Genomic DNA, 56,051 nt, shown 5'->3' on the forward strand with positions numbered 1-56,051 from the left:
GGGCCTGCGCTTCGCCATCCGCGAAGGCGGCCGCACGGTCGGCGCCGGCGTTGTGTCGAAGATCGTAGAGTAAGGCGGCTTTGCCGACTTGTGGGCGGCAGTTGCTCAGAAAGAGCAATGAGAGCCCACACCGTTGAATTGAAGAAGGCCGCTCCACAAAGGGGCGGCCTTTTTTGATCTACCGCTTAGCGGGACGAAGCGGCAACTGGCTAAGACTGCTTTCGTTGCACTGCGTTGCATGTGTCGGCATGATTGCCGTGCTGTCTGAGAGATGAGTCCGCAAATAGGGATGAAACAAATGAATTCAATCGTGACGGTTGCCCCCATTGTAGTCACGACCTTGACTGCAATATTTGCACTTTTCGCTACAGGGACAAGCATCAGAGCAGGTGAAATACGATTCTGGGAGATGCCCAAGGGATGTAGTTGGACTGAGAAATACTCTAATGGAAACGAATGGGTGAGCACTTTCGTTGGTAAGCGGAATGGCGCTTTTAGGGTCGTTACTCGCAATAAAGTCGGTTCGCGCGAAAGAATAAGCACCACTGACTATAACGAAAGTGGGCTGATGACGCGTAGAGTTTGGGCCGGGAATAAATGGGAGAGCTTTGAGCCTCACAGTTGTTTCGGTGTTGCAGGAAAATGCACCTATACATATCGAAACGCTGATGGCGAAGAGTTCGAGATTTCATCCAAAACGTCAGCGTTGGGCAACTCCGTTTTTCGAGTGGACGCAAGTTCGTCTAAGACAGGAAAGTTCCCGGTCGATACTGTTCGGACTACTCACTTTGGACTGCAATTGTCTTCTGAAAACGCTAACTTTTCATCTACAATGACCGAACTTCGTAGCTGTAATCTTCCTATATCGTGACTGCATTTTGGTGGTTTGGTTAGACGTTTCGTCCCGCAATCGACTCAGCTCTAAACGGCTCCTTCGGGCTCAAAGCCGCCATTGCGACAGTATACTGTTCCTTCTTGACCAAACCTCTCACATCCGTGCAAGTCGCTTGAGCTCTCACCTGGAACACCAGAGTAGGGTGTTCCCTCCTTGTCGGTTTCGAACGTGATTGGCCATGTGCGCTTGTTTATTCAGACCGGATAGGCTTGCGCGTTTTGGCCTACAAGCTTCACTGCTGAGCAGATTCAGCCGCAGCCCGTACCGCATTAATATTCTCGCCATAGACTTCGGGATTGGTCACCGACCCACCCTTGAACACCGCTGACCCTGCCACCAGAACATCAGCACCTGCCGCGGCAACCAGAGGGGCGGTCAGTGGGTCGACCCCGCCATCGATCTCGATATGGATCGGGCGGTCTCCGATCATTTGACGCAGCTTGCGGACTTTGTCGATCATGTCGATGAACTTCTGGCCGCCAAAGCCCGGGTTCACTGTCATGACGCAAACCAGGTCTGCCAGTTCCAATAGGTGTTCAACTGTCTCGGCGGGCGTGCCGGGGTTCAGGGCGACGCCAGCTTTCATTCCTGCGGCGCGAATGGCTTGCAAGGTGCGATGGGTGTGGGGGCCAGCCTCGACATGGGCGGTCAGGATGTCGGCGCCAGCATCGGCATAGGCCTGGATGTAGGGATCAACCGGCGTGATCATCAGGTGCACATCCATGACGGTCTTCACATGCGGGCGAAAAGCTTTCACGGCTGGAGGGCCAAAGGTCAGGTTTGGAACGAAATGGCCGTCCATCACGTCCACATGAACCCAGTCTGCGCCCTGTGCTTCGATGGCCTGAATTTCCTGTCCGAAATTGGCGAAGTCGGCGGACAGGATAGACGGCGCGATCTTGATGGTACGGTCAAAGCTCATGGTGGCCTCGTATCAGCTGAAGAGTCGCGGATGCGTATACCCGTGGGGCGGTGGGATGGATAGCCCCCGCGAACGCTGTGTCGGCACAAAACTTTCACCGCGGTGCAACGCATCCGTTGAACGGCACCTGTAGCAGCCGGTTGGCAAGGATTGCGGGCGCGAGTTGTCGTGGTCTCGAACGTCCTGCGCGGGGCGCTCAATCGTTCTTCGCCGCATGCGGCCAGGTTCAAGCTTTTCCCAATGGACGAAATCCATCGCGCTATCGGTTTTCCGGATCGCCTTGACATTGTGGACAGCACCCGGGCGTATCCGGAAAGAGACGCGTAAAATCCGCATCTGCGCGTCGCCGAACTGCGATTTCTTCATCAGAATCTCCTCTTTCATCATTCGAGAAAACTCTACTTTCAGACACCCCTAATTTTCGGGGGGATTACCGTCCCAGATTGCGTTTCGGCAACCTGGTGGTCAAAATTTGTCTAGTTGTGTGTTTCTGGTAGACACCTTGGCCAAGAGGCTTTGATGACAAACCAGACGGAAATCGAGATCAAGGCACGGAAGGAATGGGTGGGCCTGCTGGCGCGCGCGCCAGACGCCACCCTGATGACACTATGGGGCGACATTCAGGACTGCCCGATTTTCGAATGGCTGCGCGGACCCGAGGTGGGGGGTGTCATGGTGCGTGGCCGCACCGGAGGTTCCGGCGCTCTGTTCAGCCTGGGTGAAATGACCGTTACGCGCTGCTCGGTCGTGTTGCAGGATGGTACGGTCTATCACGGATATGTTCAGGGCAGGTCGAAATCCAAGGCAGAAGCTGCGGCGTTGATTGACGCGACGGTGCAGACAGCAACTGCTGGAGACTTGCAGGCACGGTTGCGCGACCCGTTGCGACAGCAAATGCAGGCGCACAAAACCGCGCGCGCCGCAGAGGCAGCGGCCACCAAGGTTGAGTTTTTTACGCAGGTTCGGGGGGAAGACTGATGTCTGTTCAAATGCGGTTTTCAGGGGGCTCTCGAAACGCTCCTGTCGATGTGGCACATGCAATCCGCGCTCTGGCTGGCTGTGAACCACCTGCGCCCTTGTCCGTAGCGGCTGGCACGCTGATCCTGACGCTTTGCGACGCTGAGACAAACGTTCATCTGGCGGGCGAAGCCGACACCGACGCGGTGGGCGAATGGCTGACCTTTCACACGGGTGCACGGATGGTGGCGGCGGAAAAGGCTGATTTTGCCCTTGGCACGTGGGATGTATTGGGGCCGCTCGATGCCTACCGTATCGGAACGCTGGAGTGTTCGGATCATTCCGCGACGCTTATTGTGGAACGCAAGCGGCTGGAGCAGAACGGTGCGGTTCTGAGCGGCCCGGGGATTCGGGACACTGCGCAGCTTTCTCTGCCGGATGCTGCGACGCTTCAGGGTAATGCGCTGCTCTATCCGTTGAGGTGTGATTTCTTTTTAACCTGCGGTGAGGCGGTCGCGGCCCTACCGCGTAGCACGCAGATCAGGTCGGAGGGTTAAGCCATGTATGTTGCTGTAAAAGGGCGTGAAGAAACCATCGAGAATGCCCATGCGTGGTTGTCCGAAGAACGCCGTGGCGCGACGGATCTGGCGGAACTGAGCCTGGCACAGATCCGTGAACAGTTGAGCCTTGCGGTGAATCGGGCGATGGCAGAAGGGTCCTTGTACGATCCCAACCTTGCTGTGCTGGAGATCAAACAGGCACGTGGCGATCTGACCGAGGCGATCTTCCTCGTCCGCGCTTACCGCGCAACATTGCCACGTTTGGTGTATTCCAAGAACAAACCAAGCTACAGCATTACGTCGATTTCCAGTCCGAGCTGGAACTGGTCCACAAACTGCGCCGAAAGGCCGATGAGCGCACCTCGAAGGAGGCCCTAGAATGAAAACCGTCGTTTTTGATATCGGAAACGTGCTGGTCAAATGGGATCCGCATTTGGCATGGCTGGACGAGATGGGTAGCCGCGAGGCGGTGGCAGAGTTCCTGACGCGCATCGATTTCCCCGAACGCAACCTGCGGGCCGACGGGGGCGAGATGTTCGCTGATCTGGCCGCTGAACTGGAGAATGCGGAAGATCGGCAGCGCCTCAGTGTTTATGTTGAGCGTTATGCCAGAACCGTTCCACACAAGATCAAGGGAAGCTGGCGCCTGCTTTACCGCCTGAAAGAGAAAGGCCTGCCGGTTCACGCGATCACCAATTGGTCAGCGGAAACCTGGCCTGTCGGCGTTGGGGCACACCCCGAATTGGGCGACGTGTTTGGCGTTACCGTCGTGTCGGGGCAGGAGAAGCTGTTGAAGCCCCGGCCAGAGATTTTCCATTTGTTGTGCAAGCGGGCCGGGCTTTCACCTGAGAACTGCATTTTCATCGATGACGGGCTGCACAATGTCGAAGGAGCGCGTGCGGTTGGCATGGATGGGATCCACTTCACCTCGCCGCACGCGTTGGAACATGCCCTCATCGAAAGAGGCTGCTTATGAGCGCATACACTTTCGCCTATCTGGTCGAACAAACCAAGCGGATGATCCGGCGGGCGATCCTCAAAGGCCTGGCCATGCCGGGGTGTCAGGTACCGTTTGCCAGTCGCGAGATGCCGATGCCCTATGGCTGGGGTGCCGGGGGCGTACAGGTTTCAGCCGCGACACTCACGCCCGAGGATACGCTCAAGGTGATCGATCAGGGCGCAGACGGCAGGACCAACGCCGTGTCCATCCGCAAGTTCTTTGAGAACACGGCGGGGGCCGCCGCCACCGAAGAAACGGAAAAGGCAACCGTCATCCAGACCCGCCATCGCATCCCCGAGGCAAAGCTGCGCCAGACCCTTTCTCTGCGTCGTGACACGTTGGACCATGTCAGCCAGTTCCTGCGGGTCGTGCCTCGGGTGCCGTTGCTGGACGATGTGGCAGAACCCCTGCTGGCCGCTGGCTGTGACAGACAAGTTGCGCTGGGCAAAGTATCCGGGTTGTTGAAACGGCTGAATATTCCCGAACGCCTGTGGATCCTCAGCGCGACGACCTTCTCGGGAGGCGAAAAGCAGCGGGTGAGCATTGCACGAGGCTTTGCGCACGAGTATCCGGCGATGCTGTTGGATGAACCAACGGCGAGTCTGGATGCGCAGAACCGCGAAGCCGTTTTGTTCCTGATCGAAGAGGCAAAGAACAAGGGTATGACGATTGTCGGGATTTTTCAGGATTTCGACGCACGTGAGCGGGTTTGTGACCGAGAGGCCGATGTCTCGGAATTCACGCCGGGGATAGCGGCATGACGCTTGCCCCCGTCATAGCTGTCGTCGGTCCTTCGGGTGTCGGAAAAGACAGCGTAATGAACGCGTTGGTGGCGCGAGCGTCGGGGTTTCAGCGTGTGCGCCGGGTGATTACCCGCCCCGAGGGCGAAGAGGGCGAAGACTTCGACCGGGTCTCGGTCGAGACATTTCAGCGGATGGAATGGGATGGTGCTTTTGCTTTGAACTGGCGTGCGCATGGGCTGTATTACGGTGTGCCGAAGACGATCACACAGCAGCGGCAGGTGGCCGAGGCCGTTCTGGTCAACCTGTCACGAACGGTGTTGATTCAGGCGCAGGAGGTGTTCGGTGATCTGATCGTGATTTCCCTGACAGCGGAGGCCGAGGTTCTGGTCAAACGCCTGTCCGCACGGGGGCGGGAAGGCAAGGCAGAACAGACGCGGCGCCTGGACCGGGCCCAAACGTCTTTGCCCAACGGTCTGAACCGGGTCATGGACATCGACAATTCCGGTGCGATGGAAGATACGGTTGCCGAAATCCTGTCGCACCTTCAACCGGAGAGCGCGTAGCGATGGATCAGGTGAAACCGCCCGTCCTCAGCCTCGCCCGTCAGGGCCAGATCCGTGATCTGGAAGGGCCGCGGCAGCAATGGGGCCAGATGGGTTTGCAACACGTCCTGAGTTGTTCTCAGGGTTGGTTTGTCCAGCTTGCCGCTCAGCGTGATGTGAAAGCGGAACGCGTCCAGTACGAAAGGATAGCCCCACTGAACCAGGTTGGCGTCTTGCTCTGGGGTCAACCCGGCGGCGCGGCGGCGGGTCAATTCGGCCTCGGAGGTGGGCGCACGAAATTTGTCCAGTTCCCGAACACAGGCAGCAGCAAGCGCATTCAGCGCCTGGGTGTCACCCAATGGATGCAGAGCGAGAAAGCGGCCAAACCGGGCGATCTCAAGGCCATCCAGCGACACAGGCGGTTGGCGGGAGGCGAGCGAACCGCAAGTCTCGTGCAGGGCTTCGAACGTTTTGTCGTTGCGCAGTCTGAAGGGCGGTTTCAGGGTCGCGTGCAGCCCGTACTTGCGCGGTACTTCCGTGACAGCGGCAACATCGATGCCTTCAACAATAGGATGCGCAACCTGCTTTCCCGCTTCCATGTCCCAACCCAGCCAGCTGGTTGCAAATTTCGTCCATTCCGCGCCCGCCGGTGGCGCAAAATAGATCGCGTATCGCGTAAATGTCATATCGGCCTCCTTTTGCGTGGCCTGCCTCGACCTCAAAATGCGTGAAGTTCAGATGACAGAAGACTTGATCCTTGCCAATGCCACGCTTGTATTGCCGCATGAAACCGTAACCGGAAGTGTCCGGATTGTGGGTGAGACCATCGCTGAAATCGACACTGGAAACAGGGTTCCTGCAGGCGCGATCGATTGCGAAGGCGATTATGTCAGCCCCGGGCTTGTCGAGTTGCACACGGACAACCTTGAGCGTCACATTCAACCGCGTCCACAGGTGAACTGGCCCCATGCCGCTGCAATTCTTGCGCATGATGCGGAATTGGCCAGCACCGGGATCACGACAGTGTTTGACGCCATGCGGGTTGGATCGATCCCGTCGGGCGCGCGGCGGTACGGGAAATACGCCCGCGGCCTGTCGCAGGAGTTGTGGGATCTGCGCGAACAGGATGCGCTTAAGATCAGCCACTTTCTGCACTTGCGGGCCGAGGTGTGTTCGGAAACTCTGGTTGAAGAGCTGAACGAATTTGGACCAGAAGACAGGGTTGGCATTGTGTCCATAATGGATCACACACCCGGACAGCGTCAGTTTCGAGATATGAACAAGCTGGAAACCTATCTGAAAGCCAAATATGCCATGGACGATGACATGTACTTTCAGCATGTGACGCAACTGAAAGGGCTTCGAAATCGCAATGGCGATCTGCACGAGGTCGAAGCTGTCAAGGCTGCCTGCCGTTTCGGAGCAGTATTGGCCAGCCATGACGACACGACGGAAGATCAGGTGAAGGTGTCCGCAGGTCACGGCATCCGTCTGGCCGAGTTCCCCACGACCGTCGAAGCGGCACGCGCCTGCCACGAATACGACATTCAGATCATGATGGGTGCGCCGAACATAATCCGTGGGGGATCGCATTCTGGCAATGTTGCGGCCTGCGAGCTGGCCCGGCTTGGGTATCTGGACATCCTGTCTTCGGATTATGTGCCGTCGGCCTTGTTGTTGTCGGCGGTTAGGCTGGGCGAGATCTGGGGCGACATGGCACGCGGGATGAAGACGGTAACGCTGGCCCCGGCTCAGGCGGCAGGGTTGGAGGAACGGGGTGAACTGCGCACCGACGCCCGCGCCGATGTAATTCGCTTCCGGATGCGCGCGGATGTACCCGTCCCGAGTTCGGTCTGGGTGCGTGGTCGACGCGTGGCGTAATCAGGCCGTGTAAAACAGGTAACGGTCCGGGGCGATTGTCTTGGGCCCCTGGATCTGGGCAAAGCCGACCAGGGGTTGACCTGAAATCAACAACCCTCCGGGCTGCATGACTTTCTCGATCAGCGGGCTGAGCCGCTCTGCTTCGGCTACGTCCTGGTGCTTGATGCCGCGTCCGAAGTCGTAATGCGCCAGCGCGATCCTATGCCCGCCGGCTGCCAGCCTGTGCAGCATTGGTTCGGCTTCACCCTGCAGGAAATCCTCGGCAGGGGGGGTGCTGTCCGGATGGCATTGCAGGACACGGTCCATCACCCAGATTCGGCGCTCTGGCAGGATTTCACGCAGGTGGTCATAGGTGCGGCCATTGCCCAACCCCATGTCCAGCACGTCGCCCGGCTGACCGCTGATCCGCTCGGCTGCCCAGTTCAGTCCGTCGCGTTGGGCCGTCAGTCGGCGCAGCATGGAATCCAATCGGCTCATGGTGATGTCCTCATTCGTTCTTTGGCGCGACCCAGGCTGTGGCGGGCCCGCTCAGCAATTTGCTCAGCAGGGCCTCGGTAAAGGCCCAGATGCCCTGATCATGAACCAGATGATGGGTCAATATACCCAAGGGCTCGGTGTTGTCTGAATGGCCTTCGCGTCGGTCTCGCAGAAATCCAACAATCTGTGCGATCAGGGCGTCGGGTGAGATCAAGCCACGCGACCCGCGCCAGTCGATCGGATCAAGATGGGTGTTGATCTGTTCAAGCCCCGGTGCGGCCAGACGTGATTTGCGGGGCGTTGCGGTGGACAGGCTGCGGTATCCCAGCTTTGGCAACTGTTTGGCCATCTCGGGCGCAATGCGATTCCAGGGGGGCACGAACATCTGTCGCATATTGTCACCAAACAGGGACCGAAGACGCGCCATCCCGGCCTGGGCATCCGTCACCATCACCTCCAGCGGTCGGTCGAGCCGAAACTCGGCCTTCTTCTCACCGCTGGGCGCATGGTTTGTATGTGCCCACCCGTGTACGACCGGAATAAGAGACGCGCGCCCGGCAACATATTCCGCCAGCGCAGGCGTCGCGTCACGTGGGATAACGGCCAGATGCACGGGCAGGCCCAGTTTTTCAGCCAGCTCGGAAAGGCGGTCCAATTGCGATGTTGGCGCAATGGCATCATCATCGCGCCACCACAGAGGCAAGGGCAAGCTTTCGGCACGCCAATGGTTTAACTCGACATCAAGTGGGCGCCAGTCGGGGTTCATGTACGCTGCTCCAGTAGGCGCTTGGCGATGTGAACGGATTGGATGGCTCCGTCAAAACCGAAATCCTGTTGTACACGGGGACCGTCGGCCACGACACGCTCCACCGCCTGAGCCAATGTCGCCCCGCTCAACGCTCTGCTTTCCAGAACTTCGATTGCAGGAAGATCGGACAGGCTCTGCCCGCGCAGCCCTTGTTCTACCTCTTTGCCGTCGTCGAAAGGTACAAACACGGCGGCGGTACCACTTTGAAGGATATCCATGGCAGTGTTGTAGCCGCACATGCTGACCGACGCCGCTGCAAGGGGCAGCATCTGGCGAAAATCCGGCCGCACAGGTTCCAGAACAACTGAAGCACCTGCAGCCAGCCGGGACAATTCAGCGATCCGCGCCCGTGCATCCGTTCCACCGACCAGCAGGCGCCAGCGCCTGTCGGGCATCTTTCGGGCGGCCTCGATGGCCGCGCGAAAGATCGGTTGCCCAACAGATCCGCCGCCAGTGCTGACCAGGATTTCATTCTGACCCGCCGCGTCGGGGTGAGGTTGGGGCAATGCGGGCGCCACAAAGCCAGTGTAGTGAAGTCGCTTGGCCAGTCGGTCCGACACCGGCCAACTGACCGACAGTGGCGTAACGCTTTCGGTCGAATGAACCAGAATGCCGTCATAATACCGAGACACGATTTCATCCGCGCGCTCCGCCTTGGCGGGTTTGGAGGGCGGAGCCAGAATGTCTCGGATCGACGCGAGAATGACGGGACGCTCAGGCAAGGCGCTCGCCGCATTCAGGGCCGCATCGAACTCGGCCGAGAGTGATCGGCGGCCAAAGGGGTAAAGCTCGGTGATCAGGATATGCGGCTGGAAGCTTTTGACCGCCTGCACCAAGGTTGCCTCACGCGCGGCGTAATAGGCCGCGTCAGCCTCTTCACCGCTTTCGGTCAGCAAACGGGTGAAGTTGGTTCCTTCTGACCTGAGAGGCGGCAAGCCGAACAGGGTCATGCCGGTGCTATCCAATTGCGGCGCGGGCATGCCACCCGTCACGACCATGACGTCTTGGCCATCATCCCGAAATGCCCGCCCCAATGTCAGCGCCCGGCTGAGATGCCCGGTGCCCAACAGGTGCGTGACGATGATCATCACCTTCATTGCGGGGCCTCGCGTTTGATCAGGCGAACGGGGTCGGCGTCGGCGGTCATGGTATTCATGTCGACGATATACAGCCGATTGCGTTTGATCTTAAAGGGGGCAGGGCCTTCAAAATTCCACCCCCAAGCCTGGGCCAGAATGACCCGCATGATTCCGATATGGCAGACCGCGACGGTATCCCGCTGCAACTCGGACAGCCACGGGTGAAGCCTGTCGCGAACCTCGGCCGGGCTTTCCCCGTTTGGTGGGCGGAAATCCCAGCTCCAACTCTCGATATGACGATACCCGCTGGATGTGTCCGCGATCAGGTCAACTCCGCGCAGACCTTCCCAATCGCCCCAGTTCATCTCCGTCAACGCGTCCGAGGTGTTCGGGTCGCGACCAGTCACGATTTGCGCCGTCTCACTGGCGCGGTGCAGGGGGCTGGACCAGATGTCAGCTTTGGCCCAGTCCTGCGGCAATCCATAGCCTGCCAGTTCGGCTCGGGCGTCATCGTCCAGCGGTATGTCGCTGCGCCCCTGGATCCGTCCCGCGCGGTTCCAATGGGTGTGCCCATGGCGGAGCAATGCAAGCCGGGTCATGATACGTCCTTCAGCAGAGGTCGGAGGGTTGCCCACAAACGCTCGGTCGCCTGTGGCATCAGGTGGCGCTCTGCCACGTAGTCGCGTGCTGCAGCGGCGAGAGAGTGGCGCAGCATGGAATCCGAAAGAAGAGCTTGCATGCCATCCGCAAATCCCTTGGCACCGCTTGCGACAGACGGATAGGCCGCGGGGGACAGAACATCGCGTACGCCGGGCCGATCCTGAGCGACGACAGGCAATCCCGCGGCCTGCGCCTCAAGGTAAATCATCCCGTAAGCCTCATTTACTCCGGGCCAGGCAAGCAGAGACGACTGTTGATAGACGCGTTGCAATTCTTCCCGGTCAAGCTGACCCAGAAAACTCACCCGATGTCCGAATGGTGCCATCAGGGTCTCAACCTGCCTGCGCGCCGGGCCGTCTCCCGCGATATTGAGGTGCCAGTCTCCTGTCAAATGCGCCAGGGCCTCGGACAATATCTGATAGGACGCCAGCTTGTCCCCGTACCGCATCATGCCGACGGTCAGCATGGGTTCACCGCCGATGGCGGCGGGGGGCAATTCGGCCATTGGCAGGAACGGAGGCAATTCGACCAAAGCCTGATCGCCAAAACGATCCCGCTCCAAAGTGATCAGGTCGTTGGCCGTGTGATAAAAGATCACATCTGCTGCATCGCAGGCCTGATGCGCCGCCTTGGCAAATTCAGCCCACGGCCCGCTTAACCGGCTGGATGCGCGGGTGCTTTCCAGTTGCACATAGGGAATGCCGTGCGCCTTGCAAACCCGAGGGCCCAGCAGGTCAGGTGCCTTGTAATAATTGTGGTAGGTCACCCAAAGACTAGTATCTGAAGGCATGTCAGAGATAAGTCGTTTCGCTTCATCCTCTGCCGCGCGTCTCAGGGCATGTTGCAAGTCTTCGTCGCCGCTTTTGTCATAAATGCGCAAGTCGGTCGCCAGATCGACCGTATCACCCTCTGCGGTCAGCGCCTGCATCAGGTTCCTGGCCATTTCACGGTCGCCCGAAGGTTTCGGGCTGTCAGGAGATTTCATCGGGGCATAAAACGCGACCCGCGCCATTACGCGTTTTCCATGCACATGGAATTGAGGCGTTCAGACAGCCGTGCGATGCCGGGGGCCATCCGAAACTCGGCTTGCAGGCGATCATAGGCTGCACGTGCCATTCTTGCGGCCTGCTGCGGATCGGTTGCCAAACCTTCAATGGCTTCTGCCAGCGCCGATGGGTCGTCATCGGACAAAACCCCATGCGTTCCGGTTTCAATAAACTCGGGGATCGCCGAGATCGGAGTCGACAGGATTGGCAACAGCTGAGACGCGGCCTCCATCAACACATTCGGCAACCCGTCGCGGTCTCCGTCCTTCGCGATGCGGCTGGGCAGAACGAACAGGTCGGCATCACGCATCGCTTCGATGACCTCCGGCTGGTCGCAGGCCCCTTTCCAGGTGATCCGGTTCGCGATGCCGGCTGTGTTCGCCATCGCCCGCAAAGCATCACCCAATGCGCCACCACCGATATGGGTCCAGTGCCAATCCAGGTCATCGGGCAGCAATGCAAAAGCCGCGACCAGACGATCGAAGCCTTTTTTCTCGACAAGACGCCCGACGGAAATCATGTGAAAAGGACCGCCCGCAGCACGCAGCCTTTGCGTTGGCGGTTCAGGAAAGCGAGACAGGTCCAACCCGTGATAGATCAAATCCACGCGCTTGGGGTCATCGGCCAGGCTGCGCAGATGATCCGCTCCGATGGCTGTACAGGTGGCGCCAAACGTGGCCCCGTAGGATGCGGCTTTCAGCTTTTCACGTTTTTCCCAATCCGGCGACGTCCAGATATCCTTGGCATGAGCCGAAAAACTCCACGGCAATTCGCGCATGATGGCGGCGTAACGGGTAACGGACGACGGCGTGTGCATGAAATGAGCGTACAACCCTTGCGTCTGGGCAGGCAATTCAGCGGCCAGAACACAGGCTTGCCCAAACCGGCGGATGCGATTGGGTGTCGGGTCGCGCTTCAAGTCCTGACGCCAGATCCGATAGGCCCTGTCGTAACCGGGAAGCGTTTGGGCCAGGGTCCGTGCCGCCCAGACCCGTTTGGGTTCGTCATGAAGATACTCGGGCAGGTATCGGACCTGCCCTGTGAAACGGTCATGCAGAGGGTGGCGTTTCGTGTCGGTCGGGTGCCGCAAAGACCAGATGTCAAAATGATGTCCGGCATCCTGCAAGGCGACAAGTTCCTGCGCGATGAACGTTTCAGACAGTCGTGGCCAGCCTTTGACCACAACCGCCAGAGTAGGGGAATCTGAGGTCATCCGGTGGCTCGTTCCTGTTCCCAGGTCAGCATGCTCTCGATGCGGTCCGTGACATAGTTCAGCCCGTCCAGCAATCCGCTCTGGATGGTTTGGGACGGCAGGGATTGATGCGGCAGTTCCCGAATGGCACGGATCATCGAATCCGGTGTCAGGCCATCCCGGTTTTCATCCAGCATCCGCACGAGGCCCAACCCTTCTGCACGCGAAGCCCGAATCCACTGTTCCAGCCGGGGCGTGGTGCGCGGGACGATGACCGCGCGTTTGTCGAAGGACAGAACCTCGCAGAACGTGTTGTAGCCACCCATGCAGACGACGCCTTTGGCGCCTGCAAAAAGTGTTTCGATTTGGGATTCGAAGCCAACAGCAGTGACACGACCGTTCAGAGCCGCGACGCGCGTTTCGAAATCCTCTCGCAACTCGCCAGACAGGAAGGGACCGTAGACCAGAACCGCGCGCGGTGACAGATCCGGATCTTTTTCGTATGCAGACAGAACGAGGTTGACCATCGCCTTGCCATCGCCGCCACCGCCGGGCGTGATCAGGATATAGGGTTGTTCCGGTGGTCCGCCGACTGGGCCTAGATCACGGCGCAAATACCCCGTCCAGTGAATGCGGGACTGCGCCGCCGGGCTCAGGGGCAGCCCCTGTGTCGGGTCATAAATCGACTGCAAGCCGTAAACCCAGATTTCGTGATAAAACCGCTCGGTCGCATCAATGGCTTCCTTGCGCGCCCATTCAGCGGCCAACACTTCGGGTTCATCCAGAACATCGCGCAACCCAAGCACCAGTTTCGTTCCGCAGTTGTGTTGCAGGTATTTCAGGGTCGGAAGCAATTCCCCCCGGAACCCTGTCGGTTCCTTGTCGACGATCAGAATATCGGGGTCGAATTGCTGAACTGCTGTTTGAATCAGACCCGACCGCAATTCGGTCACTTCTTCGATGCCCATCCCGATTGTGCGCGCAGCATAGGATCCGTCAGCACGTTTGGTCACACCGGGCAGGCGCACGTGATCGACGCGGCGGGGAAACGTAAACCGACCGGCCACAGGCGAGCCGGTCAGGATCAGTGCCGACGCGCTTTGATCCGCCTGCGTGATCGCAGCCGCCAAAGCCCGCGACCGGCGAAGATGGCCCAGCCCGAACGTGTCGTGGCTGTAAAACAGGATACGCGGCGCGCGGTCCGGTTTGGATTTGGTTTTGCTAAGGCTCATAGTGTTGCCCGTCTTCTTGATCCCGGTTCGAAATCCGCGCGTTTGCAAGCGTTACTGTATATTTCCCAGCCACGCTTGCCAAAGGAGGAAATGCTCTTCCGCAAATGTTCCAAACATTGCGATTTGGCAACAGCATATCGGCGATTTCGCGACATATCGCACCAAGGCTTGAGAGGGATCACAAAAGAGCAGGTGAACTGGCAAAGGGGCAGGGCCTTAAACTTCTGTTCGTTCATATTCAATTTTCACCAGATTGAAAACATCCGTGATCAAACAGTGCGTCAAGAACACGCCGGATCACGATGTTGAGCAGGTCACACCCGAGTGTTTGAACTGCCTGAAACCCTTCTGTAGTCTGGCCGCTATCGGAAAAGCTGGATGCAAAACCCTATGAAACACACCTTTCTGGCCGCAATAACTCTGGCTTTGTGGGCTTTTGTTCTGGCACTTCCGGTCAGCGTCTCAGCGCAGTCGTCGTTGATTCCGGGGTATAGCTCGGGCAGTTCGTCTGAAACCACGCAAGAAAGTGATTTGGCGGAGGCAATTCGCGCGGCCAGTGAAGCCGGGGCAAGTGTGATCGTCATCGACAGCGCTGGGCAGGTTGTGACAACAGCCGGCAGCGCGGATGCGGGCCCGGATGATGCGGCCAGCGATTCGAACAATCCCATGGGTGGCGGATCGCAGCTGATGAAGGCGCAGGAGCGGTTCTCGAAATTCCGTGAGTCGATGCAATCACGGCTTGAGGCGCTGCCGTATTCGGTGTTCGAAGTGAAGTATGTCCTGCGTCAGACCAGCCCGGACGGTCGTATTCAGACCTATGTCGAAGTTCTGGGCTGGAACATCCTGTTCCTGTTGTTGGGGCGCTGGCTGTCTATCGAGATATATGGAAAACGCATCGCGCGCCGCTGGGTTGTTGCGCGGATCAAGGATGAACCGCAAGGCTACCGCGAAAAGATGCCCTTCCTGCTGTTCCGGTTCCTGATGGGGATCGGAGCGACGATTTTTGCGATGCTTATGGCGCTGATCGTCGGGTATCTGTTTTTTGGCGAAGCAGACGATATCTCGATCCAATTCACGGTCACGGCGATCTTCACGGCGTTCTTCCTGTCGCGCACGGTGTCCGATCTGTGGCGGATGGTTTTGTCACCCTACCTGAGCCAATATCGACTGCCACCGTTCTCGGACCGGGATGCCAAGCGGCTGTATCTCTGGGCTTCTGCACTCGCGACCTATGACATCACGGTTGTTCTGTTTTCGACCTGGGTTGCGGATTTCGGGCTGAATTATAACGTCTACGCCATGGTCTATGGCTGCCTGACAATGTTGGGTGCTTTGGGCAATATTCTGATGATCCTTTTCAATGCCCGGGCCATTTCAAATGCAATCCGTGGCGGACGAGCGCCGGATCAGGTGTCCTGGTTGTTACGGTTCGTATCCTTCGGCTGGGCGCCGGCACTGATCGTCTATGTCGTGTTCAGCTGGTTCCGTTTGGCTGTTGATCTTGCACTGGAGAACCCAACGCCGCTGCCGCTGATCGCAAGCAGCTATATGATCTTCATGTCCGTTGTTATCGCCTATGGTGCGATGAACTACGTGCTGGAGCGGTATTTTGACCGTTCACGCAAGATCAACGAGATAAACGAAGAAACCGTCACCGCCGCCGCTGATGCGGATTTCGAGACCGTGGAAACGCCCGAGGCAGAACAGCGCAGACAGTATCTTCTGACCTATGAAGATCTGGCGCGTCGGGTGGCTGGAATTCTGGCATTTGTGATCGGTGCCTATGCCCTTGTGGTGATTTGGTATCCCGAGGCGGACTGGAGCCAGGACCTGCCGGTTGCACGCGTGCTGGATGTGATGGTCATCATCTTCATCGGCTACGTTCTGTTTCATTTCTTTCGCATCTGGATCGACAGCAAGATAGCGGAGGAAGTCGATGATGGCACCGAGGCCGAACTGGGCGATGAGGGCGGAGAAGGCGGCCAAAGCCGGCTGGCGACACTGCTGCCATTGTTCCGCGGCGCTATTCTGGCCGTTGTCGTCGTGACGATCATGCTGATCGTTCTCATGGAACTTGGTATCAATGTCAGCCCGTTGTTTGCAGGTGCTGGCGTGGTTGGTCTGGCCGTTGGCTTCGGGTCTCAAACACTGGTGCGAGATATTTTTTCAGGGGCGTTTTTCCTGATGGATGATGCCTTTCGGAAGGGTGAGTACATCGATATCGGAGACGTCAAGGGAACGGTCGAGAAAATCTCGGTCCGGTCCTTCCAGCTGCGTCACCATCTTGGCGCGCTAAACACGATTCCTTTTGGTGAAATCAAAGTCCTGACCAACTATTCCCGTGACTGGGTGATCATGAAACTGCCGCTGCGCGTGACGTATGACACTGACGTGGAAAAGGTTCGCAAGCTGATCAAGAAGCTGGGTCAGGAGTTACTGAGCGATCCTGTGATCGGAGAAAATTTCATACAGCCGCTGAAGTCCCAGGGTGTGATCGAAATGCAGGATTCAGCGATGATCATCCGGGTCAAGTTTATGACCAAACCGGGCGATCAATGGCTGATACGCAAGAGGGTCTATCAGGAAATTCGCGAGCTGTTCGCGCGGGAAGGCATCAAATTTGCGCATCGCGAAGTCACCGTGAGGTTGGCGGATGGCAAAGAGGCCGAAGAGCTGACACCTAAACAACGTGAGGCCGTGACAGGTGCGGCGCAGGCGGCGATTGATGAGGATTATCTGGACGATATCGGGCCAGGCGGCGATGATCGTTAGGGGCGCTCCCGTCGCTTTGGACTGCGTCTCTGACGAGACGCCACCCAAAGCGTTGGGCCCGGCCGCGCGTCCCGCGCGGCGGACGGTCAGTTGGCGGTGAAGGGCCAGACAGGTTTTGAATTGCCCAGTTTCGACGCAGGCAAATCCCAACGCATCGTCGCTTCGCCGACCCTCAGCGCAGGTTTGAGGCGATGGCCGGGACCCCAGCCGGAATTCTCTGTTGCCGTGCTGTAATCTGTTGTTGCCGGGCTGATGGGCGCGGATTCTGCTTCGTCTTTTCCGAGCACGGCCAGAAGTTCGGCGGTACGCGCCAGAGAGAGATGCGCGTGCATGATGGAATTGCCCGATGCGGCCTCGGCCAGTGCGGAGAGTACAGCAGCAGCCATCAGGTAGCCCGTTGCGTGGTCCAGAGCCTGAACCGGCAACGGGGTCGGTTTGTCCGCGTCCGCCCAACCCATCCCGGCATGAGCAATACCCGCGCTCATCTGGACAAGGCTGTCAAACCCGCGTCGGGTCGACCATGGACCTTGCCAACCATAGGCATCCAGCGTGACTTCGATCCGGTTCGGAGCCAGCTCGTCACGTTTGGCCCGTGTCAATCCCAGAGCATCCAGCGCGCCGGGGCGATACCCGTGTACGAACACATCGGCCTGAGACAACAGCCCGTGCAGACGTTCGAGACCAGATTCCGATTTCAGGTCAAGATAGGCGCAGTGTTTCCCCAGCGAGATGTCCGGGATCACCCCCGGTTCATCCCAGTCAGGTGGGTCGATGCGCAAAACCTCGGCCCCGAAACCGGCCAGTGTTCGCGTTGAAACCGGACCGGCCAGAACACGAGTCAGATCAAGCACCCGCAACCCTGCCAGAGGCCGACCAGCGGTGGCCTGAGGTCTGTCGCGCAGCTTGACATAACGTGGCCCTTGCCAGCCAATCAAGGGGTCACGCGACACGGCGCGGCCCTGCGGGTGGTCAAGCCACTCGGTCCGGCTGCGCATGGCAGCCGCCACGCCACCTTCGGCGACAACTGCTGTTTCCAGTTCCGAAATTGCCCAGGACCTGACAGCTTTTGCTACCGCTTCGCGCTCGGGCTGGGTGCCGAGGACCCTCAAAGCAGCAGAGCGATGACGGGGCAGGTTTGTGTGCAACCGGATCCAGCCATCCGCGGCTTTGTAATCGCCCGCGACCGCGTCCCACAAACTGGGCACGTCCCAACCGTCTGGTTTGAAGGAATAGCCGAACCACATAGATGCCAGCCGGTGATCAATTGTGACCTCAGGTGTCTTCGGAGATAGGTTGAGAGCCTGGATCAACCGGGCCATTTCCCGTCCCACAGCTGCAAAGCCAGCGGTGGCCAGTTCGGAAACGGCGAAGACGCTTGGCAAAGCGCCTCCTCCAAGCCTGTGATAGCTGTCAACAGCGGGAAGAGTGGCCAGAAGGCTCATTGCTGATAGGGGTCGAGACTGTCGCGCAGCCCGTCGCCGAGGAAGTTGAACGCCAGCACAATGACGATGATCGGCAACATCGGGATAGCCGTCCACGGGTAGATCTCGATCGAAGCGAGGTTCTGCGCGTCATTCAGCATCACTCCCCAACTGACGGCAGGTGCACGCAGGCCGAGACCCAGAAAACTGAGCGCGGTTTCACCCAGGATCATAGCCGGGATCGACAATGTAGCCGATGCGATCAGATGCGACATGAAGTTTGGCAGCAGGTGTTTGCGGATCACCCGGCCAGAGCTTGCCCCCATCATTTCAGCCGCACGCACATACTCTTCCTCGCGCAACGACAGGAATTTCGCGCGGACCGAGCGCGCCAGACCTGGCCAGTCGAGGATGCCAAGGATGATCGAAATGATAAAGAACACTGCGACCGGGCTCCAGTTCGAGGGCACGGCGGCTGAAAGGGCCAGCCACAACGGCAGTTCCGGCAGCGAACGCAGGATTTCAATAACCCGGTTGATGGTCCAGTCGATACGCCCGCCGAAATAACCGGCCATCGAACCGAAAAGGATGCCAAGAAAGAACGACACCGAGATACCGATCAGACCTACCGTGAGAGACAGCTGCGCGCCGTAAAGAATACGGCTGAAGATATCTCGGCCCAACCGGTCGGATCCCCACAGGAACAGCGTAGCCCCCTGTGGGGCACAGAACAGGTGTGTGTCTGACGGGATCAATCCGGCCAGCTTGTACTCCGAGCTTTCGCAGAAGAACCTGATCGGGCGCGGATCTTCTGTGTCCGGGACAAACTTCCATTGGAAGGTCTCAAGGTCCGCTTCGGCTACGATCGGGTAAACGTGGGGGCCGATAAATTCGCCCTCATGGAACCAGTTTACCGATTGTGGCGGCGCGTACAGGTGCTCTCCGTTGCGGTCGTTCGGGCCATAGGGCGCGATGAAACCCGCAAAGGGCAGCATAAGGTAGCATAGCAGCAGGAAGATACCCGAGATCAGGCCCAGCTTATGGGTTCTGAACTTGCGCCAGACCAGCACCCAGTTGGGGGCATCCAGATCGGCGCGTTCCAGTTGCTGAACCGAGGCCTGCGGATCAAACGGCGCGTCATCGACGTAGCGGTTGTCAGGACGATCAGTCATGCTTCACGCCCCTCGTACCGAATGCGCGGATCCAGCATCACCAGCAGGATATCCGAGATCATCGTGCCGATCAGGGTCAGCAGGGCGACGAACATCAGGATGAATGCTGACAGAAACTGATCCTGCGTCTTCAGGGCTGTCAGCAGGGTCGGGCCAATGGTCTGAAGGCCCAGAACGACCGAGACCAGAACAGAGCCGGAAACCATCGACGGCAGCAGGTTGCCGATATCTGCGACAAAGGGGTTGAAGGCCACTCGCAGCGGATATTTGGTGAGCATCCGAGACGGGGCCATGCCTTTCGCGATGGCGGTTTCCACATAGGGCTTGCCCAATTCGTCCAGCATATTCGCGCGCAGACGCTGCATCATCGCCGATGCGCCTGAAGTGCCGATGACAAAGGTCGGTACGATCAGGTGGATGAGGATGGATTTCAATTTCTCCCAACTCATCGGCTGGCCTTCGAAACTTGGATCCATCAACCCCCCGATTGGCAGGTTGAAATACTGGTGGCCGTAGTAGAACAGGATCAGCGCCAGCAAAAAGTTCGGCGTTGCCAGGCCCAGATACCCCACGAAGGCCGAGGTGTAGTCGATCCATGTTCGGGACCGCGCAGCGGCGATAACGCCCAGTGGTAGTGCCACGGCATAGACAAACAGGATAGCAGCCAGATTGACCACAACCGTCAACCAAAGCGTGTCACCGACGATTTCAGAAACGGGGCGGTCGAATTCAAAAGACCAGCCATAATTGCCCTGGATCAAACCGGAAAACCCGTGCGGTCCGGGCCAGAAACCTATCCAGATCAGGTATTGTTCCCACATGGGGCGATCCAGCGCGTATTCAGCGCGCAGGAACTCTGCCTTTGCGACACCTGCCGACTGGCCCGAGGCCTGAAGTTCCGCGATCTGGTTGCTGAGATAGTCGCCGGGCGGAAGGTTGATGATTACGAAAACCAGAACCGAGACCACCAACAAAGTCAGCAGCATCGTGAAAAAGCGATACACCACGTAGCGCAGCATGATCATTTAGCTGCTCCTGCTCAGTCGGCGAAAAAGAACTCGTCCGGGCGGTGAATGCCGAAATGTGCACCGGGTTCCCAGGCCCACATAGCCTGTTCCGGCACGTTGCGCAGGCGGTTTGACACGACAATAGGCTGAGGGGCTCCGTTCAGAATGCCAATGGCATAGAGTTGATCCGCGTGGATGCTAAGCATCTCGGTCCAGACGGCTTCACGTGCTTCATCGGTCGTGGAAATTTGCCATTCATGTGCCAACTCCATCAGGCGTTCGGCCTCTGGCATGTCGGGGGCCTCACCCGCTTCGCCACCGGTCTGATAGTACTGCCCCCATTTTGGCCAGGCCAGGAATACCTGATCTGTCGGGGCCAGATACGCTGGCGATGTATGCGCCTGCGGGATGCCGTCATCCCAGCCGAACCAGACTGACGCCATCGAGTTTCCTGCGAAAACCCGGTTGCGCAGGATGTCCCGGTCCAGCGGGCGCATGACCAGTTTGACCCCAATTTCGCGCCAGGTGTCGGTTACGATCTGAAGGGCGTTTTCAACCTCTTGCCGCTCACCTGCGGTTTCGATCACCAGCTCCATCGGGCGGCCGTCCGGCAACAGGCGGACGCCGTTCTTGTCGCGCTGATCCAGACCGGCCTCATCCAAAAGCGCATTGGCCTGATCGATATCGTATTGCGCCCATGCCGCGGCATTCTCTTCATTGTAAAATGGCGAGGCGGGAAGAACTGACATCGCAGCAGGATGTGCGAGTTTAAAGTAAAGGGCCTGATTGATAGATTGCCGGTCGATGGCCAGCGACAAGGCCCGCCGCACGCGAACGTCCCGCAATACATTGCGCCAGACGTCATCGGCGAAGTTGAGGTTCGGATAGATCGCGATCTGCGAGGCTACGCCAGTTTTCCACAACAGCGTTTTATATCCGCCCTGTGCTTCGCCTTTCTTGAGGATCGACGCGTCTCGGAAGGCAAGACCACGGCCTTGCAGATCGCTTTCACCGGCGTTGGTCTTGGCGGCAACAAGACCGGACGCGACAATTTCCATTTCGACCACGTCAATATAGGGAAGTTGCACCCCTTTGCTATCGATGCGGTGATAATATGGGTTGCGCACGAAGTTGTGGCGGATCTTCTTGCCCGAACTGGCGTTCAACCAAGGTTGCAACGTGGGAAGTTCATGGTTGTCGAACTTGTAAAGGTTATCCAGCTTGTTGTGCAGCGCTGCCCAGCTTTTGACCCGGGCATCTTCAACCTGAAAGGCAAGCTCTTCTGCGTCCGCGTATTTCTCATGATACTGTTTCAGAAAGGCGGACGGTCGATAAATAAAGGGCGGTCGCGCCTGTGCCAAAGACTGCAGGAAGTCCGGATTGGGGTCGTTCCATTCGAAGATCACAGTGGTTTCATCAGGAAACGTGACCGTGGGGGCTTTGCCTTCGACGATCAGAAAATCGGGTGGGCCTGACGGGCTGAGCAACTCGTTATTGGCGACGTCTTCCCACCAATAGCGGAAGTCTTCCGAGGTAAAAGGTGAGCCGTCCGACCACTTGTGCCCTTCGCGGAGTTTCAGGGTGAACTTGCGATTGCCCTCGTTTTCAAACGAGGCCAGCAGGTCGGGTACAATTTCATAGTCTTGGTTGTACCCGGCCAACCTTGCATACCCATAGACAACCATCTGTCTTATATCTTTGGATCGCGTGACCATGGTACGCAGAGTGCCGCCCGGCGTTCCGAATTCTCTTCCTTTTGCGGTCAGATCCACAATCAAGGGGTCCTTGGGTAAACGTTCCTGCACCGGCGGAAGATTGCCGCTTTCAACCTCGGCGCTCCAGAAGGCGCTTTCCTGAGGTGTCGGGATGGCTTCTGCTGCGGCGGGCAGCGTCCCTGAAAAAGCCAGCATAACAGCCAGCATCAGAGGGCGAGTGGTCTTAAACATGGCAACGTACCTTATGGCCCGGTTCCAATTCCACCAGTGAAGGTATCACGGTGTCCGAGAAACGAAAGGCTTCATCCCAACTGTCCGGCGCGCCGGCGCCCAGAGATACCAATTGAAGGTCAATCGGGCGATTGATGTCGGGTTCGGGTTGAGCGGCAATCAGCGCCTTGGTGTATGGATGGCGCGGATTGTAGAAAAGAGTTTCAGGCGGTGCCTGTTCGACGATCAGACCCCGCCGCATGACAGCAACTTCGTCAGCGATCCGTGCGACGACGGCCAGATCATGTGAGATGAACAGGTAGGACAGGTTCAGGCTGTCTTGCAGGTTTTCCAGCAAGGTCAGGATTTGTTCCTGAACAGATACATCCAATGCCGAGGTGGGTTCGTCGCACACGATCAATTGTGGGTCCAGCATCATGGCGCGGGCCACGGAAAGGCGCTGTCGCTGCCCGCCGGAAAACGCGTGTGGGTAGCGTTTGAGCATATCACCCGTCAGGCCGACGCGCTGCAACATCTCGGCGGCTTTGTCGCGCTGTTCGGCTGTTGTGCCGATGCGGTGGATTTCCAGCGGTTCGGTCATGGCGTCCTGTATTCGCATCCGGGGGCTGAGCGAACTGTAAGGGTCCTGAAATACCATCTGTGCCTTGCGCTGAAACGCTGTGCGCTGGGCTCGGGTCATATTGTGCACCGTGATCGGGTCGGCATCGGGGGCACTACGAAACAGGACTTCACCACCAAGGTCGGGCAATTCAGCCCCCAACGCGATGCGGGCCGCCGTTGTCTTTCCCGATCCGCTTTCACCGACAATTGCCAAAGTCTTGCCGCGCGCCAGTTTCAGGTCGACACCGCGGCAGGCATAGATTGCCTTATCGGACTGCCATCCTTTGCTGGACCGCATGGTGTAGGTCTTGGACACATCCTTCATCTGAAGGATCAGATCCGTGTCGGGCATCGGTATACCCACCGCATCCTGATCCGGTATTTCCGGGGCCGCATCAAAAAGCTGCTTTGTATATGGGTGTGCGGGCGCAGTCAGGATCGGTGCGGCGGGGCCAGCCTCCATGACGCGACCTTTGTGCATCACGACGACCTGCTCGGCCATGTTGGCAACTACGCCCAGATCGTGGGTCACCAGAATGAGCGCCATGCCGGTTTCGCGCTGCAATTCCTTGATCAGGCCAAGAACCTGCGCCTGGGTGGTCACGTCCAGAGCAGTGGTTGGCTCATCCGCGATCAGCAATTCCGGTTTGGATACCATGGCCATGGCGATCATGGCACGTTGGCGCATGCCACCTGACAACTCGAAAGGGTACGAGTCATAGGCCCGTTGCGGATCTGGGAAACCGACGCGTTCGAACTGCGTCAGGACCTTCTTGCGTGCCGCGGACTCGGACAGCCCGCGATGCAACCATAAAACCTCGCTGACCTGATTGCCGATCTTGTGTAGCGGGGACAGTGATCGCATGGGCTCCTGAAAGATCATCGAAACCCGATTGCCGCGGATGTTGCGCAACTCACGCTCAGACACTGTCGTGAGTTCGCACATGCCCTTGGAATCGTTCAGTGTAATCGTGCCGTTCCGGATCTGCGCCGTACGGGGCAGAATGCGTAAGACTGCGCGGCACGTGATCGTTTTCCCCGATCCCGATTCACCGACCAAGGCCAGGGTTTGTCCGGCTTCGACATCGAAGTTCACATTCGTGACCACGGAATTGCCCGTCCCAAAGCCGATGCTAAGGTCTCTTACGGACAACAACGCGCTCATGCGGGTTTTCCACCCGTTTGACCGTTCGATGACATCGGTTACTTCAACTCCCCGTGATTTTTCGTTCAGTGTCGCGCGGTTCCGCCCGTCTAGTCAAACCCGTTCTTGGGCCGAAATGTCGCGAAATCGTGAAACTAAGGGCTTCATCGCTACACAAAGTCTTGAGATTTTGTCATCAAGGGCGGTGTTGGGCGCATTTATGCTCTCGAGTTGTATCAAGGAGATATTTTCCAGTGTCCGAGAATCAAAGCCGTCTGGATCTGTTCATCGATCGCATGGTGTCACAGCGTGCTTGTCTGGATCACGCAATCAAACACACTGAAGGCAGGACAGGTCCGGTGTTCGAATTGGGTTTGGGCAACGGGCGTACATATCACCATCTTGTGCAGCACATGGATGGCCGCCCGGTCTATGTGTTCGAACGCGCGGTGGCCTCGCACCCTGACTCTACCCCGCCCGAAGATCGCGTGATTCTGGGCGATGTGCGGGACACCCTGCCAGCATCGGTTGAACGGTTCGGCGCTTCAGCCAGCCTGATCCACGCGGATCTTGGCGGGCACAATCGCGAAAAGAACGACAAGTTTGCGCGGTTCGTATCTCCTCTCATCGAGCCTTTGCTTGCTCCGGGCGGGTTGATGGTCTCAAGTGATCGGATGTATTTCGAAGGGCTGACCGAGATGCCATTGCCCGAAGGTGCCGTTGAAGGACGCTGTTTCATCTATCGCCGCTGACCGAAAAGGGGTAATGGCTTGATTTTTTACGACTGCTCTACTGCTCCGAGCCCGCGCCGCGCGCGCATGTTCATTGCCGAAAAAGGGTTGGATATCGAAACACGTGATATCTCGATTGCGAATGGCGAACAATTGAGCGCAACTTTTCGCGCTGTGAACCCACGGGCCACGATCCCAGTTCTGGTAACGGATGACGGAACCGCTCTGACAGAAAACCTGGGCATTGCGGCTTTTCTGGAAGCACAGTGTCCCGAACCGCCTTTGATGGGCCGAACCCCCGAGGAAAAAGGTCTGGTCCTGATGTGGAACGCGATTGTCGAACAGCAGGGAGGGGCGCCGATTGCCGAGGCTTTGCGCAACGGTCATCCGGCCTTCAAGGATCGCGCCATTCCGGGCCCCTACAACCATGCGCAGATACCCGAACTTGCGCAGCGCGGGCGCGAGCGTGTGGCATCATTCTTTGAAATGCTGGAGTCGCGTCTGAAGGAAAGCCCGTTTGTGGCCGGTGACGTATTTTCTTTAGCGGATATCTCGGTTTTCGTTTTTGTCGATTTCGCCCGTGTCATCAAGATGCGTATCCCGGAAGACAACGCTGCCACCCTGGCGTGGTTTCAGGCTATCCAATCTCGTCCAAGCGCAAGCCTGTAAACTTGCCAAGCCGTGCCGGGTTTCGCTGTGATCAGCACTGTACAGAAATGTCTAGACAGAGGTGAACAGTGCCACTAGCGTCTCCTTAGATTTTGTTCAGGGAGGTCGGGATGAAGTCCCAATATCGCGTAGTGGTCATCGGAGGAGGCGTTGTAGGGGCGTCGGTTCTGTATCATCTGGCCAAGTTCGGCTGGTCGGATGTCGTCATGCTGGAGCGGCGGCGGTTGGCGTCTGGTTCGTCGTGGCACGCGGCGGGTGGCATCCATGCTTTGAACGCTGATCCGAACATGGCGTCTTTGCAGGCCTATACCATTGATCTGCTCAGCGAGATCGAAAAGGAATCGGGCCAGAATATCGGCCTGCACATGACCGGTGGTCTCACGCTCGCCGGAACCCCCGAACGGTGGGAGTGGTTACAGGCCAACTACCGCATCTTCCAGTCCATCGGCATCGACGATTGCGAATTGTTGAGCCCGGAAGAGGCGCAGAAGCGTTGCCCGATCATGTCCACGGATGGTGTTCTGGGTGCGATGTGGGCAGATCGTGAAGGCTATATCGATACAACCGGCACCGTTCAGGCTTACGCGACCGCGGCCAGAAAAAGAGGTGCGGAATACTACGAGGAAACCAAGGTTGAGGAACTGATCCAGACGGCGGATGGCTGGCAGGTGGTGACCGACAGGGGCACGATCACCTGCGAACATGTGGTCAACGCCGCCGGTCTGTGGGCCAAACAGGTGGGACGCATGGCGGGGGTCGAGCTGCCGGTTTCTCCGCTGAAACACCACTATCTGATCACCGACACGGTGCCCGAGGTCGCTGCGGCCGATTTCGAGATGCCGATGACCGTGGATCTGGAGGGCTTCACCTACATGCGGCAGGATCAAAAGGGTGTTCTGGTCGGCATATACGAGGTCGATCACGAGCACTGGGCCATGGACGGTGCACCCTGGAATTATGGCGAAGAACTGTTTCAGGAGCAGCTGGACCGTATCGAAAACGAGCTGATGCTGGGGTTCGAACGCTATCCGGCGATCCAGAACGTCGGTATCAAGACATGGGTGAACGGCGCGTTTACCTTCTCGCCAGACGGAAACCCGCTGGTCGGCCCGGTGCCGGGCAAGCGCGGCTATTGGACCGCCTGTGCGGTGATGGCCGGGTTCCTGCAAGGCGGCGGTGTCGGTAAGACGCTGGCCGAATGGATGATCCATGGCGAGCCTGAGGCAGATGCCTGGCCAATGGATGTCGCACGGTACGGTGATTTTGCACAGAACAAGCGCTATATCCGCGAAACTACCGGCCAGTTCTATTCCCGCCGCTTCGTGATGACCTATCCGAACGAGCAACTGCCCGCCGGGCGGCCGCTGAAAATGGCACCGGCGCATGACGCGATGACCGAGGCAGGGTGCAAATGGGGCGTGAGCTGGGATCTTGAAGTGCCGCTTTATTTCGCGCCGAAAGGGTTCGAGGAAACGCCTACTCTCAAGCGTTCGAACGCGCATGACATTGTGGCCGAGGAATGCAAAGTGATCCGCGAAGGTGCGGGCTTGCTGGATATTTCGGGCTTTTCGCGATTCGAGGTTTCCGGTCCGAACGCGGAAGACTGGCTCGACAATGTCATGGCGTCGAAACTGCCCGGCCCGGGCCGCGCCAAGCTTGCCCCGATGCTGGGTGAAGACGGACGCCTGAAGGGCGATCTGACCGTGCTCAACTGGGGCGACGGGACCTGGTGGATCATGGGCAGCTACTATCTGCGGGCTTGGCATATGCGCTGGTTCGACGATCACGTGACGGATGGGGTCAATATCCGTGATTTGGGCGAGGAATACTGTGGCTTTGCCGTGGTCGGGCCGAAGTCACAGACGGTTGTCGAAAAACTGGCGGAACAGGATATCTCGGGCTTGAAATTCATGGGCTGCGGCGATTTCGATATCGGCCTCGTGCGCGCCCGGGTGGCCCGCATGTCGGTGACCGGAGAAAAAGGGTACGAGATCAACTGTCGCTATGGCGACCACATCAAGCTGCGCCGCATCTTGCTGGAAGCGGGGGCCGAGGAAGGTATCCGCGAATGCGGCTTCAACGCGATGCTGTCAACACGGCTTGAGAAGAGCTTTGGCATCTGGTCGGCGGAATTCACGCAAGCCTATACACCGGGTATGACCGGAATGGATCGCTGGATCGACTGGGACAAAGACTTTGTTGGAAAGGCGGGCGCGCTTGCCGAACGCGACGGCAACGGCCCCGCGCAAGTTCAAGCGACACTGGAAATTGATGCTCTGGACGCAGATGCCAGTGGATACGAACCGGTCTGGGCTAATGGAGAGCACGTTGGTTTCGTAACCTCGGGCGGTTACGGGCATTATGTTGGCAAGTCCTTGGCGATGGCGCTGATCGATCGGGACAAAGCCGAACCGGGCACGGAACTGTCCGTCCACGTGGTGGGGGTTGAACGTCCGGCGCGCGTGATTGCGCCGTCGCCTTATGATCCTCAGGGCAAAGCGATGCGAGGCTGATCATGACTGCTCCGGAGCGAGGACGCCGACGGCGGGGGCGAGGGGCTGAAGCCGCCCCGCAGCCCAGCCGCGATGTGAACTATCGCCACCTCAGGAATCCTTTTCCATTGATGGAAGTGTTCCTGGTCGACCAAATCGCAGACATGCATGACACCGCGTTGCGGACACTGGAGGAGTTGGGGGTAAAGACCCTGCTTCCCGAGGCGCGGAAACTGTTCAAACAGGGCGGCGCGCGGGTGGATGAAGACAGTGAGATGGTTTTTATCGGACGCGAGATCGTCGAGACCGCTGTCGCCTCAGCGCCCAAATCCATTGCCTGTCGCGCCGGTGCCCGGCGTCGCGATTTCAATCTGGAATTGGGCTCGTTGGTATTCCAGCCCGGAGCCGGTGCCCCGAATGCCACCGATCTTGAACGCGGTCGGCGCCCTGCGACGGGTCAGGATTATCTGGAATTTCTGAAGCTCACGCATCATTTCGACGTGTTTCAGATGATTTCGCCTCAGGTTGAGCCTCAGGATGTGCCGACCCATCTGCGTCACTACTTCACGACCCGGGCGCAGATGGAACTGACGGACAAGTTTCCGTTCTTCTTTTCGCGTGGAACCCCACAGGTGATGGACTGCTTTGAGATGCTGACCACAGCCCGCGGTCTTTCGGATGATGCGTTCCGGGGCCATGCGCATTGCTACACGATCATTAACACCAACAGCCCGCGCACGTTGGATATCCCCATGGCGCAAGGTCTGATCGACTTCGCCCGCCACGGTCAGATGTCGATCATCACACCCTTTACCCTGATGGGCGCGATGGCACCGATCACCGTGGCCGGGGCGATCACCTTGTCTCATGCCGAGGCCCTTGCCGCGCTGACTTTGACCCAACTTGCCAATCCTGGTGCTCCGGTCTGCTATGGCACGTTCACCAGTAATGTAGACATGAAGTCCGGTGCGCCCGCCTTTGGGACGCCGTCGCACTTTCAGGCATCGCTGGCCGCGGGCCAACTGGCGCGGCATCTTGGATTGCCCTGGCGGTCGGCTGCCGGATCGGCGTCAAACATCAACGATGTACAGGCCGCAAACGAGAACCAGTTTGGGCTTTGGGGATGCCTTATGGCCGGCGCAACGGTGATCATCCACTCCGCAGGCTGGTTGGAAGGCGGGTTGACGGTTTCCTTCGAAAAGCTGGTCTGCGATGCGGAAGTTCTGAACATGGTCGCCGAACTCTGTGCGGGTGCGCAGGCGGGGCCGTCCGAGATTGGGTTTGAAACTGCATTGAGCGAGGTTGAACCCAGTGGTCACTTCTTTGCATCAAGCCAGACGATGGAGCGCTACAACACTGAATTTTATCAACCGCATGTCCATGATTACGCCAATTTCGGCACTTGGGCCGAGCGTGGTTCGGTGGACGCAAGTCATCGGGCGACGGACGTTTGGAAGGGCATTCTGAATGACTTCCAAGCGCCCGCTGTCGACAATGATCGGATAGGTGATTTACATGACTTCATTGCCCGTCGTACCGCCGAGGGCGGTGCACCTCCGGAGAGTTGAATGAATACGAAACCGATCCTTCATCGTGATGACCCTGAGGCCGAACCCTTGGTCGGCAACATCAAGGTCACGCGTGACGACTGGCTGAACGTGGCGATGGATGTGCTGGTTTCGGACGGGGTGGACCAGATCAAGGTTCTGAACCTGGCCGAACGGATGGCGGTATCCCGATCGTCTTTCTATTGGTACTTCAAATCCCGACAAGAGTTGCTGGATGCATTGCTGGCCCGCTGGCAGGCGACCAACACGGCCGCTTTGATCGCGCAGGCCGAAGCCCCGGCCAAGACGATCACGGCGGCCGTCTGCAACGTGCATCGTTGCGTGGTGAATACCCAGTTGTTCGACACCGCGCTGGATTTTGCCGTACGTGATTGGGCGCGCAAGTCGGGCAAGGTGCGACGTACGCTGGACCAGTCGGACGCCCGCAGGCTGGAAGCGCTGCACGCCATGTTTGCCCGCTACGGATATTCCGAGATCGAAGCCGAAACCCGGGCACGCGTGCTGTATTACATGCAGATTGGTTATGATCTGGCGCAATTGAACGAACCCATTGAGATGCGGCTTTCGATGGTGCCACATTACCTTTACGCCTTTACCGGTGTCGAGCCGAAGCCTGAAGAAGTTGAAGAATTCAGCGCATACTCCCTGCGCTTTTGGAAAGGAAACCAGACATGAGCCAACCAGACGCAATCATCATCGGTACTGGCGTGATCGGCGCGGCCATTGCGTTCGAGATGTCCAAAGCGGGATGGAAAACCCTGTCATTGGATCGGAATTCTCAGGTCGGGCACGGTTCTACGGCCGGGTCCTGTGCGATTGTCCGGATGCATTATTCCACTTTCGATGGAACCGCGTTTGCCTGGGAAGGATACCACTACTGGCGCGACTGGGCTGAGTATCTTGGCTTGCCGGAGGACGCGAACCTTGCGCAGTTCCGCGAAACTGGTTGCCTGGTCATGAAGACCGAAGCGAACGGGATGCTGGAAAAGCACATGCGCAATTCGTCCGATTTGGATTGCCCGTTTGAGGAATGGTCAGGTGAAAAAGTGGTTGACCGCTTGCCGGTTTATTCGCTGGACAGCTTTGCCCCGGCGCGGCGCATGGATGATCCGGAATTCGGCCAGCCCAACGGGCGCAAGATGTCGGGCGGTGTGTACTGGCCTCAGGCGGGATATGTCACAGACCCTGCCTTGTCGGCGCAGAACCTGATGGATGCTGCGAAACAGCACGGGGCCGAGCTGCGTACCGGCGCTGAAGTCACGGAAATCCTGACCGAGGACGGGCGTGTTTCCGGTGTCAAGCTGGCTTCGGGCGAGGAAATCCACGCCAAAGTCGTTGTCAACGTTGCGGGACCGGGTTCGGCCTTCATCAACGGGATGGCCGGTGTTCTGGACGATATGACCATCAAAACCCGGCCCTTGCGGCAGGAAGTCGTGCATGTTCCCGCCCCGGAAGGGTTCGACTTTGAAAATGACGGAACCATCGTCTCGGACAGCGACATTGCCTGTTATTGCCGCCCGGAACACGGCAATCACATCCTTGTTGGATCGGAAGACCCGGAGTGTGATCCGCATCAGTGGTGCGAGGACGATGTGAACTACAATCGGGAATTCACCGACCAATGGACCACACAGGCGATGCGGTACGCGCAGCGTGTGCCCAGCCTTGGCATTCCTTCAAAGACGCGCGGTGTGGTTGACCTATATGATGCTTCGACCGACTGGATTCCGATCTATGACAAATCCAGCCTGCCGGGGTTTTACATGGCCTGTGGTTCCAGCGGAAACCAGTACAAGAACGCGCCGATTGCGGGCAAGATGATGGCAGCGCTGATCGACTACTGCGAAAGTGGCGCGGATCACGACGCGAACCCGTTGCAGTTCGAATTGCCATACATCAAGCGGACAATCGACGTGGGTTTCTACTCACGCAAACGCCCGATCAATGAAGAAAGCAGTTTCTCGGTTCTGGGCTAGCCGCGTTATGCAAAAGGTCTATGTCGTGTGGGGCTGTCAACAAGCGTGGCCCCACTATGACCGACCCAAAGACCACCGTATTGATCCTTGGTAGTGCCCCTTCGGCGCTGGCGGCGCGGACATGGTCGCGCGTGCCATTCACATATGTCGTTGCCATCAACAACGCGTGGCGCATCCGAGACGACTGGGATTACCTGATCCATCCTGAAGATTTCCCGGCAGAGCGCCGCCCTGCGGTCGTCCTCGGTACTCAACACATAGTCACTGCCGACGAATACGTCCCCAGACAGAATCACTATGGTGGGTTCGTCTACGCTGGCGGAACGATGGCTTTCACGGCTGGATATTGGGCTTTGTCAGCTCTGGAACCGGATGTACTGGCGTTTTTTGGCTGCGACATGATGTATTCAGGTTCGGGGCGAACGCATTTTTATGGAAACGGCACTGCAGACCCGTTGCGAAAGGATGTGACACTGCGCTCGCTTGAAGCGAAATCCGCACGGCTGGGGCTTTTCGCGGGCGCTCAGGGGTGCAGAACCGTGCGGTTGTCCAATGGGCCGAGTCGGCTGGTTTTCCCGTCAGCCAGGATATCCGACCTGACTGCAGCACCGCTTCCCGCTGTTAGTGCCATGCAAAAAGCAAGGCGTTTTGAAAACGACCTTGGATACTATGTTGCCTCGGGTCGGTATTGGGAAGTTGAGCACCGGTTCGACCCTGATGAGATTGATGTGCTGGATCGGATGTGGCTGTCGGCCTATCGGCTTGGTGTATTGGACCATGCAGCCTAGCACGGATCAGGCGGCGGCGAAGGTGACCCACGCCCAAACCATCGCCAAATAAGTCAGGTTGTGCATCAACTGATCTAAACCTGCCGCGCGCCAAAAAGCGGCTTGCGTTGGCTCAAGCCGCTTTTTGTCTGAATAGCTGGCTTTGATGTAATCGATATTGAAATGGATAAACCACTCCAGCGCCGCGATGATCAGAATGAAAAGCAGCGGTGCGCCGAATACCAAAAAAACGACGACAGAACCCACAACATGCACAGCGGCATGTTGCGCGCGTCCCAAGTGAAAATACTCACCCCGGCCGGAGAGCATCTTCGGTGTCTGGAGGTAGTAGTCAGCGAACATATGCTTGATCAGCAAAAGACAAAGCATAAGAAACACTGCGCCAAAACTGGCTGCCAAAAGAACCCTCCCGATATCGTTCTCAGGCCAACATTAGGCAATAAAACGGGCTCGCGTAAATGAACTAGTTCACATTACATCAAGAAATTTTCCAAAAGGAAAAAATTTGCTTATCCTATCTGGATGACATTTGATTCATGCTGTTGAAATTGCATGCATTACGTTCAATCCGCGTCGTCGGTCAGCAGCAGGGGCAGGTTCCATAGAACGCACAATATTCCGCTTTATCTGGAAATACTCCAAGCGCGAACAGCTGATCCTGCTGGCCGTGACGGCGACGTTGTTTCCGTTGCTGTACCTCACTCTTGAGTTGCCAAAACGAATAATCAATGACGCGATCGGGTCGTCCACCTCCGAGGTGACAGTCTGGGGCTATTCTATGTCGCAGACCAATTTTCTGATTATTCTGTGCTTTGCCTTTCTGGCGGCAGTGCTGTGCCATGGCCTGATGAAAATGCGCATCAACACCATGAAAGGTGTGCTGAGTGAACGGATGCTGCGGCGCTTTCGCTATCAGTTGATCAATCGGGCGCTGCGCTTTCCTCAACCCTATTTCGAGCGAGTCAGCCAGGGCGAGATGGTGTCAATGATCACCGCCGAAAGCGAGCCGATGGGCGGCTTGATGGGCGATGCGATCAGTCAACCTGTTCTGCAGGCCGGGCAAATGATCACCATACTTTCCTTCCTGTTCCTGCAAAGCGTCTGGTTTGGGCTTGCCGCTGTGGCCCTCATTCCGCTGCAGGCCTGGTTGATCCCCAAACTACAGCGCCAGATCAACCTGCTGAACAAAAAACGCATTCAGGAAGTTCGCGTTCTCGCCGCGCAGATCGGCGAGAACGCGGTGGGCGCGTCCACCCTGCGGACCAATGGCGGCTGGCGTTATCGGCGGTCGATGATCTCTGAGCAATTGGGTCGCCTGTTCGGCATCCGTTTCCAGATCTACCAAAAGAAGTTCTTCATGAAGTTCCTGAATAACTTCATCTCGCAGCTTACACCATTCATGTTCTACCTGATCGGCGGTCTGTTGGTGCTTCAGGGTTCAGTTTCGCTGGGGGCGCTGGTTGCCGCATTGGCTGCGTACAAGGATCTCAGCTCACCATGGAAAGAGCTGCTGACCTACTACAACCAGACCCAGGACATGTCGCTGCGCTGGGACGTGGTCATTGACCGGTTTGCTCCGGCCGGAATGCTAGATGAAACCTTGTTTGAAGGTGAACCTGCCAAGTGGCCACACCTGAACGGCAAAATTGTTTTGGATCGTGTTTCGGTTCGGGACATGGATGGCAATCAGGTGCTTGATGATTTGGACCTCAGCTTTCCTGCCGGGAAGACAATTGGTATCGCCGCACCAAGTGAAGAAGATCGACGCGCCATTGGCGAATTGCTGACACGGGAAATACGGCCCAGTGCTGGTCAGGTGCGGATCGGAGATCTGAAACTGGCTGAGTTGCATCAGGCAGTTGTCGCCGTCCGTATCGGGTATGTCACATCGCGCCCAGTCATGTTTCAGGGTACGTTGGGCGACAACGTGATGATGCCGATGCGGTTCAAACCGCTGACTGACTCCACGGACGATCCGGATTTTCTCGAATCCCTGAGGGCGGGGAACAGTGCCGACCCGTTCAGGGCGGAATGGCTTGATCCATCTCTGGCCGGCTTTCAGGACGCCGCAGAATTGCGTGCCTGGTGGTTGCAGTTGATTGATGGAATGGGGTTTGGCGCAGCGCTGTTCCAACGGGGCGCGGAACAATGTTTTGATGCGGCCGAGCATTGTGAACTGGCAAAGAAACTGATCGAGTTGCGCCCGCTTGTGCAGCAAGCCGTTCGTGAAGCGGGACTGGAACAACAGGCACTTGTCTTTGACCGGAACGCGTATAACGCGGCCCTGCCTGTGGCTGAAAACCTGCTTTTCGCAACGCCACGTGTTCCTGTGACACAAGCTTTGCTTGCGCAACAGAAGGTTTTTCTAGGACAGTTACGCGAATTGGGGCTGGACGAGACATTGATCGCGTTGACCCGCGATGTGATCGAAATGCTGCGCCAGATCTTCGGGATCGATGGAACGGACCACCCGTTGTTCCAAAAGCTCGGTCTTGACGCAAAGACCTATGAAGTCGCGGTGGATCTGGTGGACCAGACCCGCAAAGAAGGTTCGGACGGGCTGGATGACGAACAGTTGGCCAATATGCTGGCCGTCCCTTTTGTGATCTCTGCCGAACAGATCGGGCCTGCGTTCACGGACGAACTGAAGGATCGCATCCTCGAACTGCGGCACAGCCATTCCGAGAAACTGATGGAGCGTTTGAAGGACGTCTTCGTTCCACTGGATCCGGACGTCTTTGCGCCTGGATTGACGGTCATGGAAAATGCGCTGTTCGGGAAAGTCAGCCAAATTGGCGGGGCCCGTTCGGATGAAGCCCGCAAGCTGATTGTCGATGTGTTGGCGGAAAACGGCGCGCGCCCATTGGTTACTGAGTTGATTTATGATGTTCAGGTTGCTCTGGGTGGTCAGAATCTTCCGGCGGTGTTTGCCGAACCCTTGGCCTTTACACGTGCGGCGATCAAGAAACCTGATATTCTGATTCTGGAAAACGCGCTGGCCAGCTATGACATGAAAACGCAGGTGGCCGTCTTTAAACGGCTCCGTGAGCTGCTGCCGGAAACCACTGTTATCTATTTGAATGATCGGTTCGAAAACCCCGGTGCATTCGACATGTACGTGGAGATCATGCAAGGTCGTGTGGTCTCGGACGGAGGACCCGTGGAAGTGGAGGAAGACAGTGCAGCATCGGCAGATTTGACGCGGAAACTACGCGCCTTGGAACAAACCCCCTTGTTTTCGGGTCTGGATCGGCGGCAGCTGCGTCTGCTGGCCTTTGGTGCGCGCTGGTTTGATGCCGAGCCAGGGCAGGTGGTATTCTTGAAAGATGACCAGCCCACCGACGGCGCCTATGTGGTTTTGGAGGGCGAAGCAGGTCTTTACCTGCCACAAGAACAGGGGCCTGACCAATTGATCACCAAAGTCGGGCCTGGCGCTTTGGTCGGAGAGTTGGGCCTGATCAGAAAAGAACCACGTGCGCTAAGCATGGTGGCAGAAACCCCGCTTTCCTGTTTGCGGATCGGTGAAGAAGAATTCCTTGCCGTTGTGGAAAACGATGCAGCAACCGCGTTCAAGCTGTTGCAGGTTATTGCCGGATATGTGTCTAATTAGCGATCAGCAGTCCGTGTCGCAGAACAGATCGTAAAGCAGACGGATCACTTTTTCAGTGTTTCCGTCGCGCAATGAATAGTAGATCGTTTTGCCTTCCCGACGCGTCGAGACCAACTCTTCCTCGCGCAGGCGGGCCAGCATCTGGCTGACTGCGGCCTGCCGCAACTGAAGTAAATCTTCAAGCTGGCCGACGGATTTTTCACCACTACCAAGATGGCACAAGATCATCAGGCGCCCCTCATGCGCCAGTGTTTTAAGAAATGCAGCCGCGCGTGCTGCACTATCTTTCATGTCCGACGGAGCGTCTGTTAGGTGTGCCTGAGGTCCGGTTTCGTTTAGTGCCACTTTCTGACCGTTGTATCGTGATTTGTGATGGCAATATGCATCAAGGCCACTGGTATTGTCACCCCTCGGTTGCCGGAGCACCCCCCTGAAAAGCGTTGCCGTCAACGTAATCGCATGGGTCCTCCTGCATTTGCAGATGCAACCCTTCTCCGTCATATGCGTGTGCGCGGGCCAGGTCTTCGTCGACATCGATCCCAAGGCCCGGAGCTGTCGGGGCGGCGACGAACCCATTCTCGATCCGGATCGAGCCCTTGATCAGTTGATCGTGGAACGGTGTTTCGATGGTTTCTAAAAGCAGCAGATTAGGAATGGAAGCGGCCAGATGGATGTTGGCGGCCCATTCGACCGGACCGGCATACAGATGCGGTGCCATCTGAGCGTTGAAGACCTCGGCCATGGCTGCGACTTTCTTCATCTCCCAGATTCCGCCTGCACGTCCCAGCGCCGGTTGCAGAATCTCGGCTGCTCCGGCACGCAGGACGGCTCCGAATTCTGCCTTCGTGGTCATCCGCTCTCCGGTAGCAACCGGTATGCGTACGTTGCGGGCGACGCGGGCCATATCTTCGATATTGTCAGGCGGTGTAGGTTCCTCGAACCAAAGGGGCTGATATGATTCCAACGCCTGTCCCAGCCGAATAGCCCCGGCCGTGTTGAACTGGCCATGTGTGCCGAACAGAAGATCCGCCCTGTCCCCCACGGCCTCGCGGATCGCTTTGCAGAAGGCGACGGACATGGAAATGTCACTCATCGCGGGCATATGGCCGCCGCGGATCGTATAGGGACCGGCCGGGTCGAATTTCACGGCGGTGTAGCCGCGGCGCACCATTTCCGCCGCCGTTTCGCCCGCCTGTTCGGGAGAGGTCCAGAAATCGTTCAGGTTGTGCTGAGGCAGGGGATACAGGTAAGTATAGGCCCGAATCCGGTCATTCATCCTGCCACCCAGAAGCGCGTGGACCGGCCTGTCCCGGTCTTTGCCCAGAATATCCCAGCAGGCAATTTCCAACCCCGAGAACGCACCCATCACCGTCAGGTCCGGGCGCTGCGTAAAGCCGCTGGAGTAGGTGCGACGAAACATGAGTTCGATGTTCTCGGGGTTCTCGCCCAGCATATGTCGTTTGAACACGTCCTGAATGACATGACGCATCGCCTCGGGCCCCACGGACGAGGCATAGCATTCACCCCAGCCGGTGATGCCGGTATCAGTCGTCACTTTGACAAGTATCCAGTAGCGCCCTCCCCAGCCCGGAGCGGGCGGGGCGGTGACGATGATGTCGAGATCCTGCAGTTTCATCCCAAATCCTTTCGGTGGGTCAGGTCCTGTCGAACAGGATCACGTTTCGCTTGGCCGATCCGGTTTTGGTGTCGGCGATGGCCTCGTTGATCTGATCCAGTGACCAGCGGCCCGAGATCAGCTCATCCAGTTTCAGCCGTCCCTGTGCGTACAGGTCCACCATCCAGGGTATGTCACGCTGAATGACAACGTCGCCCATTTTCGACCCGACGACGCCCTGACCCAGGGCTGCCAATACAACGGGTTCATAGCTGGCCATGTCACCGGAATGTGGCATCCCGATCATGATCGCCTTACCGCCGCGCCCAAGATAGCGCGGGGCCTGATCATAAGCGGGAATCGCGCCGACGGTGATCAGAACGGCATCGGCACCGCGTCCACCCAGCGCCCTGTATGCGGCTTTCCATGGTTGATCCAAGCTGGCCAGGACGCCGTGGGTCGCGCCGAACTCTTTGGCGATCTCAAGCTTTTCTTCGGTCATGTCCACGGCCACGATCCGCCGCGCGCCTGCAATCCGCGCGCCTTGAATTGCGTTCAGGCCAACCCCGCCCGCCCCAATGACCACAACGTCCTGACCGGGGCGCACGCCTGCCGCATTCACCGCAGCACCAACCCCGGTGATCACGCCGCAGGACAGCAGGCTGGCCAGTTCCTTGGGCAGGTTTTCGGGGATTTTGACAATCTGGCGGTGGCTCACCACAACCTTTTCGGCAAAGGCCCCGCATGCCATCGCCTGTTCGAGTGGGCCGCCGTCGCTCGTTTTCAATGGTCCTTTGACAGTATCGTACGGTGTTTCGCAAATTGTCGGTTGCCCGCCTGCACAGGCAGGGCAAGACCCGCAGGCGCGGATCAGAGTCACCACCACAGGGTCGCCGACTTTGAAATCTCCTGCCGCCTCTCCGGCCGCGCTGATCACGCCTGCGGCTTCGTGCCCGTAAACGGCTGGCAGGAACCCTCCCCATGCTCCGTCAGCATATGAAATGTCCGAGTGACAGATGGCTACAGCCTCCAGTTTCACCTCGACCTCGCCCGTGCCGGGGGGCGCCAGATAGACTTCTTCGATCACCAATGGCTCGCCAAATGCCCGGCAGACTGCTGCTTTGATTTTTTGCATGTTTTCCCTCACTCCGGTTGGATTCACGGTGGCGTGGGAAAAGGCGGCTCGCAAGGCAGAAACCGCCATTTGCGTGTCGTTGTTACGCTACGGCAGGCCGGGACCGCCTGAACAGAAGAAATCCTGCCAGCATCAACAAAAGTGCCAACAGAAAAGGGGCGCCGGGCAGGTAGAGCGGGGTGTCGGGTCGAATGAACTGCGCGAATACGCTGGTCATCACCAACGGTGAGATCACCATGGAAAGCGCATGCAACGCAGTCAGGACACCTTGCAATTCGCCTTGCTGCGAATCTGGTGTGGCCCTTGACATCATTGCCTGAAGGGCGGGCGTGATGACCGCCCCAATGGCGGTAATTGGGATGAGAAGCAGTGCGATCAGGCCGTTGGTCAGAAAGGCCAGAATGGCAAAGCTTATGATCTCAAAAACCATGCCATAGATGATTGTACCCCGCTCGCCCAAAAGCCGGATGGCCGGGCGGATCAGGCCGCCTTGCACGACGGCCATTCCGATACCATAGACACCAAGAGATAGGCCGATCATTTGCGGTGACCAACCGAACCGCTCGGTTGTGAAGTAAGACCAGATGGCGGGATAGACGTAGATTGAAACCGAATACAGGAAATAGACCCACAGCATCGGCCGGATGCCCGGCAATGCTGCAATGGCGCGAAGCGAATTCACCGGATTTGCGCGCCGCAGGTTGAAATCACGCCGGTTCTCGGCGGTTACCGTTTCAGGTATCACGAAGTATCCGACGCAAAAGGTCAGCGCCGCCAACCCTGCCGCAGCCCAGAATGGCGCCCGGGTTCCGAATTCGCCAAGCAATCCGCCAATCACCGGACCCAGGACGAAACCTACGCCAAAAGCCGCGCCCAGAAGGCCGAAATTTGCGGCCTTGTCTTTTGGGTCGGACACATCCGCCATGAAAGCCGCGGCTGTCGAATGGGTGGCCGCCGTAATGCCTCCGATGATACGACCGGCCAGCAAAAGCCAGATGCTGCCCGCCACGGCCATGACGATGTAGTCCAAGGCCATAACGAACAAAGACACCAGCAATACGGTTCTGCGCCCATAAGCATCGGACAGGTTTCCCAGAATGGGCCCAAAGATGAATTGCATTGCCGCAAACGCTGTACTCAGCACACCGCCCCAGATTGCGGCATTGGCCAGGGTGCCGCCCTGAACCTCGACAATCAGTTGCGGCATGATCGGCATCACAAGACCAATGCCCATGGCATCGATCATGACGATGCTGAGGATGAAGAAAAACGGCAGACGCATGGGACCAGAACAAATGAGTTGTGTGCGGCACCCTATTCATGCTCGACGAATGAGGGAAGAGAGAGTTCGCCCTCACAACCCATGTCGTTAAGACAGGTTACTAGAGTTTGCCTGCCAGTTCGGACAAAAGCTCAGCCAATTCCTGCGGATGTGAAAAAAACGGTGAATGTGAGCTGTCGATTGTGCGCCGAAGATCTTCGGGAACGCAGGCACTCATGTCTGCCTGGTACTCGGTTGGAATCGTGTGGTCATCGGTTGTTCGGATATAGGCCTTGGGGACTTTGGCAAAGCGCGGACCGACTGTCAGCGGTGTTTCTTGTGGATGGATGGCTTGCGGACACAGGCGCGCGTACGCGTAAGGCAGGATGTCGTCCGGGCAGTCGTGATAAAACAGCTTTGGGATGGCATCTACGGACACGGTGTAGGAAAGCCCGTCTGCAGATTTTTCTACCGCGTGAACTATGGTTTGCCGCGGCCCGCGTCTGCGCATTTCTGCCATCGAAAGACCATCCCGAGGGACATAGGCGCACAGATAAATCAAGGCGCGCATCGCATTTGGACGCGCCTCGGCTGCTGCGCTGATCGGAAAGCCGGCCCAGGAATGGCCGACGATGATCGTATCGGGTGTACAGGCGTTCAAAATGGCATCGCGGCAACTGTCCAGCGTGACGTCGGCCACCGGCGTGGGGTCTGCACCATGGCTGGGCATGTCGATGGCGCGGGCGCAATGGCCCAGGGTTTCCAAAGCGGGGATCAGGTCGCGCCAGCACCAGGCGCCGTGACACGAGCCATGGACCAACAGGAAGGACGCCATGTCATTCTCCTTCAGACATGTCCGATTTCGGTCAGAAATCCGGTCAGGATTTCTGCGTATTCCGCGGGTTTCTCAACGCAAGGCAAATGTCCTGCGCGGCGGATCAGCCGAAATCGGGATCCGGGAACAAGATCAATCGTTTCCCGCACCAGATCGGGCGGTGTAGATCCGTCTTCGCTGCCCGCAATCCCAAGCGTGGGCAGGCGCAGGCCGCTTGTGGGGGTATAAAAGTCGGTACCGGCAATGGCGGCACAGCAGCCCAGATACCCTTCGACTGGTTGGCTGACCATCATATCGCGCCAGTGCAGGTGGTTTTGCGCGCGGCGGTATTCGCGCGAGAACCAGCGCTCCATCGTGGCGTCGGCCAGAGCCTCGATCCCACCCTTTCGCACCGCCTGAATGCGCTCTTGCCAGACCGAAGGCGTGGCGATCTTGGCAGCGGTGTTCGACAGCACCAGCGCACGAATCTGGTCCATGCGTTTGACCGCCAGCCCCTGCGCGATCATCCCGCCAATCGAGAGGCCGACAAAGACGCAATCGCGAACCTGAAGGTGATCCAGCAGCGCCTCTGCATCCCGCACCAAAGCGCCCATCGAATAGGGTGCAGGCGGCACCGAGGATTGCCCGTGCCCACGCTTGTCATATCGGATGATGCGCAGCCCGTCGGGCATGTATGGCAGCACCGCATCCCATAGATGCAGGTCGGTTCCCAGGGAATTGGCAAACACAATGGGTGCACCGCCCGTGGGGCCGTCGATGCGATAGTTCAGCTTCACGTCGCCCAGATCAGCGATCATCATGACAAAGGTCCTTGTCGTCACGGCGTTCCTGGTGCAATTTGCACGGCTTTGGTACACTTGTCAGGTCAGGAATTCCAACGCCTTAGCGAATATTTCCGGATCGACATTACCGCCCGAGGTGACGACGATCACATCGTCACCCTCGATCTCGTTGCCCCGGAAAAGGGCCGAGGCCAGCGCTACGGCACCACCGGGCTCCAATACGATTTTGAGGCGCAGAAATGCATGTGCCATGGCCTGCAACGCCTCTTCTTCTGTGACAGACATTCCGGGCCCACAAAGACGATGAAGAATCGGAAAGGTGATGTCGCCAGGCTGTGGTGTCAGGATGGCATCGCATATGTTTCCTGAAGCCGCAGTGTTGTTTTGAATTTGACCTGACGCCAATGATCGTTTGACGTCGTCGAACCCTTCCGGCTCACAGGGCCGCGCCCGCAAGTTCGGCGCGTGTTTTTCCAATGCCAGCGCAATGCCAGAGGTCAAACCCCCTCCGCCGCAACAGATCAGAACATCCGCATGCGAAACCCCAAGTTCCGCAGCCTGCTTCGCGATTTCAAGCCCAGTTGTGCCTTGCCCCGCGATGACCTGCGGTTCGTCATAGGGGCGGATCAAGGTCAGACCACGCTCTGCCGCGATGGCTTCGCCAATCTCCTCCCGGCTTTCATTCGCGCGATCGTACAAAACGACTTCTCCGCCCAGCGCGCGGGTATTGTCGATCTTGAGTTGCGGCGCGTCTGACGGCATGACGATGACCGAGGCAATACGATGTTTCGAAGCAGCCATCGCAACGCCCTGCGCGTGGTTGCCCGATGAATATGCGATCACGCCGCGCTTGCGTACGCCCTCATCCAGCGCGGAAATGGCCGACCACGCGCCGCGAAACTTGAAACTGCCGGTATGTTGCAGGCATTCCGGTTTGACCCAGATTCGGCGGCTTGCGAGGTTGTCGAGAAAGGGCGACGACAGGATCGGTGTTTCGCGGACGTGTCCTTTCAGCCGATCTGCGGCGGCTTCGATCATCTCAAGTGTGCTCATGCGGCGTTCTTCAATACCTTCTGTATCAGGTCCAGTGATTGGGGTTCGTTCAGGAACGGAACATGCCCACGATCGGGCACTTCGATCGAAATCAGGCCGGGAAGGCGGCTGTGCATCTCCGTCAGCGTGTTCGAGCCCAGAATATCGGAATTCGCGCCCCGGATCACACCGGTGGGAATGTCGCGCAAGGCTTCAAAGAGTATCCATAAATCCGGTGCTGCCCCGCTTGCAGCTTGCTCAAGAAGCGCTTTGCGCAAGGCTGGATCATATCGAAGTTTCAGCCCATCGTCCCGCATTTCATACTGAATTTCAGCCTGTTTGCGCCAGGTTTCCAACGGAACTCCGGGAAATTGCGCTTCCATGACGTGTTTCAATGCAGCGGCAGCTTCATCATGGGTTTTGGCAGCGGGTTGTGTGCCCACGTAGGCCATGATTTTAGCTATACCCGTCGGCTCGATAACTGGTCCCACGTCATTCAGAATAACAGCGGCAAGACGTTCAGGATGGCTTGCGGCCAGCGTCATGGCGATCAGTCCGCCGCGCGATGTGCCCAGAATGGCGGCTCTCTGGATCCCCAGAACATCCAGCAGCTCAATCGCGTCATGGGATTCGCGAAAGATGTTGTAGTTCATGTAATCGGGATCATATTCCGAACGGCCGCGCCCCCTGTAATCCATAGTGATCATGCGCAGGTCAGAGGCATATGGCGCAAAGAATGAAAAATCGCGGCTGTTTCGGGTCAAGCCGGCCAGACACAAAAGCGGTGTGCCGGTCCCGGTTTCCTCATAGTAGATGCGCCTGCCGTCCGTTGTCATGAATTCTGGCATCAGAGACCGGCCAACTTGGGAACCGAGGTCAAATCGGACAACACATGTGCAGGTGTCCACGGAAGGCGGTCCATAGGTTCAGAAATCCGATTGACCCATGCGGTTACAAAACCGTACCCGCTGGCCCCGGCAGCATCCCAACCGTTTGAGCTGACGAACAAAACCTCATCGCGGGCACAGCCAAACCTTTCTTGCACCAGATCATAGACGCGGGCATGGGGTTTGAAGACGCCGACACTTTCGACCGACAGAATATCATCCAGCACATCGCCAATCCCGGCAGATTGCACTGCGCCTTCCAGCATGGGGGGCGAACCGTTGGACAGGATGGCTGTCCGCAGCCCACCATCCTTGAGGGTTTTCAACATGGCAGGAACCTCAGGGTAAGCCTGCAACTCCCAATAGAGATCAAGCAGACGCTGGCGCAGTTCCGGGTCGCCTTGCAAGCCCGCGGCTTCCAAGGCCCAATCCAGCCCGTCCTGGGTGACATCCCAGAAGTCCGCATGCGCATCCGCTACGGCGCGTAGCCATGTGTACTGCAGTTGCTTCAGGCGCCAATGTCCCGCGACTGTGGGCCACTTGTCTTTCAGCGCTTCAAAGCCCGGCTCGTCTGCCGCCTGTCGGGCAGCCGCAGCAACATCGAATAATGTACCGTAGGCGTCGAACACACAGGTCGTGATCGCCATATGATCCTCCTCTGATTGCGCGCAGGTTGGCACATCGGGGAATGGGGTGAAAGGGCCGAGGCTTTACAACATTGTGTCAACCTCTAGGGTTGGCCGCTTAACTCTTTAGAACGGCCGGAGGCCACGATGACTGAAATAAAACAGGGCGACACGGTTCGCATTCACTACACCGGGACGTTGCTGGACGGAAAAGTCTTTGACAGCTCTGACGGGCGTGACCCGCTGGAATTCGTGGTTGGGTCGGGCCAGATCATCCCGGGTTTGGACAGTGCCATGCCGGGTCTGTCCACCGGGGACAAGACGCGGGTCGAGATTGCCTGCACGGACGCCTACGGCCCGATCAACCCTGCAATGTGTCAGGAAATTCCCCGCGAAGGTATTCCGGATGACATTCCTCTGGATCCCGGGACACAGTTGCAGATGCAAACACCAGAGGGTCAGGCCGTACCGGTAACGGTCGTGGATTCGAACGAAGCCACTGTTACGCTGGATGCAAATCACCCGCTGGCCGGGCAGGATCTGGTTTTCGAGATCGAAGTCGTTTCAGTCAACTAAGACGAGGTTCGGGCCGGATGTCCGGCCCGTATCTCAGCCCATCAGAGAGTGAATCGCGGCACGCATCTGTGGCTGAGTAAAGAAGACAAACACCAGCAACAGTGAAGTCAATGTTAGCAAAAGCACTCTGGCCCGTTGGCTGAGAAAACCGGGCTTACGCCGATTTTGCGTTGCGCGTGCATTGTTTGCGATGATTTGGTCTAGCTTGCTCATATTGTTTTCCTGCCGCGAAATGATGGTGAAATCTGGGCAGCGGCAGGGAAAGAAATAGTCACATGGCTTCGGGCTGAGGCATGCCCAGTACGTGGAAACCACCATCAACGCGGATGATCTCACCTGAAGTGCAGGCACCTGCATCCGAGGTTAGATACACTGCGGTACCGCCGACCGCTTCAAGTGTTGCGTTAGAACGCAACGGCGCATTCTGATCGCAGAACTTGTAGGTCTTGCGCGCGCCGCCAATGGCTGCCCCGGCGAGAGTCTTCATCGGTCCCGGGGAAATTGCGTTTACGCGGATGCCATCGGGCCCCAGATCGTTGGCCAGATACCGGGTTGCCGATTCCAGCGCAGCCTTTGCGACACCCATCACGTTGTAGTTCGGTACAACCCGGTTGGATCCCTGATAAGTCAGGGTCAGCAGGGAACCGCCATTGTCTTTCATCAAAGGATAGGCGCGGCGCGCGACCTCTATGAAGGAATAGGCCGAGACATCCATCGAATGCTTGAAATTCGCGCGTGTGGTATTCAGGAAACGACCTGTCAGCTCGGACTTATCCGAATATGCGATAGCATGGACCAAAAAATCGATGGTGGGCCAACGTTCGGCCAGTTCGCCAAAAGCGCGATCCAGCGACTCGTCGTCGGTGACATCCGCATCGACCATGAAATCGCTGCCCAGGCTCTGAGCCAGCGGCTCCAACCGTTTGCCAAATGCCTCGCCCTGATAGGTGAAAGCCAGTTCGGCACCAGCCTCGTGCATGGCCTTGGCAATGCCCCAAGCAATCGAGCGGTCATTGGCCACGCCCATGATCAGGCCGCGTTTACCTTTGAGAAGATCCGACATTACTTTCACCCGTTATACTTTGACAAAACCATGGACCCGTTTGTGCCGCCAAAGCCGAAGCTGTTGGTCATGACACTGTCCAGTCCTGCGTTTTCAACCACTTGAGTTGCAATTTCACCGGGCTGAATGCCTTCGGCAAGCGTATCGACATTGATCGATGGTGTAATGAAATCGTTTTCCAGCATCAGCAGGCAGAAAATCGTCTCAAGCGCACCCGCCGCGCCCTGAGCGTGGCCTGTCATCGACTTGGTCGACGAGATAGGTGGCACATTGCCTTCGCCAAAGATGCGACGCACGGCCTCGACCTCACCCACATCGCCGACGGGGGTCGAGGTGCCATGGGCATTGATATAGCCAACCTTGCGCCCCTCGGGCACGGTATCCAGAGCTAGACGCATCGCGCGCTCGCCGCCCTCACCTGAAGGGGCAACCATGTCGTGGCCGTCTGAAGTTGCGGCATAACCTGTAACTTCAGCATAAATTTTGGCGCCGCGCGCCAAAGCGTGGCCCAGCTCTTCCAAAACAACGATTCCACCACCGCCCGAGATCACGAAACCATCGCGGTTTTCGTCGAACGCGCGCGAGGCTCTGTCGGGTGTGTCATTATATTTCGACGACATCGCGCCCATTGCGTCGAACAGGCAGGACAGGGTCCAGTCCAGTTCCTCTCCGCCGCCGGCGAACATCACATCCTGCTTGCCCAGCATGATCTGTTCGGCCGCGTTGCCAATGCAATGCAGCGAAGTCGAGCAGGCGGACGTGATCGAATAATTTATGCCCTTGATCTTGAATGCCGTCGCCAGGTTTGCCGAAATCGTCGAGCACATGCATTTCGGCACGGCAAATGGCCCGATCCGCTTGGTCGCGCCTGTCTTCAGAACGGTCTGATGCGCCGTCAGCATGGCGCTGGTCGATGGTCCGCCAGAACCTGCAACCAGCCCAGTACGGGGGTTGACGATCTGGTCTTCTGTCAGCCCTGAATCGGCAATCGCCTGGCTCATGGCGATATGTGCATAGGCGGCCCCGGGACCCATGAAGCGCAATGTACGCTTGTCCACATGCTGGGCCACGTCGATCTTGAGCGTACCTGCGATCTGGCTGCGAAAACCATGTTCGGCCATCTGCTCGCTGGCCACGATCCCGGATTTGCCTGCTTTGAGCGAGGCCAGAACCTCTTCAGCATTGTTCCCGATCGAGGACACAACCCCCAGACCGGTGACGACTACTCGACGCATGTGCGCACTCCTTATTTCAGACCGTTCAGGTTCAAGCCTCGGATAGAACGACCTTCATGTCTTTGACATCATAAATCATCTCGCCATCGGCTTCGACGATGCCATCTGCCACACCCATTGTCAGGCGGCGTGTTTGAATCGCTTTTTTGAAATCGATTTTATACGTCAGCATCTTACGGTCCGGGCGGACCATGCCGGTCAGCTTTACTTCACCTACGCCGACAGCCATGCCGCGCCCCTGCCAACCACGCCAGCCAAGGTTGAAGCCGGTCAGTTGCCACAGCCCGTCAAGGCCCAGACAACCAGGCATAATCGGGTTGCCGGGGAAGTGGCAGTCAAAGAACCAAAGGTCAGGTGTGATATCAAATTCGGCCAGCACATTGCCTTTGCCGTGCAGACCACCATCAGCCGAGATGTCGGTGATCCGGTCCATCATCAGCATCGGTGGGGCGGGCAATTGTGCATTGCCGGGGCCAAATAACTCGCCACGAGCGCATTTCAGCAGATCATCTTTGTCAAAACTGCTTGGGAACTGGGCCATTCTGCCGCCTTTCCTGCCGGGGGTCTGTCTTTACATCTGGCCTCGTCTAGCACCCGTTTGCAAGGTCCTGCAAGAGCAGCTCGCCACATCATGTTGTGTTGACACTTATCTTGCGAATGAATTTCATTTGAAATTGCCGGTGATGCGCCCCTATATATAAAGGCAGCAATAATGGGTATCGGATCGATGACACCTCAGAGCCGCGAAATCGCAACGGGTTGGCTGGTGAATGCCGGCTTGCGACCGACGCGTCAGCGCGTGGCGCTGGCCGAGCTTCTGGTGGGCGACGGCCGACATCGCCATGTCACTGCTGAAAGCCTTTTTGAATCGGCGAAGGCGAACGGGGATGCCGTGTCTCTGGCAACGGTCTACAACACTCTGCGTGCGTTTTGCGATGCAGGTGTGCTGCAGGAAATTACGGTGGACGGATCCAAGAGCTACTTCGACACGAACACGCATGATCATCCACATTTCTATTGGGAAGACGACGCGCGGCTAAGTGATGCGCCGTCGGATCAGCTTGTCATTCAGCGTCTTCCCGAGGCGCCGGAAGGTGTCGAAATCGCGTCTGTCGATGTCGTCATCCGCTTGCGCAGGAAATAAGATCTTAAACGCCCGTCAGCCCGGCCAGTAAAACGTGTTCAGCCTTTCCTATGACCGTGTCAGCTGGACCCGTTCCGTGGCGTGCCAGAACAACGGATTCTGCTGCGTCCCGATCGGTGATAGGCACGCTGACCAGACGCTTGGTGTCATAGCTGAAGGTGCTGGGTGGGCTGGCATAGCTGATCCCGATTCCCTCACCATGAGCCGCAAGGCTGCGTTGAATCTCTAGTGAAGCCGCCCGGTGTGCGACGGACGGGCGTAGACCGTTTTGCCGAAACAGGCCAAGAATATGTTGCGCCGACAAGCCTTCCGCAGACAAAATCAGCGGGTAGCTTTCCAGCGCAGCAAGAGTGACTTCGGTGGTTGTCGCCAGTGGGTGATCCGGGGGCATCAGGGCCTTCGGCCTGCTGTCGAACAGTTTTGTACGAGCGAACCCAGCGTCCATGGTCAGGTCGTAGGTAATCGCGATGTCAATCTGACCCTCCATCAATCCATTCAGCAGTCCTTCGAAAGACTCCGCCACGTATGTAAGGTTGATATCGGCGAAGGTGGCGCGAAGATGTTGCAGGGCCGGAGCCAACAGGAAGGGGGCCAGATCCGTAAAGCAGCCTAATCTCAGTTTGGTTGTTTCCGGTACGGAGGTATCGGACGCCTCGATTCGGGCAGCATTTTTCAGCAGGACCTCAGCCCGGTCTATGAAACTACGCCCCTGAGGTGTCAGCGCCATGGCCGCCCCGCGCCGGCGGACGAATAACGGATACCCCAAATGGGCTTCAACGCGCGTCAGAGCAGTAGACAAGGCTGGTTGTGAAACATTGAGATGTTGGGCTGCCGCCGACAAACTGCCGTGGCGCCCGACTGCACAGACATATTCATATTGGCGCAGCGAAATATATAACATGAGGTTAATAATAGCTTCTAAAGATATGATTTGAACAGAATACATTTTTCAGAGCAATAAACAGAAAATCCATAGGAGCCTCTGATGCCACACTCTCTTGTTTCTCAGCAGATGATCGATACTTATCAGGCGGATGGCGTCGTGCTGATCAAAGGATTGTTCGCGAACCACGTGGATCAGCTGCGGGACGGGGTGGCTGCGAATATGACCGATCCCGGCCCGTACGCGTCCGAAAACAAGAAGGCCGGTGAAACAGGTCGTTTCTTTGATGATTATTGCAACTGGACCCGGATTCCACAGTTCCGCGAGGTGATCGAGACCTCTCCCGCGGCCGAGGTTGCAGCTGATCTGATGCAATCGAAAAGCGTTCAGATGTTTCATGATCACGTGTTGGTCAAAGAACCCGGAACGTCGATGGCGACACCGTGGCATCAGGATGGTCCCTATTATTTCGTCGAGGGTCAGCAGACGATCAGCTTCTGGTCTCCGCTTGATCCGGTCAGGCAGGCGACCCTGCGTTGCGTCGCCGGGTCACACCGTTGGGAGAAGGAGGTTCTGCCGACCCGATGGGTTTCCGAAGAAGGCTTTTTCGCGGATGAAGGTCAGTACATCCCAGTGCCGGACCCGGATGCCGAGGGTATGAAGGTTGTCGAATTCGAGATGGAGCCCGGCGATGCCGTTGCATTCAACTATCGCACGCTGCACGGCGCGCGCGGAAACCAGTCAGACAGCCGTCGCCGCGCCTTTTCACTGCGGCTGGTAGGCGACGATGCCCGGTATGTAGAGCGCCCCGGCCGAACCTCGCCCCCGTTTCCCGGTCATGACATGACGCCGGGACAGCGCCTGCGCGAGGATTGGTTTCCGATATTGTTGCAGCGCTAAGCCGGCTCAGAACCACTGACCTGATTCGATCAGCCCGAGATCCAGCAACTGGCGTGACCGCCATTCAAACGGCACCGAATTGCGCCAGCGAAAGCTGCGGATGTCAAATGTTGACCCAGCATTGGATTTCAGAGCTTTCGCGGCCCGGAAGGAACAGATAGCGGCCGTTAAGTTGTGATGCCAGGGACAGGAATAGGTATTGTATTCCGGTTCGTTAAAGGTGTGGTCGGGTCTCAGCACCAAGTTTTTTTGAGCCTTGAACAAAGCGATGCGGTCGATCCTGCGACGTTCGTAAGGAATGTGGTCCTCGAATCGCCACCGCAACCCACCGGAAAGATCTACCTGACGGTCCAGCGGTTGGCCGCTTGGGTCGTGTCGGGTATGGGCGTAATACCCTGCGCTGTCGAACATGGCCTGATCTGGGGCCACGCCGTTGGGATTTGCGGTCAGATCCTCTGCGTAAAGGTCGAGGACATAGCTGAGCATCGCATTGCGACGCTCTTCACTGTGAAAGACCAGCATCTCGCCCACGCTGCGTGTTTCGCAATATGGAAAAAACAGGTATTCGGCGTTGTAGCAATAATACATCCAGATACCGGGTGCGGCCTGAATGATCCTGTTTATTGTTTCAAACACAACCAACCGCGGAACACATTTCAAACGGACCCGATGGACCTTGGCGGACAGGTCATCAGTCAGATGAAACTCGTCCGGCGCAAATACGATGACTGATTTGAAGCCCAGCGTCAGATGATGATGCAGCGTGCTGGCCAACTCCACCTCGTCCTCGGCAAAAATCAAAGCAACCGGGCCCTTGGCCAATGCGGCTTGGCCCGATTTAAGGAAATGGTCGAGGGAATCGTATGTCATCGGGTGCTTTTGGGTCCGGCTTTGCTGGAAAGTCCTGCCAAATTCGGGTAATTGCGCCCGCATTGCAAGCGGCGTTCTAAGCGTATAGACGACGCCGATCCAGCGAATGCAAAGGCCCGTCCCATGTCCGAACCGAAGAAGCTGTTTATCAAGACTTATGGCTGTCAGATGAATGTCTATGACAGCGAACGCATGTCCGAGGCGCTGGGCGGGCAGGGCTATGTCGAAACCAAGACGCCTGATGATGCCGATATGATCCTGCTGAACACCTGTCACATCCGCGAAAAAGCGGCTGAGAAAGTGTATTCGGAACTCGGTCGCTTCAAGGGGCTGAAGGCCGAAAAGCCTGACCTGAAAATCGGTGTGGCGGGATGCGTTGCGCAGGCCGAAGGTGAAGAGATCATGCGCCGCCAGCCGCTGGTTGATCTGGTCGTTGGTCCGCAAAGCTATCATCGTCTGCCCGAGATGGAGGCCAAGACCCGAGCGGGCGAAAAGGCGCTGGACACTGACTTCCCCGAGGAAGACAAGTTCGAAAAGCTGAAAAACCGTCCCAAGGCCAAACGCGGCCCGACGGCGTTTCTGACGGTTCAGGAAGGCTGCGACAAGTTCTGCGCCTTCTGCGTCGTGCCTTATACCCGTGGTGCTGAAGTCAGCCGTCCGGCGGATCGCATCATCCGTGAAGCCCACGATTTGGTCGAACGTGGTGTGCGCGAGATCACCTTGTTGGGGCAGAACGTCAACGCCTATCATGGGGCCGGGGTGAATGGTGACATGACCCTGGCGGGTTTGATCTGGGAACTGAACAAGGTCGACGGACTGGAGCGAATCCGTTTTACCACGTCGCACCCAAATGACATGGCGGATGACCTGATCGAGGCGCATGGCACCTGTGACAAGCTGATGCCGTATCTGCACCTGCCGGTTCAGTCGGGCTCGGACCGTATTCTCAAGCGGATGAATCGCAGTCACACGGCAGAGAGCTATCTGCGCCTGATCGAGCGCATTCGTGCAGCGCGCCCGGATATCGTGATGTCAGGGGATTTCATCGTCGGCTTCCCCGAGGAAGCCGAAGAGGATTTTCAGGCAACGATGGATTTGGTTGAAGAGGTCAAATACGGCTACGCCTATTCATTCAAATACTCCACACGCCCGGGAACACCTGCGGCCGAGCGGGCTCAGGTTGATCCGGCTGCGGCGGATGAACGGTTACAGCGCCTTCAGGCCCTTATCACGCGACACCAAAGGGAAATTCAGGACGGTATGGTTGGCCGTACAGTCCGCGTCTTGTTTGAAAAACCGGGCCGCCTGCCTGGTCAAATGGTCGGAAAATCCGAGTATCTTCATTCGGTTCACGTAAAAGGCCCCGAGATTGCCGTTGGTGATCTGAAAGAGGTACGGATCACCGAGTCGGGCGCCAACTCTTTGGCAGGTGAATTGCTCTGAGTCGGTGAGATTCCGCCGTTCAAGCACCATAGTTGGTGTTTGTTTCCAAAATTTACCCTTGATTTATTGCTTGGAACTATGCTCCGAGAGGAGCCATGTTTTTTCGGGCGCCAGTTTTTGCGTCTAAAAAACGATTATGCACCGATCCGGAGATCGGAGTGATGGAGGTACGAGTGTCAATCTTGAAGAGCTTCAGGGCCTTGAGCCTGGTGAAAACCTTGCCCGTGGCTTCCGCGGTCACTCTACTTGCCAGCGCGACGATCGCCGGGGATTTGAAGGGCAAAACAGCCGATCCAGTTTTAATTAGCCCCAAGAAATTCAGCAGTGACGTCAGTGCATTTTACCTGGGGGTTTCCGGCGGCTACGGATCGGGCGGGGATGATCGATTTGGACTGAGAACACCCGCCGGGCTGTTTGATATTGGCGACCTGAACGTATCCGGAGCCTATGGTGGCTTTCGCGGTGGTTGGCGCGGTGTTTTGCCCTCCAGGGGTGGCCGTGATTTTGTCTACGGTTTTGAAGTCGGATATGATTTCGGATCCTTGGACGATAGTGTCAGGGCCCAGATCGGCGGTTCGAACGTTCAGGGTGAGGCAGAGATATCTGACGTTTTGTCCCTCAGATATCGAAGCGGCCTGACAAGCCGAAACGGTCGGGTTCTCTACTTTTTCAGTGTCGGTTATCTGTGGGGCGATGTTGAAACGACCAACAGCATCACATCGGGAACTTCGGTACAGAGCTTTTCGGCGTCGGACAGGCGGGGCGGATACACCGCAAGCATCGGTGCCGAACACAAGCTGACCGACAATTGGTCAGTCACCGGCGAATACGAATACGTCCAGTTCAAATCCGAAGACATTCAATTCGGTTCCGGCTTTTCCACGAAGTCGACACCGAAATACGGCGGTTTGAGATTCGGGTTGAACTATACTTTCTGATGCGCGTCTGACTGGCATTTTCCTTTTATGTGATCGGCGCTTTTGTCATCAGTGGGTTTATTTTTGAAACTGTGGCTTGCGCCCACCGAGATTTGTTGTCTACGCTCGGGGTGAACTGCCAAGACAGGAGAACGGATTGGCCATCGGTGCCCTGACCCCACCGCAAGATGAAATGCCCCAACGCGAGGCGTTTGTAGAGTTTCCCGACAACCGATTGTTGATTGACCTGTGTGGCGAATACGACCGCAATCTGACCGACATCGAAAGCAAGCTTACCGTCCAGATCGTACGCCGCGGCAATCAGCTTGTCGTGATGGGCGATGAAGACGCTCAGAAGCAGGCTATTGAGGTGCTGCAATCCCTTTACACGCGGTTGGAAGGCGGGCGCGAGGTTGAGGCCGCGGACGTGGACCGGGAACTGCGGATGGGTGTTTCGGAACAGGGGACCGGCAGCCGCGACGGCGACCAGCTTGAAATGTTCAAGGGCGGTTCAGTCGAGATCAAGACCCGCAAGAAACTGGTCGAACCGCGTACGGACGCCCAGAAGGCTTATGTGCAGTCACTGTTTCAAAACGAGCTTGCCTTCGGCATCGGGCCAGCTGGCACGGGTAAAACCTATCTTGCCGTCGCTGTTGGTGTGTCGATGTTTATTGGCGGACATGTGGATCGAATCATCCTGAGCCGTCCCGCCGTCGAGGCGGGTGAGAAACTGGGCTATCTACCGGGTGACATGAAGGACAAGGTCGATCCCTACATGCAGCCGCTTTACGATGCGCTGAATGATTTCCTGCCCGGCAAGCAGTTGGCCAAGCTGATCGAGGAAAAACGAATCGAAATAGCACCGCTGGCGTTCATGCGTGGACGCACGTTGGCCAATGCTTTTGTGGTGTTGGACGAAGCACAGAACGCCACGACCATGCAGATGAAGATGTTCCTGACTCGTCTGGGCGAGGGCAGCCGCATGGTAATCACCGGCGACAGGTCTCAGGTGGATTTGCCACGCGGCGTTCAGTCTGGGCTCCAGGATGCGGAAAGACTGTTGAAAACGATTCCCAATATCAGTTTCAACTATTTCACGTCGAAGGATGTGGTGCGTCACCCGCTTGTGGCCGCGATCATCGAGGCGTATGAGGCTGATGCGGGCCGCGAAACCAGTTGAGTGCAAGGCTCATTCACAGGGCTGTTGTACGATAAGATGAATTTGGAACTCACTGTCGAAGACGACCGGTGGCAGGGGCTTCAGTCTTTGTCGCGGCAGGCGATCTCTGCGGTTCTGTCCTATGCGGAACTGGACCCGGGGTGTTGCGAGGTCAGCGTTCTGGGTTGCGATGACGCGCGCATTTCGGAACTGAATGCCGAGTTTCGCGGCAAACCAACCGAAACCAACGTTCTGAGCTGGCCGGCTGAAGATTTGTCCCCGGACCAAGCCGGACAAGTGCCCCAACCGCCCGAGCCGGATTTCACCGGTGAAATCCCTCTGGGTGATATTGCAATTTCCTTCGACACATGTGCACGAGAGGCCGATGAGGCAGGCAAGGACTTTGACGATCACGTCGTTCATCTGCTTGTCCACGGAACGTTGCATTTGCTGGGATATGATCACATTCGTGACCCCGATGCCGCTCTGATGGAAGGGATTGAGGTCGAGATACTTGGCAAGTTAGGTATAGATGACCCATATAAGGTATGAAGTGGGTCAGGTGACCCGATTAGTTGGAACAAGGTAATGGGCGAAACAGACGGCAGTTCTAGGGCGGCGCAAAGCGCGCAATCTCAGGACAGCAGCAATAATACTCAAGAGAAAAGCGGGTTTATTTCCCGAATTTTCGATGCGTTCTCGGGTCAAGAGAGTCAACAAAACCCGGTGGTAAACGGGCAGAGTGCAGCGGTGGCTCAGCCCCGCGGGATGATGAACCTGCGCCGGATGCGCGTCGAAGACGTGGCCATTCCCACGGCTGAGATCATCGCGGTCCCTTCTACCATCACCAAGGATGAACTGGCAGATGTGTTCCGGGACAGTGGATTGTCCAGAATCCCGGTCTATGAAGGAACACTGGATACGCCGCTGGGCTTTGTTCACCTCAAGGATTTCGCACTGACCCATGGTTTCAATGGCGGTGCGGACAAGTTTGACCTGAAATCTATGTTGCGCACGCTTCTGTTCGTGCCGCCTTCGATGCCAATTGGTGTCCTGCTGACCAAGATGCAGACCGAACGTCGCCATATGGCGTTGGTGATTGATGAGTATGGCGGCGTGGATGGGCTGCTGACAATCGAAGACCTGATAGAACAGGTCGTAGGTGAGATCGCGGACGAACATGATGCAGCCGAAGATCAGCTCTGGGTGCAGGAAAAGCCGGGCTGCTACCTGGTGCAGGCTCGTGTGCCGCTTGAGGACTTCGAGGCTGAGATCGGCCGGTCCCTGACCAGCCATGAGGACGTGGATGAAGAAGACATCGATACGCTGGGCGGGCTTGTTTTCATGCTGTCCGGGCGTGTTCCGGCGCGCGGCGAGGTCGTGATCCATCCTGAAGGCCCGGAATTCGAAGTGGTTGACGCCGACCCGCGGCGCATCAAACGGTTGCGCGTCATGCTACCGGACGTTGCTGCATGACGCCTGTCCGGGGCTGGCCGTTATCGTTTAGATTGTTCGCCTCCGCCGCTCTGGGCGCGATCGGTGCTTTTGGTCAAGCACCGCATGGGCATTGGGGCGCTACGGTTCTTGCGCTGATTTTGATCGTTCCGGTTTTCCTTGCCAGTGAAACCCGCGCTCGCGCGGGTTGGGTCGGCTGGTTTTTCGCCACCGGCTATTTTGCGCATGCACTCAGCTGGATCATCGAGCCTTTTCAGGTGGACGCAGAGCGCCATGCCTGGATGGCACCGTTTGCGCTGGTGTTCATGGCCGGCGGGCTTGCCTTGTTCTGGGCTGTCGCCTT

The 56,051-nt window shown here is 57.6% G+C and carries 56 protein-coding genes and 1 pseudogene (1 of these 57 running past the window's edge); 26 read left to right on the top strand and 31 right to left on the bottom strand.

Translation table 11 applies throughout. The features are described from left to right. A partial coding sequence (locus AC2FEB_RS08340; RefSeq protein WP_296514147.1) for an EF-Tu C-terminal domain-related protein occupies positions 1 to 73 on the top strand: 73 nt, incomplete at its 5' end. A gap of 1,054 nt (positions 74 to 1,127) precedes the next feature. Here the strand turns inward: AC2FEB_RS08340 and rpe are convergent. Then, entirely contained in the window at positions 1,128 to 1,817 is a 690-nt protein-coding gene (gene rpe, locus AC2FEB_RS08345; RefSeq protein ID WP_496676785.1) for a ribulose-phosphate 3-epimerase, read from the bottom strand. A 12-nt stretch (positions 1,818 to 1,829) separates the two neighbouring features. Continuing rightward, a complete protein-coding gene (locus AC2FEB_RS08350) occupies positions 1,830 to 2,183 on the bottom strand; it encodes a hypothetical protein (protein ID WP_496676782.1) in 354 nt (117 codons plus the stop codon). A gap of 153 nt (positions 2,184 to 2,336) precedes the next feature. Between AC2FEB_RS08350 and phnG the strand changes: the two genes are divergently transcribed. The 6 genes and pseudogenes from phnG to AC2FEB_RS08380 all read left to right on the top strand — a co-directional run bounded on the left by phnG (position 2,337) and on the right by AC2FEB_RS08380 (position 5,640). Further along, a complete protein-coding gene (gene phnG / locus AC2FEB_RS08355) occupies positions 2,337 to 2,795 on the top strand; it encodes a phosphonate C-P lyase system protein PhnG (RefSeq protein ID WP_496676780.1) in 459 nt (152 codons plus the stop codon). Then, on the top strand, positions 2,795 to 3,331 hold the full coding sequence (gene phnH, locus AC2FEB_RS08360; protein WP_496676778.1) for a phosphonate C-P lyase system protein PhnH: 537 nt from the start codon (positions 2,795 to 2,797) through the stop codon (positions 3,329 to 3,331). Before phnG ends, phnH begins: the two co-directional genes overlap by 1 nt. Before the next feature lie 3 nt (positions 3,332 to 3,334). Further along, positions 3,335 to 3,607, top strand: a pseudogene (locus tag AC2FEB_RS08365) (carbon-phosphorus lyase complex subunit PhnI); the annotation flags it as partial. A gap of 106 nt (positions 3,608 to 3,713) precedes the next feature. Then, positions 3,714 to 4,310 carry an HAD family hydrolase gene (locus AC2FEB_RS08370; protein WP_496676775.1) on the top strand — a complete coding sequence of 199 codons (597 nt, stop codon included), beginning with the start codon at positions 3,714 to 3,716 and terminating at the stop codon, positions 4,308 to 4,310. Beyond that, positions 4,307 to 5,095 carry an alpha-D-ribose 1-methylphosphonate 5-phosphate C-P-lyase PhnJ gene (locus AC2FEB_RS08375; protein WP_496676772.1) on the top strand — a complete coding sequence of 263 codons (789 nt, stop codon included), beginning with the start codon at positions 4,307 to 4,309 and terminating at the stop codon, positions 5,093 to 5,095. The genes AC2FEB_RS08370 and AC2FEB_RS08375 overlap by 4 nt, the downstream gene beginning before the upstream one ends. Further along, the gene (locus tag AC2FEB_RS08380) at positions 5,092 to 5,640 is read left to right on the top strand and encodes a ribose 1,5-bisphosphate phosphokinase PhnN (RefSeq protein ID WP_496676770.1); all 549 of its coding nucleotides are present in this window, start codon (positions 5,092 to 5,094) and stop codon (positions 5,638 to 5,640) included. The genes AC2FEB_RS08375 and AC2FEB_RS08380 overlap by 4 nt, the downstream gene beginning before the upstream one ends. On the opposite strand, the gene AC2FEB_RS08385 is transcribed toward AC2FEB_RS08380, so the two are convergent. Beyond that, complete coding sequence (locus tag AC2FEB_RS08385; RefSeq protein WP_496676767.1) at positions 5,622 to 6,305, bottom strand: DUF1045 domain-containing protein; 684 nt, start codon at positions 6,303 to 6,305, stop codon at positions 5,622 to 5,624. The genes AC2FEB_RS08380 and AC2FEB_RS08385 overlap by 19 nt on opposite strands. A 52-nt stretch (positions 6,306 to 6,357) precedes the next feature. Here AC2FEB_RS08385 and AC2FEB_RS08390 point away from each other — a divergent pair, with 52 nt between their 5' ends. Next, positions 6,358 to 7,500: an alpha-D-ribose 1-methylphosphonate 5-triphosphate diphosphatase gene (locus tag AC2FEB_RS08390; protein WP_496676764.1), complete on the top strand. Its 1,143-nt coding sequence runs from the start codon at positions 6,358 to 6,360 to the stop codon at positions 7,498 to 7,500. On the opposite strand, the gene AC2FEB_RS08395 is transcribed toward AC2FEB_RS08390, so the two are convergent. Genes AC2FEB_RS08395 through AC2FEB_RS08425 form a run of 7 tightly spaced genes read right to left on the bottom strand, consistent with a single transcriptional unit; the run spans position 7,501 to position 13,994 of the window. Next, positions 7,501 to 7,977: a class I SAM-dependent methyltransferase gene (locus tag AC2FEB_RS08395; protein ID WP_496676762.1), complete on the bottom strand. Its 477-nt coding sequence runs from the start codon at positions 7,975 to 7,977 to the stop codon at positions 7,501 to 7,503. A 10-nt stretch (positions 7,978 to 7,987) separates the two neighbouring features. After that, entirely contained in the window at positions 7,988 to 8,743 is a 756-nt protein-coding gene (locus tag AC2FEB_RS08400; RefSeq protein WP_496676760.1) for a polysaccharide deacetylase family protein, read from the bottom strand. Next, positions 8,740 to 9,882: a glycosyltransferase family protein gene (locus AC2FEB_RS08405; protein WP_496676757.1), complete on the bottom strand. Its 1,143-nt coding sequence runs from the start codon at positions 9,880 to 9,882 to the stop codon at positions 8,740 to 8,742. Before AC2FEB_RS08405 ends, AC2FEB_RS08400 begins: the two co-directional genes overlap by 4 nt. Further along, a complete protein-coding gene (locus AC2FEB_RS08410) occupies positions 9,879 to 10,463 on the bottom strand; it encodes a histidine phosphatase family protein (RefSeq protein ID WP_117869827.1) in 585 nt (194 codons plus the stop codon). The genes AC2FEB_RS08405 and AC2FEB_RS08410 overlap by 4 nt, the downstream gene beginning before the upstream one ends. After that, on the bottom strand, positions 10,460 to 11,536 hold the full coding sequence (locus tag AC2FEB_RS08415) for a glycosyltransferase family 4 protein (RefSeq protein ID WP_117869826.1): 1,077 nt from the start codon (positions 11,534 to 11,536) through the stop codon (positions 10,460 to 10,462). Before AC2FEB_RS08415 ends, AC2FEB_RS08410 begins: the two co-directional genes overlap by 4 nt. Further along, positions 11,536 to 12,783 (bottom strand): glycosyltransferase family 4 protein, encoded by a 1,248-nt coding sequence (locus AC2FEB_RS08420; protein WP_117869825.1) that lies wholly within the window; start codon positions 12,781 to 12,783, stop codon positions 11,536 to 11,538. Before AC2FEB_RS08420 ends, AC2FEB_RS08415 begins: the two co-directional genes overlap by 1 nt. Next, a complete protein-coding gene (locus AC2FEB_RS08425) occupies positions 12,780 to 13,994 on the bottom strand; it encodes a glycosyltransferase family protein (RefSeq protein WP_205511816.1) in 1,215 nt (404 codons plus the stop codon). Before AC2FEB_RS08425 ends, AC2FEB_RS08420 begins: the two co-directional genes overlap by 4 nt. Before the next feature lie 390 nt (positions 13,995 to 14,384). Between AC2FEB_RS08425 and AC2FEB_RS08430 the strand changes: the two genes are divergently transcribed. Beyond that, positions 14,385 to 16,766, top strand: coding sequence for a mechanosensitive ion channel domain-containing protein (locus tag AC2FEB_RS08430; protein ID WP_299898415.1), 2,382 nt, complete (start codon positions 14,385 to 14,387; stop codon positions 16,764 to 16,766). Positions 16,767 to 16,852: 86 nt separating this feature from the next. Here AC2FEB_RS08430 and AC2FEB_RS08435 read toward each other — a convergent pair whose 3' ends face one another. From AC2FEB_RS08435 to AC2FEB_RS08455, 5 genes are read right to left on the bottom strand one after another with little or no spacing between them, the layout of a single operon-like run. Then, positions 16,853 to 18,208 (bottom strand): CoA transferase, encoded by a 1,356-nt coding sequence (locus tag AC2FEB_RS08435; protein WP_496676751.1) that lies wholly within the window; start codon positions 18,206 to 18,208, stop codon positions 16,853 to 16,855. Then, positions 18,205 to 19,359, bottom strand: coding sequence for an ABC transporter permease (locus AC2FEB_RS08440; RefSeq protein ID WP_117869823.1), 1,155 nt, complete (start codon positions 19,357 to 19,359; stop codon positions 18,205 to 18,207). The genes AC2FEB_RS08435 and AC2FEB_RS08440 overlap by 4 nt, the downstream gene beginning before the upstream one ends. Then, positions 19,356 to 20,384, bottom strand: a complete 1,029-nt coding sequence (locus AC2FEB_RS08445) for an ABC transporter permease (protein ID WP_496676748.1) — start codon at positions 20,382 to 20,384, stop codon at positions 19,356 to 19,358. Before AC2FEB_RS08445 ends, AC2FEB_RS08440 begins: the two co-directional genes overlap by 4 nt. A 14-nt stretch (positions 20,385 to 20,398) precedes the next feature. Continuing rightward, positions 20,399 to 22,312 (bottom strand): ABC transporter substrate-binding protein, encoded by a 1,914-nt coding sequence (locus tag AC2FEB_RS08450; protein ID WP_496676746.1) that lies wholly within the window; start codon positions 22,310 to 22,312, stop codon positions 20,399 to 20,401. Then, the gene (locus AC2FEB_RS08455; protein ID WP_496676744.1) at positions 22,305 to 24,077 is read right to left on the bottom strand and encodes an ABC transporter ATP-binding protein; all 1,773 of its coding nucleotides are present in this window, start codon (positions 24,075 to 24,077) and stop codon (positions 22,305 to 22,307) included. The genes AC2FEB_RS08450 and AC2FEB_RS08455 overlap by 8 nt, the downstream gene beginning before the upstream one ends. Positions 24,078 to 24,310: 233 nt before the next feature. Between AC2FEB_RS08455 and AC2FEB_RS08460 the strand changes: the two genes are divergently transcribed. From AC2FEB_RS08460 to AC2FEB_RS08490, 7 genes are all read left to right on the top strand, one after another. Further along, entirely contained in the window at positions 24,311 to 24,808 is a 498-nt protein-coding gene (locus tag AC2FEB_RS08460; RefSeq protein WP_496883996.1) for a class I SAM-dependent methyltransferase, read from the top strand. An 18-nt stretch (positions 24,809 to 24,826) separates the two neighbouring features. Continuing rightward, positions 24,827 to 25,456, top strand: a complete 630-nt coding sequence (locus tag AC2FEB_RS08465) for a glutathione S-transferase (RefSeq protein WP_117869819.1) — start codon at positions 24,827 to 24,829, stop codon at positions 25,454 to 25,456. Between the two features lie 110 nt (positions 25,457 to 25,566). After that, positions 25,567 to 27,969, top strand: coding sequence for a GcvT family protein (locus tag AC2FEB_RS08470; RefSeq protein ID WP_496676739.1), 2,403 nt, complete (start codon positions 25,567 to 25,569; stop codon positions 27,967 to 27,969). 2 nt (positions 27,970 to 27,971) lie between these two features. Continuing rightward, positions 27,972 to 29,516, top strand: a complete 1,545-nt coding sequence (locus tag AC2FEB_RS08475) for a trimethylamine methyltransferase family protein (protein WP_496676735.1) — start codon at positions 27,972 to 27,974, stop codon at positions 29,514 to 29,516. Next, entirely contained in the window at positions 29,517 to 30,191 is a 675-nt protein-coding gene (locus tag AC2FEB_RS08480) for a TetR/AcrR family transcriptional regulator (protein WP_117869816.1), read from the top strand. Then, positions 30,188 to 31,492, top strand: a complete 1,305-nt coding sequence (locus tag AC2FEB_RS08485) for an NAD(P)/FAD-dependent oxidoreductase (RefSeq protein WP_117869815.1) — start codon at positions 30,188 to 30,190, stop codon at positions 31,490 to 31,492. The genes AC2FEB_RS08480 and AC2FEB_RS08485 overlap by 4 nt, the downstream gene beginning before the upstream one ends. A 56-nt stretch (positions 31,493 to 31,548) precedes the next feature. Beyond that, entirely contained in the window at positions 31,549 to 32,280 is a 732-nt protein-coding gene (locus AC2FEB_RS08490) for a hypothetical protein (protein WP_299898431.1), read from the top strand. 6 nt (positions 32,281 to 32,286) lie between these two features. Here AC2FEB_RS08490 and AC2FEB_RS08495 read toward each other — a convergent pair whose 3' ends face one another. Beyond that, a complete protein-coding gene (locus tag AC2FEB_RS08495) occupies positions 32,287 to 32,649 on the bottom strand; it encodes a DUF3307 domain-containing protein (protein WP_117872835.1) in 363 nt (120 codons plus the stop codon). A gap of 244 nt (positions 32,650 to 32,893) precedes the next feature. Here AC2FEB_RS08495 and AC2FEB_RS08500 point away from each other — a divergent pair, with 244 nt between their 5' ends. Next, positions 32,894 to 35,890, top strand: coding sequence for a cyclic nucleotide-binding domain-containing protein (locus AC2FEB_RS08500; protein ID WP_496884010.1), 2,997 nt, complete (start codon positions 32,894 to 32,896; stop codon positions 35,888 to 35,890). A gap of 3 nt (positions 35,891 to 35,893) precedes the next feature. Here the strand turns inward: AC2FEB_RS08500 and AC2FEB_RS08505 are convergent, their stop codons facing one another. From AC2FEB_RS08505 to AC2FEB_RS08545, 9 genes are all read right to left on the bottom strand, one after another. Then, positions 35,894 to 36,181, bottom strand: a complete 288-nt coding sequence (locus tag AC2FEB_RS08505) for an ArsR/SmtB family transcription factor (protein ID WP_117869814.1) — start codon at positions 36,179 to 36,181, stop codon at positions 35,894 to 35,896. A gap of 112 nt (positions 36,182 to 36,293) precedes the next feature. Beyond that, on the bottom strand, positions 36,294 to 37,526 hold the full coding sequence (locus tag AC2FEB_RS08510; RefSeq protein ID WP_496676732.1) for a mandelate racemase/muconate lactonizing enzyme family protein: 1,233 nt from the start codon (positions 37,524 to 37,526) through the stop codon (positions 36,294 to 36,296). Positions 37,527 to 37,545: 19 nt separating this feature from the next. Then, on the bottom strand, positions 37,546 to 38,640 hold the full coding sequence (locus AC2FEB_RS08515) for a Zn-dependent alcohol dehydrogenase (RefSeq protein WP_496676730.1): 1,095 nt from the start codon (positions 38,638 to 38,640) through the stop codon (positions 37,546 to 37,548). 82 nt (positions 38,641 to 38,722) lie between these two features. Further along, positions 38,723 to 39,922 carry a TCR/Tet family MFS transporter gene (locus AC2FEB_RS08520; protein ID WP_496676727.1) on the bottom strand — a complete coding sequence of 400 codons (1,200 nt, stop codon included), beginning with the start codon at positions 39,920 to 39,922 and terminating at the stop codon, positions 38,723 to 38,725. Between the two features lie 100 nt (positions 39,923 to 40,022). Next, positions 40,023 to 40,736, bottom strand: a complete 714-nt coding sequence (locus tag AC2FEB_RS08525; RefSeq protein WP_496883997.1) for an alpha/beta fold hydrolase — start codon at positions 40,734 to 40,736, stop codon at positions 40,023 to 40,025. An 11-nt stretch (positions 40,737 to 40,747) separates the two neighbouring features. Further along, positions 40,748 to 41,536 carry a 3-oxoadipate enol-lactonase gene (pcaD, locus tag AC2FEB_RS08530; protein ID WP_496676721.1) on the bottom strand — a complete coding sequence of 263 codons (789 nt, stop codon included), beginning with the start codon at positions 41,534 to 41,536 and terminating at the stop codon, positions 40,748 to 40,750. Positions 41,537 to 41,596: 60 nt separating this feature from the next. Next, positions 41,597 to 42,571, bottom strand: coding sequence for a threonine ammonia-lyase (locus AC2FEB_RS08535; RefSeq protein WP_496676718.1), 975 nt, complete (start codon positions 42,569 to 42,571; stop codon positions 41,597 to 41,599). Further along, the gene (locus tag AC2FEB_RS08540; RefSeq protein ID WP_496676714.1) at positions 42,568 to 43,398 is read right to left on the bottom strand and encodes an alpha/beta fold hydrolase; all 831 of its coding nucleotides are present in this window, start codon (positions 43,396 to 43,398) and stop codon (positions 42,568 to 42,570) included. Before AC2FEB_RS08540 ends, AC2FEB_RS08535 begins: the two co-directional genes overlap by 4 nt. Continuing rightward, positions 43,398 to 44,084, bottom strand: a complete 687-nt coding sequence (locus AC2FEB_RS08545) for a haloacid dehalogenase type II (protein WP_496676711.1) — start codon at positions 44,082 to 44,084, stop codon at positions 43,398 to 43,400. The genes AC2FEB_RS08540 and AC2FEB_RS08545 overlap by 1 nt, the downstream gene beginning before the upstream one ends. Positions 44,085 to 44,210: 126 nt before the next feature. Between AC2FEB_RS08545 and AC2FEB_RS08550 the strand changes: the two genes are divergently transcribed. Next, entirely contained in the window at positions 44,211 to 44,639 is a 429-nt protein-coding gene (locus tag AC2FEB_RS08550) for an FKBP-type peptidyl-prolyl cis-trans isomerase (RefSeq protein ID WP_299639547.1), read from the top strand. A gap of 33 nt (positions 44,640 to 44,672) precedes the next feature. On the opposite strand, the gene AC2FEB_RS08555 is transcribed toward AC2FEB_RS08550, so the two are convergent. Genes AC2FEB_RS08555 through fabA form a run of 4 tightly spaced genes read right to left on the bottom strand, consistent with a single transcriptional unit; the run spans position 44,673 to position 47,478 of the window. After that, the gene (locus AC2FEB_RS08555) at positions 44,673 to 44,852 is read right to left on the bottom strand and encodes a hypothetical protein (RefSeq protein WP_496676708.1); all 180 of its coding nucleotides are present in this window, start codon (positions 44,850 to 44,852) and stop codon (positions 44,673 to 44,675) included. A gap of 58 nt (positions 44,853 to 44,910) precedes the next feature. Beyond that, positions 44,911 to 45,702, bottom strand: coding sequence for an enoyl-ACP reductase FabI (locus AC2FEB_RS08560; RefSeq protein WP_117869803.1), 792 nt, complete (start codon positions 45,700 to 45,702; stop codon positions 44,911 to 44,913). Between the two features lie 5 nt (positions 45,703 to 45,707). Next, on the bottom strand, positions 45,708 to 46,937 hold the full coding sequence (fabB, locus tag AC2FEB_RS08565) for a beta-ketoacyl-ACP synthase I (RefSeq protein ID WP_299898452.1): 1,230 nt from the start codon (positions 46,935 to 46,937) through the stop codon (positions 45,708 to 45,710). A gap of 31 nt (positions 46,938 to 46,968) precedes the next feature. Then, positions 46,969 to 47,478 carry a bifunctional 3-hydroxydecanoyl-ACP dehydratase/trans-2-decenoyl-ACP isomerase gene (gene fabA, locus AC2FEB_RS08570; protein WP_496676705.1) on the bottom strand — a complete coding sequence of 170 codons (510 nt, stop codon included), beginning with the start codon at positions 47,476 to 47,478 and terminating at the stop codon, positions 46,969 to 46,971. 186 nt (positions 47,479 to 47,664) lie between these two features. Here fabA and irrA point away from each other — a divergent pair, with 186 nt between their 5' ends. Next, complete coding sequence (gene irrA / locus AC2FEB_RS08575; RefSeq protein WP_117872833.1) at positions 47,665 to 48,081, top strand: iron response transcriptional regulator IrrA; 417 nt, start codon at positions 47,665 to 47,667, stop codon at positions 48,079 to 48,081. A 4-nt stretch (positions 48,082 to 48,085) separates the two neighbouring features. Here the strand turns inward: irrA and AC2FEB_RS08580 are convergent, their stop codons facing one another. After that, positions 48,086 to 49,027 carry a LysR family transcriptional regulator gene (locus AC2FEB_RS08580; protein WP_496883998.1) on the bottom strand — a complete coding sequence of 314 codons (942 nt, stop codon included), beginning with the start codon at positions 49,025 to 49,027 and terminating at the stop codon, positions 48,086 to 48,088. 39 nt (positions 49,028 to 49,066) lie between these two features. Here AC2FEB_RS08580 and AC2FEB_RS08585 point away from each other — a divergent pair, with 39 nt between their 5' ends. Further along, positions 49,067 to 49,864: a phytanoyl-CoA dioxygenase family protein gene (locus tag AC2FEB_RS08585; protein ID WP_117869799.1), complete on the top strand. Its 798-nt coding sequence runs from the start codon at positions 49,067 to 49,069 to the stop codon at positions 49,862 to 49,864. A gap of 6 nt (positions 49,865 to 49,870) precedes the next feature. Here AC2FEB_RS08585 and AC2FEB_RS08590 read toward each other — a convergent pair whose 3' ends face one another. Continuing rightward, positions 49,871 to 50,734: a glycosyltransferase family protein gene (locus tag AC2FEB_RS08590; RefSeq protein WP_496676700.1), complete on the bottom strand. Its 864-nt coding sequence runs from the start codon at positions 50,732 to 50,734 to the stop codon at positions 49,871 to 49,873. A gap of 123 nt (positions 50,735 to 50,857) precedes the next feature. On the opposite strand from AC2FEB_RS08590, the gene miaB reads away from it, so the two are divergent. From miaB to lnt, 6 genes are all read left to right on the top strand, one after another. Beyond that, positions 50,858 to 52,177, top strand: coding sequence for a tRNA (N6-isopentenyl adenosine(37)-C2)-methylthiotransferase MiaB (gene miaB / locus AC2FEB_RS08595; RefSeq protein WP_496676698.1), 1,320 nt, complete (start codon positions 50,858 to 50,860; stop codon positions 52,175 to 52,177). A 209-nt stretch (positions 52,178 to 52,386) separates the two neighbouring features. Beyond that, on the top strand, positions 52,387 to 53,115 hold the full coding sequence (locus AC2FEB_RS08600; protein ID WP_496761269.1) for an outer membrane protein: 729 nt from the start codon (positions 52,387 to 52,389) through the stop codon (positions 53,113 to 53,115). A 136-nt stretch (positions 53,116 to 53,251) separates the two neighbouring features. After that, a complete protein-coding gene (locus AC2FEB_RS08605) occupies positions 53,252 to 54,274 on the top strand; it encodes a PhoH family protein (RefSeq protein WP_496676692.1) in 1,023 nt (340 codons plus the stop codon). A 36-nt stretch (positions 54,275 to 54,310) separates the two neighbouring features. Continuing rightward, positions 54,311 to 54,805, top strand: a complete 495-nt coding sequence (gene ybeY / locus AC2FEB_RS08610; protein ID WP_496676690.1) for an rRNA maturation RNase YbeY — start codon at positions 54,311 to 54,313, stop codon at positions 54,803 to 54,805. A 36-nt stretch (positions 54,806 to 54,841) separates the two neighbouring features. Next, positions 54,842 to 55,729, top strand: coding sequence for a hemolysin family protein (locus AC2FEB_RS08615; RefSeq protein WP_496676688.1), 888 nt, complete (start codon positions 54,842 to 54,844; stop codon positions 55,727 to 55,729). Beyond that, positions 55,726 to 56,051, top strand: partial view of an apolipoprotein N-acyltransferase gene (gene lnt / locus AC2FEB_RS08620; RefSeq protein ID WP_496676686.1) — the 5' end (the start) only. The gene runs 1,180 nt beyond the window's last position; 326 of the gene's 1,506 nt are visible here — the first part of the coding sequence; it begins with the start codon at positions 55,726 to 55,728; the stop codon falls past the right edge of the window. Before AC2FEB_RS08615 ends, lnt begins: the two co-directional genes overlap by 4 nt.

The organism is Ruegeria sp. YTSC106 (assembly GCF_059609765.1).

Bases quoted from the DNA above. Each gene is read 5' to 3' on its own strand.
- rpe (WP_496676785.1), bottom strand. From the start codon at position 1,817: ATGAGCTTTGACCGTACCATCAAGATCGCGCCGTCTATCCTGTCCGCC.
- AC2FEB_RS08350 (WP_496676782.1), bottom strand. From the start codon at position 2,183: ATGAAGAAATCGCAGTTCGGCGACGCGCAGATGCGGATTTTACGCGTC.
- phnG (WP_496676780.1), top strand. From the start codon at position 2,337: ATGACAAACCAGACGGAAATCGAGATCAAGGCACGGAAGGAATGGGTG.
- phnH (WP_496676778.1), top strand. From the start codon at position 2,795: ATGTCTGTTCAAATGCGGTTTTCAGGGGGCTCTCGAAACGCTCCTGTC.
- AC2FEB_RS08370 (WP_496676775.1), top strand. From the start codon at position 3,714: ATGAAAACCGTCGTTTTTGATATCGGAAACGTGCTGGTCAAATGGGAT.
- AC2FEB_RS08375 (WP_496676772.1), top strand. From the start codon at position 4,307: ATGAGCGCATACACTTTCGCCTATCTGGTCGAACAAACCAAGCGGATG.
- AC2FEB_RS08380 (WP_496676770.1), top strand. From the start codon at position 5,092: ATGACGCTTGCCCCCGTCATAGCTGTCGTCGGTCCTTCGGGTGTCGGA.
- AC2FEB_RS08385 (WP_496676767.1), bottom strand. From the start codon at position 6,305: ATGACATTTACGCGATACGCGATCTATTTTGCGCCACCGGCGGGCGCG.
- AC2FEB_RS08390 (WP_496676764.1), top strand. From the start codon at position 6,358: ATGACAGAAGACTTGATCCTTGCCAATGCCACGCTTGTATTGCCGCAT.
- AC2FEB_RS08395 (WP_496676762.1), bottom strand. From the start codon at position 7,977: ATGAGCCGATTGGATTCCATGCTGCGCCGACTGACGGCCCAACGCGAC.
- AC2FEB_RS08400 (WP_496676760.1), bottom strand. From the start codon at position 8,743: ATGAACCCCGACTGGCGCCCACTTGATGTCGAGTTAAACCATTGGCGT.
- AC2FEB_RS08405 (WP_496676757.1), bottom strand. From the start codon at position 9,882: ATGAAGGTGATGATCATCGTCACGCACCTGTTGGGCACCGGGCATCTC.
- AC2FEB_RS08410 (WP_117869827.1), bottom strand. From the start codon at position 10,463: ATGACCCGGCTTGCATTGCTCCGCCATGGGCACACCCATTGGAACCGC.
- AC2FEB_RS08415 (WP_117869826.1), bottom strand. From the start codon at position 11,536: ATGGCGCGGGTCGCGTTTTATGCCCCGATGAAATCTCCTGACAGCCCG.
- AC2FEB_RS08420 (WP_117869825.1), bottom strand. From the start codon at position 12,783: ATGACCTCAGATTCCCCTACTCTGGCGGTTGTGGTCAAAGGCTGGCCA.
- AC2FEB_RS08425 (WP_205511816.1), bottom strand. From the start codon at position 13,994: ATGAGCCTTAGCAAAACCAAATCCAAACCGGACCGCGCGCCGCGTATC.
- AC2FEB_RS08430 (WP_299898415.1), top strand. From the start codon at position 14,385: ATGAAACACACCTTTCTGGCCGCAATAACTCTGGCTTTGTGGGCTTTT.
- AC2FEB_RS08435 (WP_496676751.1), bottom strand. From the start codon at position 18,208: ATGAGCCTTCTGGCCACTCTTCCCGCTGTTGACAGCTATCACAGGCTT.
- AC2FEB_RS08440 (WP_117869823.1), bottom strand. From the start codon at position 19,359: ATGACTGATCGTCCTGACAACCGCTACGTCGATGACGCGCCGTTTGAT.
- AC2FEB_RS08445 (WP_496676748.1), bottom strand. From the start codon at position 20,384: ATGATCATGCTGCGCTACGTGGTGTATCGCTTTTTCACGATGCTGCTG.
- AC2FEB_RS08450 (WP_496676746.1), bottom strand. From the start codon at position 22,312: ATGTTTAAGACCACTCGCCCTCTGATGCTGGCTGTTATGCTGGCTTTT.
- AC2FEB_RS08455 (WP_496676744.1), bottom strand. From the start codon at position 24,077: ATGAGCGCGTTGTTGTCCGTAAGAGACCTTAGCATCGGCTTTGGGACG.
- AC2FEB_RS08470 (WP_496676739.1), top strand. From the start codon at position 25,567: ATGAAGTCCCAATATCGCGTAGTGGTCATCGGAGGAGGCGTTGTAGGG.
- AC2FEB_RS08475 (WP_496676735.1), top strand. From the start codon at position 27,972: ATGACTGCTCCGGAGCGAGGACGCCGACGGCGGGGGCGAGGGGCTGAA.
- AC2FEB_RS08480 (WP_117869816.1), top strand. From the start codon at position 29,517: ATGAATACGAAACCGATCCTTCATCGTGATGACCCTGAGGCCGAACCC.
- AC2FEB_RS08485 (WP_117869815.1), top strand. From the start codon at position 30,188: ATGAGCCAACCAGACGCAATCATCATCGGTACTGGCGTGATCGGCGCG.
- AC2FEB_RS08490 (WP_299898431.1), top strand. From the start codon at position 31,549: ATGACCGACCCAAAGACCACCGTATTGATCCTTGGTAGTGCCCCTTCG.
- AC2FEB_RS08495 (WP_117872835.1), bottom strand. From the start codon at position 32,649: ATGCTTTGTCTTTTGCTGATCAAGCATATGTTCGCTGACTACTACCTC.
- AC2FEB_RS08505 (WP_117869814.1), bottom strand. From the start codon at position 36,181: ATGAAAGATAGTGCAGCACGCGCGGCTGCATTTCTTAAAACACTGGCG.
- AC2FEB_RS08510 (WP_496676732.1), bottom strand. From the start codon at position 37,526: ATGAAACTGCAGGATCTCGACATCATCGTCACCGCCCCGCCCGCTCCG.
- AC2FEB_RS08515 (WP_496676730.1), bottom strand. From the start codon at position 38,640: ATGCAAAAAATCAAAGCAGCAGTCTGCCGGGCATTTGGCGAGCCATTG.
- AC2FEB_RS08520 (WP_496676727.1), bottom strand. From the start codon at position 39,922: ATGCGTCTGCCGTTTTTCTTCATCCTCAGCATCGTCATGATCGATGCC.
- AC2FEB_RS08525 (WP_496883997.1), bottom strand. From the start codon at position 40,736: ATGGCGTCCTTCCTGTTGGTCCATGGCTCGTGTCACGGCGCCTGGTGC.
- pcaD (WP_496676721.1), bottom strand. From the start codon at position 41,536: ATGATGATCGCTGATCTGGGCGACGTGAAGCTGAACTATCGCATCGAC.
- AC2FEB_RS08535 (WP_496676718.1), bottom strand. From the start codon at position 42,571: ATGAGCACACTTGAGATGATCGAAGCCGCCGCAGATCGGCTGAAAGGA.
- AC2FEB_RS08540 (WP_496676714.1), bottom strand. From the start codon at position 43,398: ATGCCAGAATTCATGACAACGGACGGCAGGCGCATCTACTATGAGGAA.
- AC2FEB_RS08545 (WP_496676711.1), bottom strand. From the start codon at position 44,084: ATGGCGATCACGACCTGTGTGTTCGACGCCTACGGTACATTATTCGAT.
- AC2FEB_RS08550 (WP_299639547.1), top strand. From the start codon at position 44,211: ATGACTGAAATAAAACAGGGCGACACGGTTCGCATTCACTACACCGGG.
- AC2FEB_RS08555 (WP_496676708.1), bottom strand. From the start codon at position 44,852: ATGAGCAAGCTAGACCAAATCATCGCAAACAATGCACGCGCAACGCAA.
- AC2FEB_RS08560 (WP_117869803.1), bottom strand. From the start codon at position 45,702: ATGTCGGATCTTCTCAAAGGTAAACGCGGCCTGATCATGGGCGTGGCC.
- fabB (WP_299898452.1), bottom strand. From the start codon at position 46,937: ATGCGTCGAGTAGTCGTCACCGGTCTGGGGGTTGTGTCCTCGATCGGG.
- fabA (WP_496676705.1), bottom strand. From the start codon at position 47,478: ATGGCCCAGTTCCCAAGCAGTTTTGACAAAGATGATCTGCTGAAATGC.
- irrA (WP_117872833.1), top strand. From the start codon at position 47,665: ATGACACCTCAGAGCCGCGAAATCGCAACGGGTTGGCTGGTGAATGCC.
- AC2FEB_RS08580 (WP_496883998.1), bottom strand. From the start codon at position 49,027: ATGTATTCTGTTCAAATCATATCTTTAGAAGCTATTATTAACCTCATG.
- AC2FEB_RS08585 (WP_117869799.1), top strand. From the start codon at position 49,067: ATGCCACACTCTCTTGTTTCTCAGCAGATGATCGATACTTATCAGGCG.
- AC2FEB_RS08590 (WP_496676700.1), bottom strand. From the start codon at position 50,734: ATGACATACGATTCCCTCGACCATTTCCTTAAATCGGGCCAAGCCGCA.
- miaB (WP_496676698.1), top strand. From the start codon at position 50,858: ATGTCCGAACCGAAGAAGCTGTTTATCAAGACTTATGGCTGTCAGATG.
- ybeY (WP_496676690.1), top strand. From the start codon at position 54,311: ATGAATTTGGAACTCACTGTCGAAGACGACCGGTGGCAGGGGCTTCAG.
- AC2FEB_RS08615 (WP_496676688.1), top strand. From the start codon at position 54,842: ATGGGCGAAACAGACGGCAGTTCTAGGGCGGCGCAAAGCGCGCAATCT.